Raw genomic sequence first — 57,671 nt, 5'->3', positions numbered from 1 at the left:
CATTCCTCGAGGATATATCTACACCTATCGCAATACATGGGGGGATCGTCGTGGTTGGGGGGGACTTCGCATTCATGAAGGAACAGACATTTTTGCCCATTACGGTACTCCTGTACGCAGCACATGCTATGGGTACATTGAATTAAAAGGGTGGAACCGCTATGGAGGATGGCGTTTAGGTATTCGTGATGTTAATAATCGATACCATTATTTTGGCCATCTCAATGGATTTGAAAAAGATATAAAAAAAGGAGTGATTGTTCATCCTGGTCAAGTCATCGGCTATGTAGGATCTTCCGGTTATGGTCCTCCCGGAACATCAGGAAAGTTTCCTCCACACTTACACTATGGCATTTATAAATTCAATGGAAAAAAGACATACTCATATGATCCTTATCCCCTTTTAAAAGAATGGGAACAGAAAGATAAAAAAAGAAAGTTACACAGCAAAGGATAATCACCTTACCGCTTATTAATTCAATTATAAAAAATTAACCCAGTTGCTTCTTATGCAACTGGGTTAACATATATATGGAATTACTGTCCCGAAGATCTTTATAAGCTTCCGTTGTTGTTTTCTTTACTCAATAACGAATGGCTTTTTGAATAAGAAAAATAGACTATAACACCTAACAAAATCCAAATCCCAAAGAAAATCCAAGTCATACTACCCAATAACAACATCAAATATCCGCAACTTAAAATTGCTAAAATCGGAACCAGTGGTACAAATGGTGTTTTAAATTTTCTAGGTAAATCTGGCTCTGTTTTTCGAAGCACTAAAACTGCAATGGAAACCGTTACGAAAGCAGCTAAAGTACCTATATTTACTAATGTTGCAATCTTTGATAAAGGAACTAGTCCCCCTACTAAACCTGCAATAATTCCACAAACCCATATTACCCTTGTAGGAACTTGCCTTTTTTCATTCATTTTGGCTAATGATTTTGGAAACAAACCATCTCTTGAAATAGATAAAATAATTCGAGTTAGACCATAAAGCATTACTAAAATAACGGTCATCATACCAAGTACTGTACCGATTGTAACCAAAATAATCAGCCAATTTTGCCCTATTGCTTCCAATGCAAATGCCACGGGGCGATCCTCATGTCCTGCAAAACTCGCAGCTGGAACCAACCCAGTAATGATCAAAGTAATAAGAATATATAATCCAGTACAAATTAATAGAGAATAGATAATTCCTCTTGGTAGATCTTTAGCAGGATCTTTGGTTTCTTCTGCCGCTGTACTGACTGCATCAAATCCAAGAAATGCAAAGAATACAAGCGCAGCTGCACTAAAGACTTTGGACCAACCATGTGGAATAAAAGGTTTCCAGTTAGCTGGATCCATATGAAATATTCCTACCCCGATAATGAGTACTATAACAAGAACTTTAATAGTCACCATCACATTGTTTAAACGCTTTGATTCTTTTACTCCCAAAGATAGCATCAAAGTTATTACCATAACGATAAAGAATGCAGGAAAATTAAAAATAGTCGTCTGTCCTGGTACTGATCCAGGAGCACCGGTCAAAATAGTAGGAATATGAATGCCAATACTCTGTAAAAACGCTTGTGCATATCCTGACCATCCTGCAGATACGGCGCTTACAGCGAGCAAATACTCAGAAATTAAATCCCAACCAATAAGAAACGCAAAAAATTCACCAATGGTTGCATAAGCATAAGTATAGGCAGATCCAGAGACTGGTACAGTAGATGCAAACTCTGCATAAGTTAAAGCTGCAAATAGACAAGCCAACCCTGCAATAATAAATGAAATAATTACGCCAGGACCTGCCATGATAGCACCTGTTCCAGACAAAACGAAAATCCCTGTTCCTACCACTGCCCCCACACCTAGTAAAGTCAAATCCCATGTCCCTAGATCTCTTTTCAATCCAGAGTGGGATTGTTTCGCTATTAATGCATGTACATCTTTCTTTTGAAATAAACTCATCATCATCCCCCAGTCTTATTGACAGAATAGTATTACGATTCCTTTTTAAAGGTATTGTTATTATAACGAAATCAGATAGGTAATTGGAAGTGTTCTACTAAATAAACTAAAATAATGAAATTTAACTCAATTCAAAATAAAATTATATCAAAAATAAAAAAGCTACCCAAATCTAAGGGGAGCTTTTTACAATCATCCATTTATTTATTAAGAGCTTCTAAAATTTCATCCGGTTTTAATCCCTGTATTTTTATATCTCCTATAATAGTTACAGGAACACCAAGAAAACCCATTGCTTTTACTTCTGCTATACGTTCTTCATTATGACCGCAATCTCGTACTTCATATCTAACATGATGATCATCAAGAAATTGTTTCAATATGGTGCATTCAACGCAATGAGGTTTAGTATAAACAATGACTTCCATAGCAACTCCCCCTGTTCTTCTTATATAATAAACCATAGTTCACAAAAACTATCTATAGGAGAACAGACATGCATCTTAATTTGCGTTCCTTTTTGAAACAGCTTCGTCGTGAAGGCGAATTACATACCATTGAGGCACAGGTTGATCCCTATTTGGAATTAGCAGAAATTCACCGCAGGGTAATTGAACAAGGTGGACCAGCACTTTTATTTACGAACGTCGCTGGAAGTCCTTTTCCTGTAGTTACAAATCTATTTGGTACAACAAGACGGGTAGAACTAGCTTTTGGGCCGAGACCTGAACAGTTGATGAAAGAAGCTGTTCAACTTACACATCGTCTCATGCCGCCATCAATCAGTGCTCTATGGAAAGAAAAGAAATGGCTAAAAGAATTATTAAAGGTTGGATTTCGTTCTGTACCAGCCGAGAAGGCTCCTGTACTAGAAGTATCTCAATCAAATGTCGATTTAAAAAAATTGCCTGGACTCACTTCTTGGCAAGAAGATGGAGGACCTTTTGTCACTCTCCCTCTTGTATATACACAACATCCAACAACACATCAACATAACTTAGGGATGTATCGGATGCAGATTTTCGATGCCACTACAACAGGAATGCATTGGCAGATTCATAAAGGCGGCGGTTTTCACTATCATGAAGCAGAAAAAGCAAATCAATCCCTTCCTGTGCATGTTTTTTTAGGTGGTCCACCGGCACTAATTGCGTCTGCTATTGCACCTGTACCTGAATTTTTACCAGAACTTCTCCTCACATCTTTGATTCTTGGTGAAAAATTACCAGTGATAAAAGATGAACAAACTGGATATCACATCGTTTCTGAAGCCGAGTTTTTACTTAAAGGTTCCGTTGCACCTCATGAACGCAGGCTGGAAGGACCTTTTGGCGATCACTATGGTTACTATTCATTGGCTCATCCATTCCCTGTTTTTCAAGTGAATAAAGTATTTCACCGGAAAGATGCGATTTACCCTGCTACTATAGTAGGAAAACCGAGACAAGAAGACTACTTCCTTGGCGAATTTTTACAAAAACTACTCTCCCCTGCCTTTCCTATGGTGATGTCAGGAGTGAAAGACCTGTGGACGTATGCAGAAACTGGATTTCATCCATTAGCAGCTGCGCGTGTGCGAGAAAGCTATAAACGAGAAGCTCTAGCTCATGCTTTTCGTATACTCGGAGAAGGACAACTGACCCTTACCAAGTTTTTAATGCTTACAGATCAAGATGTATCATTAGAAGATTTTTCAGCTCTGTTCACTCGTATACTTGAACGTTTTGATCCTGCTAGCGACTTAATCATCTTAGAAAATACATCTATGGATACATTGGATTACACTGGTCGGCGGCTCAATCACGGAAGTAAAGCCATTCTCCTTGGAGTTGGCGAACAAAAACGAAATCTACCAAGAGGTTATGAAGGTTCTGCACTGCATGGTATCGAGCATATTGTCACTTATATACCGGGTGTTCTTGTATTGGAAGCCAAAAATAGTTTTGCTTTGCATCCAAACTTAGCAGAAGAATTATTAGATAATTTCCATGATCAGCTCCAAGACTGGCCATTTGTTTTTATTGTGGATGACCGAAAAACAGTTGAAAATCAAACTTCATTTCTATGGACGATCTTCACCCGTTTTGACCCAGCATATGACATTTATGCGCGTGCGACACTTGAACGGCACAAGCCTAGATATCAACTACCAATTATCATCGATGCCAGAATGAAACCAGATTATCCAGCTGAATTAGAAGTGGATCCAAAAATAAAAAATGTCGTCGATTCTAAGTGGAAAGAATATCAAATCCCTAAAGAAAACTTGCCGATTGACAAGCCTTTCAAGGCGCAGACAGAGGCTTAGTTGCACTTATGCACCTCAGACTAGGGCACAAGCACACCAAGTGTACGGGTCGTGCTAATGCGCTAAGCGCAAAGTCACGCCTCTGTCTCGCTACGTCGCTATGCTCCTAGTCTCGCTTTGTAGATAAGATAAAATTTATACTTTCTTATCTACTAAGAAATAAAAACGCCCTTTAAGGGCGTTTTATTTTACTGGAGGAACTGGCATCTGTTTTACCGTCCCTTGGTCATTGTAAAAATAATAATTGGGTACTTTCCCGACTACAAGCGCTTGTGCAATCGGATAATTCACTTCTACTGGTAACAGTTCTTCTTTAAAAGGAATTATCAAATCCATTTCTGTTTGTATTTTTAAATTCATCGTAACCATTACCATGTTGATCCCTTGGGATTCCAACTTTGGTACAAAACTAACTTTTACTGTCCCTTTTGGCCAAAGCTGAATAGAAAGGGGCGGGCCGTAGTTTGCAAATATATTGCTGTCAAGGGCTTGACCAAGGCGTATATCGATAGGCTTATCTCGCAGATGTTTCAATACATCTTGAATCCTGGAGGTTGTATTTTGGTAAATTTTCGCCTGTACTTGTTGATTCATCTGTATATAAGAAATGTTACCTTCATGATCCTTTTGAATGTTCATAACTTCATTTAACTCATTCCCCAGCTTAACTTGTTCTCCGATTCCCTCCACAATTGCTTCTTGTGCTAATCGTTTTGCTTCTGTTTTCGCAATTTGAACAAGTATTGGATGAACATTTCGATCAACCAACCAAACTAATGCAAAAAGCACGAAAAAAATAAAAATACTCCAGAGCATTATTTTTTGTTTTCGACGCATTCGTTTCCGAAACAAGCTGATACACCCCATTTTTCCCAGAGAAAGGAATTGACACAAATCCAATTAAAGCTGAAACTAGAAAAGGAGTTTAAAGACAAATCTATTTTTCTTTTCACAGCTTATTCAACTAAGGACAAAAGTATGGCAAGTAGGGGGATAAAAATGAAACAATACTTGGATCTATTAAATAACATTTTGGAAAATGGGGAGAAACGAAAAGATCGCACTGGTACTGGTACCATCAGTTTATTTGGACATCAAATGCGCTTTCCCTTGCAGGAAGGATTTCCACTCATTACTACTAAAAAAGTACATCTTCGCTCCATTATTTATGAATTATTGTGGTTTTTACGCGGAGAAACGAATATTCAATATCTAGTGGATAATAAAGTGTCTATCTGGGATGAATGGGCAGATGAAAACGGCGAACTCGGGCCTATTTACGGAAAACAATGGCGCTCTTTTCCCAGTCCTGATGGAAAAACTGTAGACCAAATCAGCTGGGTTATTGAAGAAATAAAAAAGAATCCTGACTCAAGAAGACTAATCGTTAGTGCGTGGAATCCAGGCGAAATAGAGAAAATGGCACTCCCCCCTTGTCATTTGCTATTTCAATTTTATGTGTCAAATGGAAAACTTTCTTGTCAGTTATATCAACGAAGTGCCGATACGTTTTTAGGTGTTCCGTTTAATATTGCCAGCTACGCCCTGCTGACTCATATGGTAGCTCAAGTAACTGGACTTGGTGTAGGCGATTTTATTCATACTATTGGGGATGCACATATTTATCTCAATCATCTTGAACAAGTGAAGGAACAGCTGACAAGAAAGCCATTTCCTCTGCCACAGCTGAGGTTAAATCCAGATGTAAAATCTATTTTTGATTTTCGTTATGAGGATATCACGATTGATCATTATGTTGCTCATCCTCATATCAAAGGAGAAGTCTCCGTATGATATCCATCGTAGTGGCTTATGATGAAAATCGAGTGATCGGTTACCAAAATCAATTACCTTGGCATTTGCCTAATGATCTAAGACATTTTAAAGAATTAACAATTGGAAAAACAATAGTGATGGGAAGATCAACGTATGAATCGATCGGTAAAGCCCTTCCTGACCGAAGAAATATTGTCCTCACTCGTTCAACTTCATTTCAAGCAAGTGGTGTTGAAGTTGTTCAGCAAATGGAAAATATTTTCACTTTGGGTGACATTATGATTATCGGCGGGGCATCTATCTATAAACAATTTCTTCCTTATACTGATCAACTTTACATCACAGAAATTCATCATTCTTTTCAAGGTGACACCTATTTCCCAGAATGGAATGAAGAGGACTACCAACTCATCTCCAAAGAAACAGGGATAGAAGACGAAAAAAATATCTATCCCCACACCTTTTATCATTTTTCAAAAAAAGATCAAACTTAGTCTGTACTTGATCGGTTCCAACTCGGGAGAAAACGCCGTTTTTCTCCCATTTCTTCTTCGTAGTTGGTGACATCTTTCAAAGCAAATTCTTCCATTGGGATACGAATTAATACCATTGTGAGAGTGTTGATAAATGTTACCATTGCTGAAGTCAAATATGCTCCAAAAATGACAGGAAAAACGAGTAACTCGATTGCTACCACCACATAATTAGGGTGACGCATATATTTATAAGGACCAGTCACACTCGGTTTATGACCTGGGACTACCCAAATTCTCGTATTCCAATACTTACCCAAAGATCGAATACACCAGTATCGCAAGACTTGCGTACATGCAAAAATTAGCAAAGGTACATAGGCCCATGATGGAGGTTTCGCACGAAAAATCAAGACCTCTCCCCATATCCCAATAAAAAACAATAAGTGAATAAAGACAATTAATTTATAATGCTCTCGACCAACCTCATAGCCACCTTGGCTTGCCATCCAAGTACTATTTTGCTTAGAAATAGCTAACTCTCCTATTCGCTGGACTACTACAATCCACCACAACAAAATCATCCACGATGTCATATGGAAACACCCCCATTCCAATCTAACAATAGTAACTCAGAACTAAATCCTGGACCCAGAGCAGTCATCAAACCATAACCAGAAGTAGGATTTGTTTGTAAAACTTGTTGTAGAACAAATAACACAGTTACAGATGACATATTGCCAAAGTACTTCAGTACGTCATATGCATAAATAAATTTATCTTTGGACAACTGCAAAGCTGATTCGTATGCCTCTAATACTTTCTTCCCACCAGGGTGAGAGATCATATAAGTAATATCTTCTAGCTTGATTTCACATTTTGCTAAAAACGTATCTACAACTGGTTTTACTTGTTCATGGACTATAGATGGAATATCTCTAGAAAATATAACTTTCAAACCATCATCCACTACTTCCCATCCCATTACATCTAAAGAATCAGGCCAAATAGTACTCATACTATCTACTATAGTAGGCCCATTTCTATTTGGTATAACATTTTCACCTACCACTAAAACAGCCGCTGCCCCGTCCCCAAATAACGAAGTTGCAACAAAATTACTTTTACTATTGTCTTGAGGCCGATAAGTTAAACTGCATAATTCTACTGCCACAAAAAGTACCCGAGAATCTGGGTAACTTTTGGCAAATTCATAAGCTCTAGATAAACCAGATACCCCACCAGCACAACCGAGACCCCAAATAGGGGTACGTTTAATGTGTGTCGATAATCCCAACTGATTGATAAGATGAGCGTCTATACTAGGAGTAGCAATTCCTGTTGTAGATACAAAATAAATGTGGTCAATTTGTTTTGGATGCGTATTAGATTGTTCTAAACATTGACGTATCGCATCTTCGGCTAATTGACAGGTCATCTGAGTATATTTTTCATTTCTTTCGGGAAAAGTGTGCCGTCTGCTAAACCAATCAGGAGGACAACTGATATAACGTTTCTCGATTGCAGTATTTTCAAATATCGTCATCATTCTATCCATTTGTTCTAACGAACCACCAAATAACTCTTCTGCAAATGCTTTGGCATCCGATTGGGATAATTCGTATGGCGGTACTGCTGTTCCCACGGCGACAATTTTCGACAATACGATGAACCCCTTTAGCATTTTTTCCTAGCTTAACCATTTATATATAAAAAAATAGCCTGTTATTTGACAGACTATTTCTAGATGATTTATTTGTATATAGGTGAAACTTTATAGTCGATGTCGTACCTTTAATATCAAATAACGTAATCCACCAACGATTACACCCATAATCACTTGGAAAATAATCGATTGATTAGGAATCAAACTGGTCAAAATTAATACAGTAGCAATTGCCCAACCAAACGATAATACTAAGGATGACCAAAAATAAACTGTCACAATCAAAAACAAGAAAGCAACAATTGCCGTTGCCGAAGATCTAAGAGCAATCCCTATTACAAAACTGAGGAGGATGACTTCAAAAAAGGGTAAGACAGAACGACCAAATCCGTGAAGAGTTTTTAACATCTACTTTACCTCCCATACAGCATCATCCTAAGTTAACACTATTAAGTTAACTCTTGACGTTGCTGCTCCATATAATGAGAGATCTCTTTATCTAATTCCTCTACTTCTCTAGCTTCTCCTGACTCAATCATCCTTTTGATGCCCCAGTCCAATCCCCATTTAAATGCTTCTTTCCGTTCATTTGTTTTGTAGTTGGCAATTTTCCCATCAGGTTGAAAAACAGAGGGTGGTAAATTGGAAACTACACAAGTTGTTACTGTTTTCCGTTGGTTCTTTTTGGAATGAATATATACAGCTGCTGTACGTTCTGCTAGCTTCTCTACAAATGACGCTTTTAGATGATTACGGGTCAAGTCTTCGATCTCATCTGCACCTTCTAACTGTGCGCAGCTAATAATCATTCCAATATTTCCTTTCATTGCTTGCATAAGCTCTTCATTATTAAACTGATCAATTTCTCTTGTTATCAGACCTATACCTAAATCACATTTATCATCACTCAAAAAGATTTCTGTAAATAAAGGAATTTGAATCAGATGCGCTTCATCGATCATCATTAGATGAAATTTTGCACCCACTGGACGTTTAATAGCTGCTTGATAATAGTGATTTACTAGTTGACCGACTGTTACCTTTAATTCGTGATCCTTCATTCCATCAAGGTCAAAAAATACCAAATGACCTTCATTGAGATACTTATTGATATCTAGTGTCATTTCTTTTTGCAGATACATTCTTCGCATGGTAGGATCTTGCAACAATGGATCTATATGATTGAGAATCCCTTCTACCTCTCTTTTTAGTTCTTGTTGATCCAGTTTTGTCCAGAAACGTTTTACGTATGGATCCTTTCCTTTTTGAACAATCTTGGTACGAAATGTTGGATCTCGGAAAAATTCATCTACACATAAGATCGTATGTCGTTCATCATGTTCCATCAAACTGTGTACAGCCAAGGTCAATAATCTTTTCATCCTTGTGAGTGATTCACTTTTTCCGTGTTTGTGCAGCAAGACTTCAGCTATTTGTTCCGCAATCTGATCAATCGGTATTTCATTGGGATTTGCTAATAAATTTAAACCAACCACATGGGATGTGTCACTCGATAGATTAAAGTGGTGAATTTTTTCTTTCGGGATTTTCTCTCCATTTTCTTCTAAAAACCGTAGTCTATTTTCAATGATAGGAATCATTTCACGTGCTGGATCCAAAATGGTAAATCCTGGGTGATTATCAGGGTCTTTTAGCCAATCATCAATCATGGACTGGATAATTTGTGTTGACGCACTCGATCTGCCCATTCCACTTGTTCCTGAGAGAAGAAAATGTTTGGTGAGCTGGTTGTAGCTAATCCTTACCTCACGAGCATGTAACGGGTGTTTAGCCACTCCTATGAGAACTCCCTCATTTAATTCATTATCTTCCAATGTACGTTGATCATTTACCAAGTGCAAGAGAAATCCCCGGCTATTCTTATCCATTTTCTCCGGCTCTTTATAAATCCAATGTGTCGACGGTGGCAAATGAAATAGATTCGCCAATTCATTTCCATCCCAAATCATAAAGCTAGAGGGATACGGATACGGAACTGGATTTTTGTCTTTTAAAGGATTCCAAAGTTTTTGAGGCCAAAATCGAATTGCTCCATCATAATTCATTGCTGTTTCAATCGCATTTGCAGATGATCGAACAATAGAAACAGCATGTTCATGATTGGACCACAGGCTTAATCTCACTTTAAAAGAGAGTTCTCTACCTGTTAGTCTTTTCATCAAACTGATTCTGCGGGCTTTTTCTTCGGGCTCCATCTCCGATATCTTTTTATCTTTAAAACTGTCCATCACATCTTCTGAACGATCTTCTAATTTAGACCAGCTAACTGGAGAAAATTGGATATCGAGAAATGTACCCGGCCGAAGTGAGTTTAAAATATTTCCAATGGGACTTTCTTTTTTCTGTTCCAATGATGCTAATGGTAGTCCTTTTCTTTTCCCTAATTGAAAAGTGAAAATACCTCCTGAACCGCTATTCTCTGGCTCCGGAAATTGCTCCTTTGTTATTTCGTGAATCTCTGCTGATGGATAAACACTTTGAATTGTATCAAATACACTATTTTTCTTATCTTTTGGATAAGCCATATAAATTCCAATTTCATTTGATCCAGTAGGAATTGCAAAACGTATACGAAACCATGGGTTTCCAAATTGGATACGCCGAGTCAAATGACGAATCATTCCACCAAATGTACGAGTCATCATAGTAATTTTATCGATTTCTAACTCGATATTATCCGCTGGTAAGATACGAAGATATCTCACACCTTTAATGGCTTGTCGTCGGTAATACATGACCATTAGCCATCGAATTAGGATATACAATAAAGGAATACAAACAAGTATCAAAATAACAGTCGGCAACCAGGACAGGATAAGGTCCCCAGATGCTTGCATAGTTGAATTTACGGAACTTACTGCCTGTGAAGTATCAGGTGACTTCCCTTCAAGCCTAGGTTGTAAAAAATCCCAAATTTCTTTTAGGAGAAACAGAAATGCTAATGGTAATACAGCATAAAACAATACATAGCGTGGTATTTTCGCCAAGTCATCAGGTCCGCCTTTAGGCATTTTTAACCAACTCATATTTCTCCCACCTATCTTGGAAATCTAATCTTTTCAATCCTTGTCGTCGCTGTCTGTAAATATTTTTTAAACTGTTTCCTTAAATCACTAGAATTATCGGTATACTGTGTAAATTTACCAAGTGATCCATTCACGATGCTGATAAGTTCATTTCGTTTCCAAATAATACCTACAGTCAATATAAGCTGCATAATAATTGTCCAAGCATAACCAAATTGTTGAGGAGGAGTTAAATTATATAGAATCTGTGACAAAGTTAAGATCATACTCAGCAATACACCCAAAACAATTTTCAGAATTTGATAGCCAATGAATTTTTTACTCCAATCCATCGCTAGTCCTGACCATGCTGGATAGAGAGCCATCAAAAATGCAAAAGGAGCAAAGAGTGCAAAGATGACAAAGATAAATTGATATACCAAAATAGCTCCAGCAACAAATAGGAATACTGCTCCTAATATCAGATGGGATACAGCCAGCAGTCCAAGCAGTGTTAAGCGTTGGAATACACCCAAACTCGTTACCATTACATTTGGTTCATACCCTAGAGCAGGATTTCCTAAGCGCTCTTCTGTGACAGCTTCTATCCGCGCTTGGCTTCCGGGCTTATTATTTAAAATACGCCCAATACGTTCTGGTTTCAGTTCTGGATCACCAGAAGTTTTCCCATACTGCAGCATAAGATAAGGTTGGTAAATCAACATATCATATAGCTTATCAGCTACTACAAAAGAAGAGACTTGTGAGGAATATTGGTTTGAATTAGCAGTTGATTGTTTTTGGTGTTTTCTAGCAGCTTCTTTATCTTCAGTAGAGTCTTCATTCGTTTGATTTGTACTTACCATATCCGCTTGTAGTCCAACACCCATAATCTCTTGACTAATTCCACTACTGATTCCATTCAAATATTTCATGATACCACTAGAGTTGTTAAAAAAGGTCAAAGAGACCATTAAAATAAAAATAGTTCCAATTATACCGGTCCAAGCACTTGATGTATCTCGCTTATATAGTCCTTTATATGCAATCCAAGCACCTGCTAATAAAATCATAAAGGTTAAAAAGTTGCCCCATATACCGGTATTTCCAACAACATGACCATTAAAGCCCACAAACTTCTGGATAATAGCATCGATCTTATCAGCAAATATATCGACGATATCTAGTGAAAAACCGTTCTCAACCCCTGAAATCACTAAAAAATCCCAAATTAATATCATCTGCCAAACAGAATTTACAAGGAATGAGTGAGCTAAAGCATATCCCGATTCAGAAAGATTACCTCCTAAATCCCAAGAGTTATCATTTGGAAATTGAATCTCTAAATAATACCTGCTCGGTTTGTACTTTGCATATTTGACATCATATCCTTTTAGTTTGGCGGCTTTTATCCTTTCCTCTGGAAAATGAACTAACGAATCAAACATAAAATTGTACCCTGTTTGATTAGGTAGAGTCTGCGGTTCAGCACTAGCCTCCCCCAGCATCGATGTCCACAGGTAACACACCAATATTCCAACAGCCAACCATTTGCTATACTTTTTCATGAGATCTCTCCACCTCTAGGTTGGATATTTATTGACTTTGAATCATACCGTTCACATAGATATCGTTTCACTAGAGGGTAGAAATTTTCATGTATAACGATAATCAAAGTCGATGATTCTAAACTTTCATGGTCTTTGTCTCGATATGTAATTTTTTTGATCCTGGTCTTGTATCAAATGCTTCTAAAAGTCTGTCCTCCATAATGCAGATTTCTAGCTCATTTACTCGTTTTTCAAGATCAGACATGAGACATGTACCCGTTGGCAGATTTCTTACTTTTTCAATGTTAGTTTCATTCACTTCTATTCCTAATATATGGCAAGCTGCTTCCGCTTCTTTGTTGTCACGACAACGAAAGACAAAACGGCATCCTAGATTAGATCTGATCTCTTCCCCTAACATATCTTTCGCATTCTGACTGATGAGATAAATTGCAGAGTTTTTACTTCGTCCAGTTCTTACTAGTTCTTCTAATATCGCACGGCCTTCGCGAACTTTAGCTAAGCGCCATGACTCATCGAATACAACCATCTTAAATTGGTCAGAAGACTGATTGGAAAAGCGACGAGAAAAATCAGAAATTGCCATTAATAACGCTATACCCATCCGACCAAAATCAGTCTGGCTTTCTTCTGGAAGCTGTAGATCTTCAATTTGCAAAATAGTAAGTGGCTTCGATAAATCAATCGCTTCTTGCGTTCCATCACCGAAGAGGAGTTGGCCTTGTCCCGAAGTTGCCAAGTAGCTTAAAACATCGATCATTTCTTCTAAACTATCCTGTCTTTTTTCTGGTAACTTTTGGACACCTTCCATCAATACTTCTATAACCATTGTCATAGAAGGTTTTTCAGCTTTTATTACTTGATCCACCACTTTTCCAAGTACAATAGCTTCATAAGTGCCATCTGCTGCTCTGGCTAAAAACTGTAATATTCTCTTCGCTGTTTCAGCTGCTGCAAATTTCTCTTGTTGTGACTTAGCACCCATGAGTGGATCTAATTTTCCACGATCTGCTATTCCTGAACGCAAGGTAATCGTATTTGTTATAGGAGCGAGCTCAGGCAGCATCTGCGGCCAGTGTCCTCTTTCATCTTTTGGGTCGAAGATCAACACTTTCGATCCTTTTAATAAAGCTTGATATGCAAGAAGGTTTGCGCCTAATGATTTACCAGCACCTAGTGATCCAATAAAGGCAGCAGATGCAGTAGTACTCAATTTCTTATCTTTTGGTCCACGATCATGTTCAAAAAACACTGGCAGATTTTTGGACATTCCAATAAAAAATCCTTGTCCATCACCTAGTTGTCTAACTGCACCCAGCATTCCAGCAGCAGATGCCGTTGGATCCATGTGGTGAACATAATCAGTAATGTAACGTTTACTGCCAGGCAAAAATTCATTAAAACCTCGCCACTGGTCCCCATAAGGAATCTCTATTTGCACCATCATTTCACTATATAAATCTTTGATCAGTTGTATTCTCAGTTGTAGTTCATCTTTACTTCTAGCAGACACACAGAGGACAATAGACGTTTGTAGTAGGGGAAACTTGTCTACTCTTAAATTATTTTCTAACTCCAGTGCTTCTTGTCTACTATTTAAAATATGAAAGGATGTATCTTCACCACTTTCCGCAGCATGTTCGTCTTCTGCTTTTAATTCTTTCTTCTTATTTTGCACTTGGGAAAGTGCCTTTCTGTATTCAATCGTTTCTGTTCGCACAGATGCTTCCACCGGAAATGGGAGTTTCACCAAGGAATAAAGCCATTCTGTACCTGGTACTGGGGCTTTGTCTGGAATGTGAGAAATAGTTAAAAAAGCCATATAACCAAGTCGTGGTTTTCCTGATACGAATTGCTCAACAACTAACTGGCGCCCTCCAGATGCATCGAATCGTCCTTCTGTTAAAGTTAAAATATCTCGGGTTGGGCGAATTGCTTTCTTTCCTTTAACTTCTACTGATACTGCTTTTGGTTTCCATTGATATCTACCTGGGGGGTCACCAATACCTCGGTAAAAACCTCTGCGAATAAGCCATTCCAACTCACTTGTTTTTAATCGTTTTACTGATAAAAACCCATTCAGTCGAGAAAAAATAGTCTCTTCCTGAATCTGATAGGCAAGCAGTTCTTCTTCAAGAATCTCTGGGAAATCTGTACCTGAACTATTTAACAAATATCTTTTGAAATCTCTCCACGCATAAGACATTTCCCGAAAGAAAGATAGACCGGACACTTGAGTTTCTTTAAGCTTAATACCAATAAAAAAACGGTACTGGTTTAGTTCCTTTTCCTTCAAGTGTTTTAAACTTGCTTGGATATGATCTTCACCAGGCTGTAGCAATTCTGAAACCAAAGATTGTTTCATAAACAATTTTTTTTCTTCCAGATCTTCCGAAACAGGAATCATCAAGGTGTGAATATCCGCGTTCATGTTCCAATAAAAAGCCTCCAATTTCCCATGGAGGCTAAGCTTGTCATCAACTGTGAGGTAATCATAGGTATAGCCTGCAAGTTCATAATAGGCTGTAACAGTTCCATCTTGGGCAAATACAATATTTTTTTCAAAATATTTAAGCGGGAAAGGAAAGGTGCTCAAATATTGTCACCTCCACTGTTGAAACGAAAAGCAACTTCACCTTCATATTGATACTTTTCGTTAGTTGTCTTTTTTAATTTTTGATAGCGGGCAAAATGATTACAAGAAAGGAGATGTTCAAAGTAACGAAATAAAAAACGATGAGGTGCTTTTCCATCCAATGTTTTACGAGTAAAAAACCACGAAACCAAAATAGGTATTCCTATAAATTTCACTAGATAATAGTTTCCAAACCAACTCATCATTGGCAACGTATTTAATAAAAGCATGATAAACAATGCACCTATAAAAAACCCTAATTGTCTATAAGAGACAGGGATTGGTAAAGGAATCCCCTGAATCGAGTAAACCGTTTTTTCGATGCGAAATACTTGGTTGTAAATCCTAATTTGTTTCATTTTAAATAAGCCTCAAATAACCATTGGAATCCATTCTGTCCCATTTGCTGCACAAATTCCGGTTTAAACACAAACACACTAACCAACATTGCAAAGAGAACAAAACCTAAAAATGCTGTAAATGCCCGTTTCCAAAATAAGGTCACACTTACAAAAATAATGATGAGCATAAAGATTGCGCCAATTTCACTGCCCATTGATTCTTCCAATTTTTTACCTGGTCCATCCGCAGCCAAAAACGTCAGAATGGTACTCATATCAAACATTCTATATCTCTCCTTGTTTCATTGATATCACATACCAACGGTCACTCTCATTGACCAGAGTAAAAACATAGTGATTCACAAGTTGTACCCCTGTCTGTACATCTTTTAGGGTTACATTGCAATTGACCACATATTGATCATCTACTTGTGTGACATTCAAATTATCCATACTCACAAAACTTTCAATGGAGGTTAAACCAGCGGATGCTTGCTTATTTTTAAAATAATAAGCTATTTCTTGTGGTTCTCCATTCGTATATACTTTCCAAAATGTTTGCATGAAAGTTTCCGCTTGATTTGCAATTTCTCCAGAAACAGGGCTTCCTTCTGATTTCGGTTCATCTATTGCAATATCACTAGCAACTGGCGGCGGGATCAAGTAAGGCAGATCTACCACTCGAAAAGAATCACCAGCTTGTTTGATCGGAACAACCAAATATCGATCGACCCTTTTTTGATCTGATGGATTGGATAAACTTGTTAAAATCGTTTCTGCATAAACGGTTACTTCTTTTACTCCATCTCCACGATCTTTTGCTTGCCATGCATTTATATTCTGGGCATATGAGTTATATTTCGCAGCAGTCATATCCAGCCCAGCTTGTACATCTAAATTACTGATTAAAAACGGCTGTAGCCTTTGTTTTCTACTGTCTTCTTTTCCCTGTGTCCAGAAAAAATACTCTTTTGTAAACTGCTCTGCAAAGGCTAGTTCTCGTGTATCGGTAGTTTGAATTTTTTGTTCATCTGTTGCTTGAACTTTTCTTGGTTCTACAGGTATCAATCCAAATTGTATGGACCATGCAATTGTAGAACTTAAAGCAGTATAGATTAGCAACCCCCAGAATAAAAACCTAGTCATCCTTTGTTTGCTTAAACGATTCATGGATGAAAATCTCCTCTAAATTTACTTCACTAGTGTAGCTTCAATTATGTAACGTTTGGGAGCAGGTCCAATAAAAATAAATGGATAACATGTTGCTAATGTCAATATCGGTTCACCACGCGGGACAATAACAGTACGATCATCAGGATTAGTAATCCACATTTTTCTTATCCGATAAGTGAATACCCCTTGATTGGAAGATACTTGGAGAAGATCTCCTTTTTTTAATTTTCCCATCCGACGAAAAACGGTATCGCGATGACCTGCAATTACACAATTGTCCCCTTCACCTGGTAGAACACTACCTGCGTAATGCCCTGCACCCACACTTAGCTCATCTTCGTCTGTTCCCTCGATCACAGGAATTTTCACTTTTAAACGAGGGATAATCAAATCTGCAAAATGTTGTCCTGTTTTAGGTCGTTGATCTTTCGGCACAATAATTGGCAATTTTCTACCTATCGGCAATTTGGCATTTTCTTCTTGTTTCACAACCTCAGCAGTCGAAATAACCGTTTCGTTATTTTGTAATTTTTGGAAGTATAGGATAAGTGAGTAGCTTCCATATGCTACTCCTGCTGTAACGATAAATAGAGCGATAATACGGTCCCATTTCATTCTGGTTTTTCACGTTTACGTCGAAGTAAAAAAGCCCCCGCTAATGCAACACCTGCACCTAATGCCGCTTGATTTAAATCATTTCCCGCAGTTTGAGGTAACTGGCCACCTTCTTCAGTTTGGGGAAGCAGAACATCTGACTGTTTTGTTTTGTTTACTTTCGTACTACCATCTTCCTCTGCTTCATTAGAGTCATGAGTCGAACCTACTTGCGGTGTAACTGATTTTTCTTTGGCTTTTGGCTTCTGTTCTGTGGAGGAATGAGATGGTGCAGGCTTCTCTTTTTCGGCATGTTTTGTCGATTGTTCATTTTTTGGTGTTTTCTCTTGCACTTTTTGTTGTTTCGTTTGGCTTTCTTTAGGTTTGATTTGTTCTTTATTTTGTTTGGATTCAGCTGTTTCTTTCTTCTGCTGCTCTGAAGTCTGGCTATTACCCTTTTCTATATGTTTATGTTTGTTTTCATTGATATTGGGTTGTTGCTCTGTAACTTTGGACGCAGGCTCATCTAATGGCGGATTATTTGGTGTAATCTCACTAGATTTCGTCTGTGGTACTTTCATCTGCGGTAGTTCAACATTTTCGTTTTGTTCTACTTTGGAAGGCGGTTCGTCCAAAGGTGCTTTATTTTGAGGATTCCCATCCAACGAATTTGCAAATGCACTACCTACACCAGAAGACAATCCTGTTACCAAGCAAAGAGAAAGAACTGCTGTATTGGATACTTGACTCAACTCGTTTTTTCGCTTGCGAAACTTCCTAGGGCGGTGATGTAAGAGCGGATCTTCTTCTTCAATACGTAAAGATTCCAATACTCGTTTTGGATCCTTTTGCATCGGAATGCCTCCTTCAAATCCTGAGCGAAAAAAGATTTGGTCAAATTCACCAAATCTCGTCGAACATCATTCAGCAAATTTTGTCTTTCCTGCTTCTTATCTTAAACATAAATAGAACTAAATGTGCGTCTTTTCTCTATATTATTACAGAACAAACCCCAATTTCAACACTTTTTCATATTTTTCGGACATTAGGGCTTGACAAATCACGTTTTATTTCGACAATAATCATTTGCTGATCTTCCATCAAGCAAAAAAATAGCCCTCTTTTCTTGCTCGGAGGACATTTGCCAAAATCTTAATTTTCGCCAATCAGTAACGATATTTTTTTATTCATCTTTGCTTCTCCTATTAAACTGGATTTAACATCCATAATGATAAATTAAGCAGAGCAGCAAACGTAACCCAAATTGCATATGGAACAAATAACAAGGCTGCCCATTTTGATAGATTTCTAGAAATGACAATGTAATAAAATATAGTAAATACTAATATAAAGATATCTACCAATGATAGTATCAGAGAATGCAAACCAAAGAACAAAAACGTCCACAGTAGATTTAAAATCAACTGTGCAGCATAAACTTGCAGCACAAATTTACGAATCGGAGTCCTCTCCTGTATATAAACGAGCCACCCTGAAATTGCAATCAAAATATATAGTACTGTCCATACAGGTCCAAATATCCAATTTGGCGGCTGAAAAGTTGGTTTTTGAAGCCCGGTAAACCAACTATTTTCTCCTATTTCTGTCATCAAGGCTCCAATTAATGCCACCGAGAAGCAAATTGATAGAAATACAGAGAACGAAAGTATAGCATGCCTACGTTCCTTCACGATCACTCCCCCTTCTAGTTGTTAAACATATGCTCCAAGGTTCGTTTTAAGTCCGAATACTCGAAAGTATATCCGCTATTTATCAATTTTTTAGAGGATACTCGAATCCCATCTACTAGCAGTTGTTCTGCCATTTCACCATATATCGCTTTTAACAAAAGAGCTGGTATTGGTAAAACAGTTGGCCGGTTTAATATACTTCCCAATATTTTTGTAAAACGGTAGTTGGTTACAGGTTCTGGACTAACTATATTCACTGCACCTTTTAATTCTTCCTTTTCTATTAAAAACTGGATGATATCAGGTATTTCATCTAGAGCAATCCAACTGAATGCTTGTCTTCCTGTCCCAATCTTCCCCCCTAACCCTAATTGAAATGGGAGTAACATCTTTTTTAAAGCTCCAGCGTTTTTATCTAAAATTACTCCAAATCTCATATGTACAACTCGGATACCTTTTTCTTCAGCTGGTTTTGTAGCATCTTCCCACTGCTGAACTACTTCCGATAAAAAACCTGTACCTTGAACACTGTTCTCATCCAACAGCTTAGAATAAGGATGATTTCCATAATAATGGATAGCAGATGCTGAAAGCAGACATTTTGGCGGATTTTTTAACTGAGCCAAAGAAGAGGATAGGAATTTCGTCCCTTGTACCCTGCTCTGCTCAATCTTTTCTTTCTGTCTTTTTGTCCACCGTTTACTTATGTTTTCACCAGCTAGGTGAATAACTACATCCATACCATTCAATTGTTGCAAATCCAAGAACTGTTTTTCTGGATCCCATGAAATTGTTGGCTCTTTTACATGTGCATTGCGTGAGCGTATAACTCGAAAGATTTCATGTCCCTGATCACTTAGTGTTTGAACCAAACGTTGACCAACCATTCCGGTTGAACCTGTGATTGCAATTTTCAAGAAATCCCCTCCATAACACTGATAGCAACATGCCGTTATTTTCCTGTTTATGACAAATTATTCCTAATAATATATTTTCTCCCACGATTCCATTTCCCCTTCAATTAAGTAGAAGAAAGGATGAATATCGACATTTTTTTCTATTCCCAATAATTTCTTCTTAAGTTCATGTATCATGGAAACAGTTAAGTAAAGATGCAAACTCAAACAAAAAAAGTATGTAATTTAAATGAGTTGGAAGGAGATTTTCATCCTTCATTTTCCCTTTCATTATAAAAGGCAACCTCTATAAGGTTGCCTTTTAACATTTGCTTTTTTCACGCAAATAGCAATTACTTTTACTAAGATATCCCTGACACCACCTTTTAGATGGCGTCAGGGGGGATTCGGCAGGTTGTTAGTTTGACGAATCTAGGAGACCTTTTTCAAGGCTTTTGTCTGTTTTTACTAATTTCAACCTTTCCAAATCCTAGAAATGATTCTCAAAACGTTTTGGATCTTGATCCACAAAGGTGCGGTCTTAGCTGCTCTATTTTTATCCGCTGCCAACTCCAAGGCGATTTCAGCCAATGGGGAGTCCGGATGCTCTTCAGCGAACTTTGCGAACTCTACTGCACCTTGCCTCAACTGCTGGATGACAGTACTCGTCGTCACGACACTCCTTTGTGTCAATCGATACCTATGTTATACGCATCTCATTATATCAGATATTTTCGAATAATATTAATGATTCTTCATCTTTAACATACTTGGACATGCGATTTTCTATCTTTAAATTCCCACGCCGGATAATAACTATCTGCTACTAGCAGATTTGGTCCGGTACATTTTGCTGCTGGACACATGCAATGTAATCGATTAGCTTGTGGATGTTGTAACCAATTATGAAAAATATCCACCAATTTTTGGTTCGAGATGTTGCCAAACGATTGTAACTCTGCAAAATCAGTTACCGTTACATTCCCTGTAAATAAATTGATATTCAACCGATTTCTACCATCTGGGTCTTGTCTTACTGTAATGTCTGGGTGTTGGTGCAACTTTACCCATAAGTTTTGATCCCGTTTATCATCGCTGCATGGAAAAAAAGGAAGCGTGCCAAATAAGACCCAAGTTTTTGGTTCCTTGATCAAATCTTCTACTGCTTGACGATATTCTTCTAAGGAAAGCAGGGACATCCCTTTAGCAAAATCACTCGGATATAAAGGATGAACTTCATGTCTCTGGCAACCCATTGCAACAACTTCCTCATGCATAGCTAAGATATGAGGAGCCGTAAATGGACTTAAAAACGTTTCTGCTGAAACAAATACACCACCATCCGCTAATTTCTTCGCATTGTCCTTCATCAGCGTAAATGTTCTTTCAGCTATTTTTGTAGATACCATTCGATCCATTTTGGCATAGACCATTCGGTGAAAATCTTGATAGTCCCGGTAGTTGTAAGATATATGCACGACATCCACATCTTCGATCCAATCTTCGTATCGATTGTATGGTAGCGTTAAGTTTGTGTTCAATTGTGTATAAATTCCGCGCTTTTTCGCATATTGCAGGATCGGTTTTATGGCCTTCTCTACTGTATCAGGATGAAAAACGGGCTCTCCACCCGTTAAACTGATTGTTTGCAGTGTTTCTACTTCGTCTAGCCGTCTAAATACTTTTTCCAACGAGATAAAAGGCATTTCTTTTTCAAGTAGCGTCTCTCCCACTGCACAATGCTCACAGCGAAGGTTACAAAGATTGGTAACCGTAAACTCAATACTTGTCAATTCATATCGTTGTTTTACTTGTACTGTATTCCAAGCGTCCCATGGGTCCCACTGTGGAGAAATTGGCTTCTTCATAACTTATCCTCTTCTTTAATAGATGAAAATGTCATCTACATATATAAAAAATTCCAATCATCAATCGACAACATATTTCCTAGGAAATAGACAACCGCCAATCCAAATATTCATCATAAGTCATTTGCTTGTCAATTACCCCATCTGGAGTAAATTCAATGATTCGATTCGCAATGGTTTGTATAAATTGGTGATCATGCGATGCGAACAAAATAGTACCAGAAAAATTGGTCAATCCTTTGTTTAAAGCAGTAATGGATTCAAGATCAAGGTGATTGGTAGGTTCATCTAAAATCAATAGATTTCCTCCACTGAGCATCATTCTAGCGAGCATAGAACGAACTTTTTCACCACCAGACAGTACACTCGGTTTCTTCATTACTTCGTCCCCTGAAAAGAGCATTCTTCCCAAAAAGCCACGCAAATAGCTCTCTGTCTGGTCTGTGGAATATGGCCGTAACCAGTCGACGAGGTTCGACTCATTTCCTTGGAAATAGTCAGCATGATCCTTTGGAAAATAAGCTTTCTTAATCGTAATCCCCCAATGAATTTCACCTGCATCCGGATTTGCTTCCTCCATCAAAATTTGAAAGAGAGTCGTTTTAGCTAATTCCATATCACCCACAAAGGCTACTTTATCACCTTTATTGAGGGTGAAACTCACTTGATCCAACACTTTTTCGCCTTCGATCTCTTTTGATATTCGATCCACACGTAAAATATCATTACCTGCTTCTCGCTCTGGTTCAAATTGAATAAAGGGATATCGACGTGTAGATGGTTTTATATCTTCTAATGTAATCTTTTCCAATTGTTTTTTTCGTGAAGTAGCTTGTTTGGATTTTGAGGCATTTGCACTAAATCGAGCAATAAAGTTTTCAAGTTCTTTTCGTTTCTCTTCTAGCTTTTTGTTCTTTTCTCTTGTTAACGTTAGAGCAAGTTGGCTAGATTCATACCAAAAATCATAGTTACCAACATACAAACGAATCTCACCAAAATCAATATCCACCATATGAGTACAAACTTGATTTAAAAAGTGACGATCGTGAGATACGACAATTACTGTATTTTCAAATTGAGCTAAAAATTCTTCTAACCATCGGATTGCTGCGATATCTAAATGGTTAGTAGGCTCGTCTAGTAATAAAATATCAGGCTTACCAAACAATGCTTGAGCTAACAATACTTTTACTTTTTCCGGTCCTGATAAATCTGCCATTTTCTTTTGATGAAGATCATCGGCAATTCCAAGTCCAGATAATAATATAGCTGCTTCCGATTCAGCTTCCCAACCACCCAATTCGGCAAACTCTCCTTCTAACTCAGCAGCACGCATTCCATCCTCTTCAGAAAAATCAGCTTTCGCATATAATGCGTCTTTTTCCTTCATGATGTTATATAAACGCTCATGACCAATGATTACCGTTTCGATAACAGGATACTCATCGTATTGGAAATGATCTTGTTTTAATACAGCTAATCTTTCTCCTGAACCAATCGAAATTTCCCCTGTATTTGCTTCTATTTCGCCTGATATGATTTTCAAAAACGTTGATTTCCCTGCTCCATTAGCCCCAATAACTCCATAGCAATTACCAGGGGTAAATTTCAAATTTACATCCTCAAACAACTTTCGTCCGCCGATACGGTAGCTTACATTACTGACATGAATCATTATTTAGACATTCCTCTCCTATCTTCTGGATACCTTATTGTAACAAATAACAACGTAGTGTTGTTTAATTACAACTATTTCTCCCTAACTTTACATGTAGATTACATTGTAGCAATTTTCAAGACAAATCGCATTGCTGTCTGTATACTAAACCTATCAAGTTAAACAAGACTTTAACAAACTTACATAGATGAACGGTAAAACAATTTTTTGGGGGAATGAATGATGAACGCAACAGTAGGGATTTTAAACGCAAGTCTAATGAGCATTCCATTATGGGCTTCCATATACGCGATTATTCAGCTTTGCTTCTAGGCCAATTGGCCTTTTTTTATTGTAAAAGGACTGGAGCTAATTGCTCCAGTCCTTTTTGACGGTTAACCATTTTTATTGTCTATAAATAATTTTGCTACTTGTGGACCGTAGTTACTTCGTACCAGTTGAAGCTGCTCTTCACTTGGCCGCTGAACTTCCACTAACAATTTTTGGTGTTTAAGATAAGTTAATAATTTACTAAATTCTTGTTTTCCTATGGTTGAAATATTGATATCATATGTTTTTCCATTTCGAAAAACCAAACGGTTTATAATCGAAACTGTATCACTATTTCCGTCTCCAAACACGGTTAGTACAGACTTCTTTAAGTCTTTCCAATCAACTGTTTCTTTATCTCCAACGTTCCAAAATTTAGATTCCACTACTTCTCGATCCGAGATATAGAAATAAGAATCCATACTAAAGACCTGAAGTGGAAGCAATAAAACAAACAGTATGGTATTAATAGTAAGACACCACTTTTTCATTACCTTTCCAGTGTCGCCTCTTTTGGTGAACAAATAAAAATAGACAGCAATCGTACATGCGAAAAGGGCGAAAAATAAAGTACCAGGTTTTCCTTGAAAGTAAAATATCTTCATTTTATCGGTATAAATTAGCTTTTGTCCTGCTAACAGTATTCCACCCAGGATGAGTGTTAAAAGGAGGGAAGTCGCTAGGCGAAATCGATAATGGTTTTTTGTTTGGCTCATAAAAAAACTCCTTCCCTGTCAATATATATTATACATCTTACTATACTGTTTACTATCCCCCTATTGTGGCACCTATTCATTACAAAAAGAAAAAAATTCTTTTACAGATTTACTACATCCTTTGATTTTTTCGAAATAGAGCTTAATCTTCTTAAAGTTGTCACTTTTTGACCGCAAACAAAAATCCATCATAAACAGTTCATTTTTGTATACAAACTCCTTATAATAAACATGAGGTGAATGATTGGTGAATACTCCTTATTTACTATCCGTTTTCTACCAGTTTTTTTGGGTTGCATTGATTGGTTTAATGGCAATTGGTGGATATTTCATGTTTCGGAAATTTCTAAAGAGCTTACCTAAAGCAGATGGAAAATCGGAATTGGATTGGCAAAATCACTACATTGAGAAGACAATACATTTATGGAATACCGAACAAAAATCTCTCTTAAATGATCTAGTGCTGCCAGTTCCAGAACTGTTTCGAGATGTAGCAAAACAAAAAATAGCTGGTAAAATCGGGGAGATTGCACTGGGGCATAATGCCTCCCAAATGACAGAGGCTTATATTATAGAAGGCTATATTTTAGCCACTCCTAAAAGAGATCACAAATGGCTTATCAAGACATTGCAAAAGAAAAACATTGATCTGAAACCTTACGAACACTTGCTAGATTGATTCCCTTTGTGGCATAATAGAGATCAGAATTAAAAAGTGGAATACCCAAGTATGGTCTTGTGGCCTCTTGTAAGTAGGTTCATCGATCCAGTTTCTTAGGATCCGCTTTTTAATATACAAAAGGAGGCCCAAGAGAATGAAGGGTAAAGTTAAATGGTTTAACGCAGAAAAAGGTTATGGTTTCATCGAGCGTGAAGACGGTGGCGATGTATTCGTACACTTCTCCGCTATCCAAGGTGACGGATTCAAAACCTTAGAAGAAGGCGAAGCAGTAGAATTTGAAATCGTTGATGGCGATCGTGGCCCTCAATCCGCAAATGTTGTTCGTGTAAACGGATAATGATTATAAAAAGAAAAGGAAGCACAAATTTGTGCTTCCTTTTCTTTTTCCATTATACTGAAAAGAATAACTTCCATATGAGGTGGTTGTCATGAATAAAAAACGGTTGATATCTCAAATTCTTCGATTTGCTGCCAAGTTTGTTCTGCCTCTCATCTTAAAAAAACTATGGAAAAGACGGAGTTAACGAAGCATTCTCAGTAGCGCATCCGATCCAGTCATTCCTTCCGTAATGCCTAGATCTCTTGCTGTATGGGTAACAGATTCTAAGGGAGCTACAAGCAGTTCCTCTAACGTCTTCACACCAACCGCTCTACCCGCAATAATTCTCCGACTAGACAGCCGATCATTGAGCAAACCTACATCTAGAGCTCCACACATGATATAACCGATATCAGTAGTAATCGCGAGCAATGTTGTTTTGGGCAACTTCACTTCAACACCCAGAACAGTAGTTTTTTCATCAATATTTATTGGTTTTAAATCGATCAAGAAAAACACTCCTTTCCCTTGCTAGCCTATGAGCAAAAGCGGAAAAGAGTGCTTTTTTAATGCAAACGCGTACTGTCTGTAAACGACTTTAAAGTATTTAATTTACCATCTTGAATCATCCTAATTTTTAGCATCTCGACCAAATATATCCCAATCATTTGGGAAAGTTCATCAATGCTTAATCTTTCCAGCAAACGAAGTAAATCCTCATGTGATTGTTCTTCGAGTAAGTTAAGTACAATAGAAATAGCATCTTCTTCATCATCTTGAAGCTGATCACGGTACATGGAATATACTTCGTCAGCAAAACTCATGGAAAATCCTCCTCAAATTCGTCATACTAAGTTAATGGGGGGAATCAAATATGACTACAAAAAACATTACCACTGTCGCAATGATTGCAGCAATTTATGTTTTACTCACTTACCTATTTGCACCACTATCATTCAACTACATTCAATTTCGGATATCAGAAGTACTCACTGTGCTCCCATTCTTCACCCGACTCGCCATTCCTGGCCTTTTCATTGGAACCATTATATCCAATTTGCTCAGTCCAGCAGGGATTTATGATGTAGTTTTTGGCAGCTTGGCAACTTTACTCGCCGCGTACCTCACATCGCTGACAAAAAACCGTTTTCTTGCACCATTACCACCTGTAATCGTCAATGCTGTCATCATCGGTGTCTTACTTGGTTTTATAGGAGGATTACAAGTTGGTATACCTTGGTTGATGTTATACGTCGGGTTTGGAGAATTAGGTGTATGTTATTTACTAGGGCTGCCTTTTATTTTCCTTCTGGAACGTTATCAACATGTTCTTCCTTGGGAGAAGAAATAATCCACCTTTTTTGTTTGCTTGCTTTACGCAAATGGTAAGACTGGATACCATTTGCCAGCACTTGTCTGAGCGGTTCGGGTACATAGTAATGTAGGACTCTTCCTTTACTTAATAATTTGTACCCCTTCCCATAAACAAACATACTAATGGTTGCTATATGGTATATGTTATCATCCACAAGTAAGTCTTTACCCATGAATATTTGTTGTATTTTTTGATAAGGGGGGTTCATAGGGTTATATTTGACAGTTATTCCAGATATAGCCATACTCCCCAATCTTTCGCCTCTGAATCCAAAACCTTGTAATTTCATCATTATAAATTCTTCTAATAATGATTCCTCAAGGGTATACCTCAAATCTTTGCCATTTAATTCGATTACGACAGGATTGATGGGATGTGGACAAGTAGTATGCAATCCACCCTTTGTTACCAATCCTTGCGGGAGTGAATAAAGCATCTGCCCATTATTCACTAATCCATATTCCACCCCAGTCCATTTGACCAAGCTATCTGCTAATAGGTTTGGCAGCGGAGTTTCTTTATCCCATTGTACGATCAGGTCTTCTTCTAGTTCTGCTACAGGTTGGTTTAAATACTCAGACGCTTGACCTTGATACTCTTTTATAATAGCTAATATCCTAGGGCTTGGTTCTTCCTCCAGTGGAAAGGCTCCCCCTTCCACTTTTACCAAATTGCCTTCATCATCACATAATAGTTGTAGATGACCGATATAATTTCCATATTTTCCGGCTGCAGCAAGTGTAGTGTGATTAATTTTTTCTGGTTTTACCAACAAATGATGGGTATGTCCTCCCATAATCACATCAATACCAGGAATTTCTTCAGCCATCTTCACATCACTAGGATAACCGAGATGAGATAACACCAATATCAGATAACCTTTCGCTCGCAATTGTTCTGTAAGAGAACGAACTGCTACAAAAGGGTCTGTTACTTTCCATCCAAGTGACTGATAAAGTTGATCAAACCAAACAGTAACTCCAATAAAAGCTAATTTTACTCCAGCGCACTCATATAATTGATAAGGCAGAAAAAGAGGATCTTCTACGTTAGAGCAGACTGTATAGAAAGATGACTTAGTATACATCGCATATAAATCATCATGAGAGAAAGTAAGTAGTTCGTTGTTACCAAGTGTAACAACATCATATTCAGACGTTTCTAAGATAGCTCTGTTTACTAAGCCATCTGTCCCCTCTGTCTCCCATCTTGCTCGATCCAAATGATCTCCGATATCTACTAAAAATCCAACTTCCCCCTTTTCCTCCCACTGTTTTCTTTGCCGTGACACATATGTATCAATCTGTGCTGCAGCTTCCAAATGGCTATGTATGTCATTGGTATGGATAAGATGTATTCGCTTCATGTTATCCCTCTCTCTACTAAAGATGTAACCCATCTAAAATCATCTTTATAGCTACTAAAATTAATGTGATACGGAATATAATCAACAGTACTCGATTACTCATTTTCTGTGATAAGTATGCCCCTAATTGCCCGCCTATCCACGATCCTGGTGCAATGAGCAGAAGGAGCATCCAAGAAATATGTCCTTGTAAAATATGAGTAATACTTCCTGTAATCGATGATAAAAAAATAACAAACATCGATGTTGCAGTTGCTACAAGAGGAGGAAAGCGAAAAATAATCAGCATCATGGGTACTAACATAGCCCCACCGCCAATGCCAAACAAACTAGAAATAATTCCAATTATAAATGAAACAATAATTGCTGTTGGGGTATGAAAACCATAATGGTGAATTTCTCCAGTAGAATCTGTATAAGTTCTTTTCACTTCAGTCGAAAAAGTTATCGGTTTTAACCTATCCTTCAACATCATAAGCAAAGACAAAAATAATAAAAATATCCCAAAACCTAACATAAACGAATCAGTCGAAAAAAACTTAGAGAAATATGCACCTGCCAACGCTCCCGGTCCTGCACCGATAAAAAACAGCATTCCACTACGGTAGTCAATTCTCTTTTGTTTATGAAACGTAATAATGGAGGATACAGCTGTGAGCATAACAATTAACAGAGAAGTTCCCGCAGCTACCTGAGCCGAAAGAGAAGATAAACTACTAAAGACAGTAGCTATATATAAAAGGCTGGGTACAATAATGATACCTCCGCCAATACCTACCAAACTTCCCAATGTTCCTGCAAATAATCCAATCGAGAACAAAATAACCCATTCTATCCAAATCATCACATAAGCTCTCCTAAAATAATTCTGTTTGTCTTGGTGCTAAATTTGTATAGGTAATCCCACATTTCTGAATAAATTGCTTGGCATTATCTACTGCATCTCCTTGAGAATTATTATTAAATAAAAGAATCATTTGTTCTGTTTCTTTCTTCATTCTCTTAACTCTCTGTACCCATTCATCTAATTCAGTAGAGGAATATCGATAAGCGTATCGAATATCTCGCCAGTTTGGATTTTTGGAGTCACTCCAACCTTTTGCATTTCGCCCATGAAACCGAATAAGTACCTGCTCCTTATTCGTCACCTCTGTTATAATGGGAACGGAACCATCTGGTACTTGAGGTTCATCACAAACTACGTGCACCAATCCTTCATTCGCCAAAAAAGCTAATGATTTCTGTCGATAAGCAGGTGCAAACCAACTTTGATGGCGAAATTCGATAGCAACAGGATATTCAGCAAATGCATGCCGCACTTTTTGAATATATCGCACATGTGATTCTTTGCAATCATACCAAGGTGGAAATTGAAACAACAGAAGGGACAGCTTACCTGCTTCTTGCAGAGGATGTAAACTAGCTTTTGTCTCTTGGACAAGTTCCGTCCATGATCGTTCTGGTGCTTTTCCAACACGTCCATGCCCTGTTAGTTCTCGATATGCTTTCACTACGAAACGAAAAGCATCAGGGGTAGACTTTGCCCACTTTTCCATACGATCTGCTGTTGCAATAGCATAAAAAGTGCTATCCACTTCCACAACGGGAAAATGACCAGCATATAAGGATAATTTGTCTGTAGGTTTTGTGCCGGGTGGATAGATATCATGATCACCCCAGCCACAAACTCCAACAAGAATACTACTCATGATGTACGCCTCACTCAAACAAAGATATATTCATTTTATCATAGGGGAAGAGAAAGGAGGAACGATATTGGGGGCATCCCATCATTTATCGATTCATAGCAAAGTTATTGATGAACTAACATCATATTGCCATGAACAGCTTCCAGCAGAAGGATATGGTTTTCTTGCAGGAGTAGGGAGAGAAATAACACATTTTTTCCCATTGAAAATTTTGGATCCTTCTCCATGCTCATTTGGTTATGTTCCTGAGGTATACTGGGAGACGATCAAAAAAATTCGATTGAGTAAGCTTTGTTGTCTTGGAATTATACATACCCATCCACACTTACCTGCATATCCATCAAAATCAGATGCAAAATATTGGGAAAGGCCAGAGCTTAGTTGCTGGATTCTTTCCTTTCGAGAAAAACAAAAAAAGCTAAGTGCCTTTCAAATTCAAAGCGGGCAGATCAACCCACTCATTTATGAAATCATTTACTAGGAGTACACCCATGTCGATATCACTACATACAGATAAATACCAACTTACCATGATGTACGCGCATTGGAAAAATAACACCCATAATCATCGCCGTTCTTTTGAACTTTTCTTTCGCTCCCTTCCATTTGGAAATGGCTATGCTGTTTTTGCAGGACTCCAGCGAGCAGTAGAGTACTTGGAACATCTGCACTTTACGGAGGAAGACATTTCTTATCTTCAAAACAATTGCCCTGATTTTGAAGCAGCGTTTTTTGATTATTTACGCCAATTCCGATTTCAAGCAGATATTGATGCACTTGCGGAAGGAACGGTTGTTTTTGCTGAAGAACCATTGCTTCGGCTGGATGGTACGATATTTGAACTCCATCTGGTTGAGACAGCATTACTCAACTTTATCGGCTATCAGACATTAGTGGCAACCAAAGCAGCACGCATACGCCATATCGCTCCAAAGGACACCTTATTGGAGTTTGGAAGCAGACGAGCACAAGAGCAAGATGCTGCACTCTGGGGAGCTCGTGCTACGTATCTAGCTGGATTTGATGCCACCTCCAATTTACTCGCTGGGCAAAAATTTGACATTCCGACGAGTGGAACACATGCTCATGCATGGGTACAAGATTTCCCTAGTGAATTAGAAGCATTTCGTGCCTATGCGTTTGCATTCCCAAACTCTTCTGTATTACTTGTCGACACATATGATACATTGCGAAGTGGTGTTCCTAACGCCATTCAAGTAGGATTAGAGCTACGAGAAAAAGGTTATGAACTTAAAGGTATTCGACTTGATAGCGGCGACCTTGCTTACCTATCAAAACAGGCACGCAAGATGCTAGACAGAGCAGGATTAAACCAAACCAAAATCATCGCTAGCAGTGATTTAGATGAAGAAACCATTTTAAATCTCAAACAACAAGGAGCTAAGATCGATGGCTGGGGTGTCGGAACCAAGTTAATCACCGCTTATGATCAACCAGCACTTGGCGCCGTTTATAAAATGGTTGCAAAAGAAAATGATGGTGGCACATGGGAACCTACGATCAAAATCTCTTCCAATCCAAACAAGATCTCTACTCCAGGAAGAAAGACGATCTTTCGGATCATTGATAGAGAAACAGGGAAAGCAAAAGGCGATTGGATTGCTTCTTATGAACAACTCTTAAAAGAAGAAGAACCACTCACCTTATTCCATCCTGATCATCCATATAAGCAGAAAGTGGTTACCAACTATTTAGCCCTTCCTCTTTTGCAGCCATTATTACGAAAAGGTAAATTGGTAGAAGCATTACCCACACTAGATGAGGTTCGCTCCTACCATCAAAGACAAATTCATTTATTTTGGGATGAGCAGCTTCGTATCCTAAATCCAGAAGAATATCATGTCGATTTGTCCAAACAACTCTGGGAACAAAAACAGACTATGATTGAGCGTATTTATAAAGAAGTACATCGTTAACTCAAAAAAGGGCTGATGCAAAATGGCATTAACCCTTTTTGTTTTTTATCCTTTCTACCAGAAAAAAAGCCTAATATTTAAGATTATTTATGTTGTGTTGAATTTACACTTCTTTCTAGCAGGATCTAGCGAAAATGTATAGCCGACTTCCTAATTATTCTATATACTTGAGCTTAACAGAATAACCTATTTCGTTAGCGTTAAAAAAGAAAGAGGAGTGGAAAATGAAAAAAGGTGATATTGTTGCCATTATTATCGGTATCATCGTACTGGTCTTTCTATTTTGGTTTCTATTTTTAAGAGACGATACTCCCAAAAAAGAAGAACCTCCAGTCCAAACACCTAGTGTAAATACAAATACACAATCAGATAATTCAGATTCATCCCAGGGAGATGATAGTTCACCAAATTCTGGATTTAGCGATAAAGACATTAATGTTTTAAGCAAATTTGTAACTGATTTTACCACAAAGTTTATCAGCTATGATAAAAGCAAACCAAATGAACATTTAGATAGTGTCAAAGACATGATGACCCCACAATTATATGCTCTACAAAAAAAACTTAATGCTAATTCTCCCGATATTAAAAATATTTCGGTTAAACAAGTCAGCATTGCAGATATTACACCAGGTCAAATGACGAGCGTAAATCTCTATGTAGATGTTACGATCACAACCATTCAAAATCAAACGATCACGACAACATATGCAGAAAAATACCTTCTAACTAATAATTCTGCTAAGTGGAAGGTGGTGTCTGTAGGAGATGCAGAAACAAACCAGTAGTACAATTGGCATTGCAGTTGTTGCACTTATAGTGCTTGGAATGATGGCTTTTGGGTTTTTTTCCATTTTTTTCATTTCCATTATAACCAATAGCGACTTACAACAGCAGCAACAACAGTCGGCAGACCAACAAGAGATGGTCATTCCTTTTAAAGATTTATATCTAAAAATAGCGGACAAATATCCTTCTGTACCATGGAATGTGTTAGCTGCTGTTCATCGATTATCGCCTGAATACTCCAAACACATGCAAGCTTGGAATAACTTTAGTGGTTCATGTGGGTTTTCTCCCATGGTTGCAAATAAACTTAGATTTAAATATGCATCTACACCTGTGACAGAATTTCTAAAAACAAAAACATTAAGTGCTATCTGTAAATACTCCAAAGAAAATAACATTGATCCCATACTTACTGCTGCTATCATCCAAGCAGAAAGCAGCTGGATTATCGATAATGGTTCAGATGCTGGAGCCCAAGGTCTCATGCAAGTAATGCCCTTTAACTTTGAAAAGGGGGAAAACCATTTTGATGTAGATACAAATATCATGCGTGGCACTCAGGTTTACAAAAGTTGTTTAAAACTGCATCCTGATGAAACGATCGCCCTTGGCTGTTATAACGGAGGTCCCGGTGCGGTCAGTAACAATCAATTACCTTCGGCAGATGTGAACCCGGAAACACATAATTATCCGGGAAGAGTACACGCTGCATATGCTGAAATCAGCAAATATTCAACCCCTGCTTTTCCTGAAAATAATTCAGATAATGAAAAAGACAAAAACAAAAACAAAGTCACCACCGCAGATGTAGAAAAATGGTTAGATAATAAAGCAAAACAACTCGCTGACTTAACTCGTATTCAATCGGATGAAACAAAAGGAAGTAAAACTTGTCGCGACAAAGTTCAAAAAATGAATTTAACAATGGCTACAGGTTTGGCATGTGCCGTATATATGCAAGCTCCTGATGAGTATCAAAAGTCAGATGAAGCCCAGTTTGACTACGTGAAAAACGTAGACAGCACAGCAAACGAGCTGTTAATGGGATCTGGTGGAGTACTCTTTAACGGAGGTTCTGGTTTTGGAGGAAAAATTATCGCTGCTGCCAAACGATGGGAAGGTACTCCTTATGTTTATGGGGGTGGAGGCAAAGATGGCCCAACACCCGGCGGAGGTTTTGACTGTTCGAGTCTTGTACTGTATTCCGTTTACCAAGCATCTGGAGGTAAACTTACTCTGCCCCGTGTTGCTGATGACCAAGCAAACTCAAAGCAAGGTCAAGTAACTGTATCACGAATGCTCGGTGCATCTGTTAATTTTAATTTACTCCAACCAGGAGATGTTATCTATTTTGATAATATGCCTGATAAACCAGGCTACGATCATGTAGGCATATATGTCGGCAACAGGCAGATGATTGCTGCACCCAAAACTGGTGATGTAGTAAAAGTACAACCTCTAACTGACTCCTATTGGCAAACAAAGTCATGGCTAGTAAAACGATATGGTTAATTTTACATTTTGTTTTTAGAATCCAAAACGAAAAAACACCTTGTATCATCTGTAAAAAGATGCTGCAAGGTGTTTTGCTTTTATCAAGATAAAGCCGATATTTGTTCGCTTTAAAATTTTTAAAACTATATCTTTTTATAATAAATTTAATTATAATGAGATTAGTCTTATTCTTCAGCTGATAGTACTTTTTTCTCTTGACTTCTTAGCCTTATGAGCTGATAGACATGACTAACAACTACTTTTAGCACTGCATAAGTAGGGATGGCGAGCAGCATTCCTAAAAATCCTGCCAAACTCCCTGCAACGAGCAATAGCAAAATGATGGTAAGCGGATGAATGTTTAAGTTTTTCCCCATTACATTAGGTGTAACAAAATTTCCTTCTACTTGCTGAGCAATAACTGCCACGACCAATACCTTGATAATCATGGAAGGAGAGTGGATAGAAGCGACGATAACAGCTGGTGCTAGTCCAATCAGCGGTCCAATATAGGGAATTACATTGGTAAACATTGCAAATATTGCAAGTAATAATGCATAAGGCATTCCAATTATGAGATACCCAATAAACACGATCAATCCGATTGTAATGGCAACTAGTACTTGACCTTTGATGTAGGAACTCAGAGCGTGATCGAGATCATGTAAGATCGATACTCCATGTTCACGTTCTCTGACTGGCAAGAGTCGAAGCACATAAGGCGCCGCTTTATCTCCCTCTTTTAACATGTAGTACAAAATAAAAGGAACCGTCACAAATACGAGGATGATGTTTGTTACGATACCAAAAAAGCCAGCCAGATTACTGCCGATGGTAGTATAACTGGTCTTTATATAGTTGACTACACTGTCAGCAATCACATTCCAATCCACATACTTATTCACCCAAGGATTATGGTTTAGCGCATTAAATTGAACTTTAGCAGCGTCTAACATAGAAGGGAAATTATTAATTAATGCCTCAAACTGATTTCCCAGTAATGGCCCAATCGAAAAGCCCAATAGGACAAATAATCCTAAGATTACCAAGTAAATAATCAAAATGGAGATTCCTTTTGGAATTTTAAACCGAAGCATAAACCTGACGATGGGACGAAACAGATAAAATAATACACCTGAGATGAGAAATGGAAAAAACAAAGTTTGTACGAAAACGACAATGGGTCGAAAGACAAAACTGACCTTACTTCCTAGTAAAACGATAAGAAGTAAGAAAATGATGGCATATAAGGTTCGAAAAAACTTAGTTTGCGGCAACTTGTTCCATCCCTTTCAATCTAGCAATTGATTCTACGATTCATCTTAACACAAAGTAAAAGAAACATGCTGTTCACATGTTTTTCACAAAATGGTTTTAAGACACAATATAGTCTTCTTAAAAAAGAGGATTTCTCTTATTTGAGAAGAACTATCCTAATCACTCACCTAAGCCTTAGGCTAAGCACACTATATTATACGGGTCATGATCCTGCGCTAAAAGCGCAAAATCATGCCTTTGTCTTACTGCGTCGCTTTGCTGACTTCTTTTCATCAGCATAGACGGCATTGATATGGCCACCTACAATAAGTACAAGAGAAGAGATATAAAACCAACCTGTTAAGATGATGATTCCTCCTAAATTTCCATATACCAATGAGTAATTGTTAAAGGAAGCATAGTAGGAGAAACCTAGAGAACTGAGTTGCCACCCAATTGTCGCAAAAATTGCACCAGGTAATGCTTGGATCAATGTAACTTTTGTATGAGGTGCCATGATATACAAGCTGAGTAGAACAAAAAACACCATTGCGCTGCTGATGAACCAACGAACATATACCCATAAGTGAACAAACCAAGCAGCCAGTGCAATTTCACCAAGAAAATAGCTCGCTAAAAGTTGACCAAATACCGATAAGCCAAGGCTGACCAATAATCCTGCAAGCAACCCAAACATGAGGAAAAAACCCAGCAAGGCTCCTTTCCAAAAACTTCGATTATTGTTCACTTGATATGCAAGGTCCAAACTGCGGATAATCGATTGGAAGGCAAGCGAAGCTGTATAAATAGTTGAAATAATACTGAAAGATAACAATCCACTATTTTGTTCATCTAAAATACTAACTAAATTATTTTCAATTAAATGATAGGTGCTTGACGGAATTACAGGTTTTAATACAGACAATACATTTTCACTACTATATGGCAAGTAACCAATCAGCGTAACTGCAAGTAAAAGAAAAGGAAAAAACGAAAGTAAAATATAATAGGATAGCTGTGCTGCAGTATCAAAAACTTGATTATGCTTTAATCGGTAAATTATGGTTTTTAATAAATGTACCATGATGTGACCTCCAGTTCCACTTACCTACAATATTGACCGAAATACAGTAGGTTAATCTTTTGAAATCTGTGTAATATTTCTAAAACTCGGTTTTCTTTTGTTTTATAAAAGTTTAATATATTTATGTCCAAACTTTTCCGTTGAGGTGATAACAATGAAAACATTAGCTCTTCATGAAATGGGGGAAGTAATTCGCAAAGTTCGTAAAGAACGTGGTCTTCGCCTCGAAGACTTAGCGGATGAAAATATTTCCCCTGCTACTGTCAGTAATATCGAACGGGGCGTCGCACATGTCAGCCCTGAAAAAGTAACTTATTTGCTTGAAAAATTAGAATTACCTATGAGCAAATTACCCGAAATGCTTGTCCAAGAACAAGTCGAACTCAAGCGAGTAAAATTTGCTCTTTTAACCATATCAACCTTGCGTCAAATCGGATATGTCGATGATGCCTTAGCAAAATTAGAAGAATTAAAGCTAGACGATAGTCATCCATATATCGCACATGCTTACTTCTATAAAGGCAAATGCTACATGGCAAAAAAGAAATGGAAACAAGCAGAACGTTCTTTCTATAATGCACTGCGCAGTGCTCAACAAAATTCGTATCAAGAAAATAATATGGAATCTGCTAGTTATCTTTTACTAGGAGTATGCAGCAACCATCAAGGTAATCTGGAGCAAGCATTAGAGTACATTAATGATGGTCTACTTGCCTTTTATGAAGACGGTGAGATGCAGCATGTCAAACACCTCTTGCATAAACATAAAGGAATTATGCTCCAAAAATTAGGTCGTGTAACAGAAGCAATGCAACTGGTTCAAGATTCATGGCATTTATTAACAGAAGTAGATGATATTGAAACGACGCTTGGATTTTACTGGCTGCGCTCTGAATTATCCCGTCGTACTGGCTTGATTGAAGAAGCAATTGAATATGCCGTTGAAGGTATTGATATCGCCCGTAGAAATAAACAATATAGTGCAATGTTCGATTTATGGATTGTTCTTGGAACTATTTACACTGCACAAAAAGATTGGGAAATGGCAGAAACCTCCTTCCTCATGGCTCGCAAACTGGAAGAAAAAATTCCAATTGATCAGCGTTGGGTGACGGTCTACAGCCGTACAGGAGTCCTGTACTTGAAACAAAATAAATTATCTGAGGCATTTGAATACTTCCAACATGCGATCCGATATGCAACTAAGTTTCAAGATGCACCTCAGTTGGTATCCAATTTAGTACTTACTGGTGAACTTTGTCAAATGATGAATGATACAAATAAAGCAATTCATTTCTTTGAACAAGGGATTGAGATTGCTCAAAAACACCAGTATAAAGATATGGAATGGAAGATTTGGTATAACCTAGCAGGCTGCTATAATGGACAAGACGAAGAGAAGTTCCAGCACTGCATGCGCAAAACCTATGAAATTAAAGAAAACATACTTGATGGTCCTAATGAGCTAGGATTAGCAAACTAATATATTCTGTAATGGAAGGAACTCCTCTTGGGGTTCTTATTTTTGTATTAGATTACATTTAAATGCATAAAAACAAAATAGGGCAAGTTTATATTTCCTATAGGAAGTAATCATTAAAATCTAATTCTCCAAGAAACGAATAGTTTCCTAGAAAAAGTGTAAATGGTTGGAAATGCAATTTATTCATAGAAGACGGTCATTAGCTTTCGTATTATGTTATACTTTTAACTTAGATTGATCGAAAGGGTGACGATAACGTGCAACATTTAAACTCTGAGGAAATTATTCAATATATAGCAAAATCGACAAAAAAGACTCCTGTTAAAGTCTACATAAAGGGAGAACTTGAGAAGCTTTCTTTCCCAGATGAAGTGCAAACATTCTTTTCTGGAAATTCAGGTGTTTTATTTGGAAACTGGACAGATATTGAACCTGTATTAAGCGATAATAAAACAGCTATACAAGATTATGTCGTAGAAAATGACCGCCGTAACTCGGGTGTACCTTTACTAGATTTAAAAGACATAGAGGCTCGTATTGAACCTGGTGCGGTTATTCGTGAACATGTACAGATCGGAAAACAAGCGATCATCATGATGGGCGCTGTGATCAATATCGGTGCAGTAATCGGAGAAGGAACCATGATCGATATGAATGCTGTAGTAGGTGGACGCGGACAAATCGGAAAAAACTGTCATATCGGTGCGGGAGCTGTGATTGCAGGAGTAATTGAACCGCCTTCAGCAGCACCTGTAACGATTGAAGACGAGGTACTGGTAGGAGCCAATGCAGTTATTTTAGAAGGAGTAACAGTAGGTCATGGATCTGTTGTTGCAGCAGGGGCAGTAGTTACACAAGATGTACCGCCAAATGTAGTCGTTGCAGGCACTCCAGCTCGTGTTATCAAGGAAATTGACGAAAAGACAAAATCCAAAACAGAAATCTTAGCAGATCTTCGCAGTTTATAGGAGGTTTCATCAAATATGACGGATTGGGCCTTGTTGGATCATGAATATCTCATGTCCACTTACAGCCGTTTACCACTTGTAATCGATCATGCCGAAGGTAATTATCTTTTTGATATCAACGAAAAGCGGTATTTAGATTTATTCACAGGACTAGCAGTAAATATTTTAGGGCACTCCCATCCGTATTTGATGAATGCGCTGGCTACACAAGCTGAGCGCTTCCTTCATATATCGAATTTTTTCTATAATCCTCCAGCTATTCGATTGGCGAAGCGATTGGTAGACAATACGCTCGAGGATGGAAAAGTATACTTCTGTAGTACTGGAGCAGAAGCAACGGAAGCTGCGATCAAGAGCATTCATAAATGGATTAGCCGACAAGAAGAACCCAAAGAAGGAATCATTGTTCTCAAAAATAGTTTTCACGGTAGAACACTTGGAGCTCTGCGCTTAACACGTCAACCTGGCATTTATCAGGACTTTCCAACATTACCAATTTCTATTTATGAAGTGAACATGAATGATATTGCTGGCTTAAAAGACATATGTGAAAAGCATCATCCTGCTGCTATCTTAGTAGAGCCTATTCTCGGTGCTGGAGGCATCTTACCTCTGACACAACAATTTTTAGAGACAGCGCAAGCTCTCTGTCAAGAAAAAAATATGTTATTCTGCTTGGATGAAATCCAGACAGGTGTCGGAAGAACAGGAACATTATTTGCTTACCAAGCTTATGATTTGAAACCTGACTTGATCCTTTTTGCTAAAGGTATAGGCGGAGGCTTACCTCTAGGGGGAATCATTGCAGGACAGAAACTAAAAAACACATTCCAACCAGGTGATCATGGAACTACTTTCTCTCCTTCTCCCCTTTCCGCAGCTTTAGGTAATGCGGTTTTAGATGTATTGATTGAGCAACATCAACTGGAAAAGGGAAAAGAAGTCGCCGATTTCCTATGGAGTGAATTACAAAAACTACAAAGGAAATTCCCAGCTCTTATCGAACAGATCAATGGGCGTGGTATGATGATTGGAATCATCACCACACTCAGCAAAACATCTATCGAACAACTCCGTCAGGAATTTTTAGAGAATGGAATCTTAATCAATATTACAGCAGGTACCATAATTCGATTGTTACCACCTTTGACTTTGACAAAAGAGGAAGTAACGCACTTTATCGATATTTTTCATCAATTATTAGCGAAAATGGAGTAAAGGCATATGACTGTTTCTTTGGACAAATGGATACAAATCAGACGACAATTACATGAGATACCGGAACCTGGATACTTAGAAGAAAAAACACAAGCATTTCTTCTCTCTCAGTTAAAAGATTTACCTAATATAGAATTAAAAACTTGGAAAACAGGTATTATTGTCAAAGTTTCTGGAACAGCACCACGCAAACGAATTGGCTTTCGTACAGATATGGATGGATTGCCGATTCAAGAAGAAACTGGTTATGAGTTTCAATCTACTCATCCTGGATATATGCATGCTTGCGGACATGATCTTCACATGACGATTGCCCTTGGATTGGTTCACCATTTTTCCTATCATCCAGTGCAAGATGACCTTATTTTTATCTTCCAGCCAGCAGAAGAAGGACCAGGTGGAGCAGAACCGATGATGAAAAGCATCGAGTTTCAATCTTGGAAACCAGATATGATCTTTGCCTTGCATATTGCTCCTGAATATCCAGTAGGTACCATTGCTACTCGCCCGGGCATTTTATTTGCTAATACGTCTGAGATTCATATCCAGCTCATCGGAAAATCAGGTCATGCTGCTTATCCGCATCAAACGAATGATATGGTAGTGGCTGCAACACAACTTTTCACCCAACTCCAAACAATCGTCTCACGTAATGTGAATCCACTGGATTCTGCCGTTCTTACTGTTGGAAAATTAACAGCAGGAACCAAAGAAAACATTATTGCTGGTTCTGCTGAATTGAACGGAACCATTCGTACCCTTTCTTTAGAAACAATGAAAACCATGCAGCAACGTGTTAAAAATATTGTTCAAGGTATTGGTACAAGCTTCCAATGTGAAGCTATTCTCGATTGGGGTATGCAATATGTTGATGTCACCAATCACGAAGCAGTCACCAAACATTTTATGAACTGGGTTGAGGAAAAAACCGAGTATCAATTGGTAGAATGCAGGGAAGCGATGACAGGTGAAGATTTTGGTTACTTTCTAAAAGAAATTCCTGGCTTCCTATTTTGGCTTGGTGTGGACACTCCATACGGATTACATCACTCGAAGATTACCCCAGATGAAAAAGCAATTGGTGTCGGGATCGATACGATGATTCGATATCTAGAGGAGATTGGAAATTAGGATGCAGGGGGAATGGATTGGATGAAAGCCCTAAAACAAGTCTCTCCTTTCTCTAGCAGTGGTGCAGAGAAAGCAAAACGTGCTGTCTTTCAAAGATTGCAACAAAATAAACAACTTCAATCATTTATGCAAGCACATCCAGATATTCCGCTCTCCACCTATTGGCGCTCTATTCCTAACGTAAAACAATATGTTACGGAAAAAACAGCCTGTGAAAATTGTCGTGGTCTTGAAGGATGTACGAATATAATCACTGGTCATTTTCCAAAACTAATCGAGTACAATGGTTTTTTTGACCTGCAAATGCAACCTTGTCGTTTTCAGCGTGCTGAAGAAGAAGCAAAACGTCGACGTTCTCTTATACGCTGTGAACAAATCCCTTCCGATATCCAAAAAGCAACATTTGAAACATTTGTCTTAGAAGCGAAGCGCGCAAAAGCTTTTCAGGCTGCACTTCATTTTTGTGTCGCATTTCGGGATGACAAAGCGACTAGGGGACTTTATTTGTACGGGGATTTCGGTGTTGGCAAAAGCTATCTGGCAGGAGCTATCATGAATGAACTAGCAGTGTATGGCGTTTCTACATTGATGATTCATACATCTGCTTTGTTTTCCGAAATGAAAAATGCAATCTCGCAAAATGGGGAAGGAATCACAGAAAAACTAGAAGTTGTCAAAACAGCACCTTTGCTGATATTGGATGATATAGGCGCAGAATCTTTAACACCTTGGATTCGAGATGATATTTTAGGTGTCATCTTACAATATCGTATGACAGAACGTTTACCGATTATTTTCACCTCCAACCTAACCTTAGAAGAATTAGAAGATTACTTCTCCAATACTCCAAAAGGCGGCGAAGAACTCATCAAAGGCAAAAGAATCATGGAACGAATCAAGCACTTTGTACAACCGATCTTTGTCGATGGAGTCAACCGTAGAAGTGAAAACCATATATAAAAGAAGCTAACTACATCATAAAAGTTAGCTTCTTTTTTTATTCAAAAGAAGCGAGCTCCCATAAATACCAAAAAGAAAATGATCAGAGCAAATAACAAAACAAAATAAAAATTTTTACCCAGCCATCTAATCATTTTTGCATCACCCTCTTTCTATTATTTAAAATTTAAATTATATTAATAATATATAAAATGAAAGGGGTATCATCATGAAAAAGAGATTATCAATCACAGCAATGTTTACCCTTGTTCTAACTTTATTTGGATTCACTTCTCAAGCTTTTGCCTATCAATTGTACGAGGTAGTTACAAGTACTTCAGGTAACTATATCTATGTGCGTGATTATCCATCAACTTCTACAGGAACAGTGATTGGCAAAGTATACGATGGCCAAGTTGTAAGTTATCGTTGCTATACAACAGGAACAACGGTAAGCGGCTACTTTGGCACCAGTAACATTTGGGATAAAATTTATCTTGGAAAAGACCATGCTGGCGTTTCCATTTATGGCTATGTTTCCGATACTTATATTTATACCGGTTCTGATAGTGGATCTGGTCTTCCTTGTCGATAATATCATATATCAAAAAAAAGAGGCGACTTTTCTGCCCTCTTTTCTTTCATCTAATTTGCTAATCTAAACACATTGGTCAAGAAAATCATTAACTTGTATACATCATTGTATAAAATCCTCTCTTCTTACCTAGTTAAAGAAGAGGGGTTTTTTGTATCTTTATCGTCAAACCATCGGAAAGTAAAATTCATTCTTTCTACAATATATTTCAAATAGATTCATAATATAATTAAACTTTATAATAAAACACATAAGGAGATTTCATAAAATTAACACCATGAGGAGAAGGTAATGATTCATATAAAAAACAAATTTCATCTTTCACACAAATTCCTTTGGATGATGGTTATTTGTTTAAGCTTGACCCCCCTTCTTGCAATTTTTCAAGCCCAAGCAGAAAATCCCGAAAATCCGAAATGGCAAAAGTGGCTGAAAATGAACAGCCACCCAATTGAAAAAACCCGCCCAGAAGTAGGAGATTATTATCGAGATCTACGCTTTTTGGATCAAGTCCTGAAAAACAAACGCATTGTATTTTTAGGAGAGAGTTCACATGGAGCAGCAGAATTTAATTCTACAAAAGTACGTCTTGTCCAGTATCTCCATGAAAAACAAGGATATCAAGTACTCGCATTTGAATCAGGGCTAGGGGAATTATTCGCGGTAGATGCTCAGATAGACAAACAGGCAGCCGTACAATCCATGAAAGATGGATTATTTGATATTTGGCAGACAAAAGAAGGACTGCCCCTTTTTGAATATATAAAGAAAAACAGTACAACCCAAAATCGTCTGCAACTAGCAGGAATGGATATGCAGCCGGTTGGTTCTTATGGGACATTTTTAAGCAACTGGTTTCAAAAGATTGACCCGCAAATGGGAAAGTTAGCAAAACGAACAGAAGAACGATTTGCTGAGTCCCTCCAGCAGTCTGACATAGAAGCTTTTCATCATGATCAGCAGAAAATGATTGGGGCATATCAAACGTTATATCAATTTACGAAAAGACACGAAAAAAAATTATCTCAAATCTATCCAAATTCACCTAACTTGTTAAAAGGAACCCAATATGTATTACAAGATCGCATTCATTCTGTAACAAAAGTGATGCCCTTTTATGTGTCCTATAATAACTACCTGCAAGCAGGAAATAAACCCTTAGCCAACAAAGCATTTGATGACTATTATGTCGCACGTGATCAAGCGATGTCCAAAAATTTGGTCTGGTTGACTGAGACACTTTACCCCAATCAAAAAATTATCGTCTGGGCACATAATCTTCATATTCGAAAAAACAATCCGCAAACGCAAAATCCTAACCGCAGGTCTGTCAATAGCTTAGATCACTTATTACCAGCTAAAATCAGACAACAATCTTATATCATTGGACTCTATATGAATCGGGGTGTCTCTGCTTTAAACGATCGTAAACCTCTTAAAGTGCAGTATCCACATCCAATAGGAACCGTGGAATCTATTCTAAGTAAAGCAGGATATCCGAATTTATTTGTCGATCTATCGCGGGCAAAAAAACGAGAGGAAACTTCATGGATGTATACGAAGCGTGGTATTTTAGATTGGGGAGGTTGGGATGAGCAATTAGTACCAAAAGATCAATATGATGGGATTTTATTTATCGATCAAGTGCATATGCCCCATTACTTGAGTGAGAAATCTACAGATAAAATTATTCCCTATTTTTCTGATATCTCTGACCCTAAAGAAAAGTAAGCCCACCTTCATATGTTCTAAGGTGGGCTTACTTTTCATCTATTTAAAGAATCAAAATAGTCGCGCCCCGTGAAGTGTGCGGATCGGAAGATCCACTCACCCACGGGGATGCGTCACGCCGTCTGGGCCCTCTATTCGAGTCCCTTCTGCGCTCCGGGGAGAAGCTCAACAAGAGCTACGAACACCTGAGTGTTCTGCAGACCCTCGGAGGTCAGGTAGTCCATCATGTCGAGACACGCGATCGTCAGATCCAGATCCAGGTCCCTGTATGCACACGTGAACTCCTGCACTTCCTTCCGCTTCCCTTCTGCGAAAGACTTCAAAAGTCGGTTGTAGGCCCAGCTCCCGTCGGACATCATGCACATCTTGCTGATGGTGGGGAGCTTGGTGTTCGTCTCCAACTTGTGCGAACCGAGTCGACCCAGCTCATAGTTCAGGATGTACACGTAGTGGTCCCACCATTCGTTGGCAGTAACCTCCTGTGCGTCAAGTGCTTCGATCACACCCTGAAGTCGCTTGGACGGCTTGTAGTTGAGCTTGTTCGTGTACCAGCTCCGCCCCTTCCGACGGCCGACCAGCACCTGCTTGACGGCGAGATCGAGGAAGACGAAAGTGGTCTTGGGCATCGCGGTCATGGCTGCTCCTTGTCGACGTGACTACTATTTTAATTATAAGGGAAATTCCCAAACAAATAAAGGCGACTCCCTCTTCATTCCTTATCCGAATACATACAGAAAATCCCTCTGCCTTTCAGCAAAGGGACTTCCAAAAATAATTAACCAATAGAACCTTCCATCTCAAACTTAATCAAGCGGTTCATCTCAACAGCATATTCCATTGGCAGTTCTTTCGTAAATGGTTCAATAAAGCCCATGATAATCATCTGTGTTGCTTCGTTTTCTGAAAGTCCACGGCTCATCAAGTAGAAGAGTTGATCTTCGCTCACTTTGGAAACTGTCGCTTCGTGTTCCAAGATGATGTTATCGTTTTTGATCTCATTGTAAGGAATCGTATCGGAAGTCGATTCATTATCCAAGATTAAGGTGTCACATTTTACATTTGCTTTAGAGCCTTCGGAGTTGCGGCCAAAGCTTGTCAATCCACGGTAAGTTACTTTTCCACCTTGTTTACTGATCGATTTGGAGATAATCGTAGCCGTACAGTTTGGTGCGAGTGCGGTAACTTTTGCTCCTGCATCTTGGTGTTGATCTTTACCAGCTACTGCGATGGAAAGAACGTCTGCTTTTGCACCTTCACCTTTCATGACAACTGCTGGGTATTTCATCGTCAGTTTACTTCCGATGTTACCATCGACCCACTCCATATGTGCACCACGTTCTGCAACCGCACGTTTGGTTACCAAGTTATAGATGTTTGGAGCCCAGTTTTGGATCGTCGTGTAACGACAACGTGCGTTGTCTTTAACAATGATCTCCACTACAGCACTGTGCAAAGAGTTGGTGCTGTACACAGGAGCTGTACATCCTTCTACATAGTGCACAAAGCTTCCTTCGTCGGCAATAATCAAGGTACGTTCAAATTGTCCCATATTTTCAGAGTTAATGCGGAAGTATGCTTGCAGTGGTACTTCGCATTTCACGCCTTTTGGAACATAGATGAAGCTGCCACCGCTCCATACTGCACTGTTCAATGCAGCAAACTTGTTATCTGCTGGAGGAACAACTGTACCAAAGTATTCTTTGAGTAACTCTGGATACTCGCGTACAGCAGTATCCGTATCGCAGAAAATAACCCCTTGTTCTTCCAGTTCTTTTTGCATGTTGTGATAAACTACCTCTGATTCATACTGAGCAGATACCCCTGCTAGAAACTTTTGCTCTGCTTCCGGAATCCCTAGTTTATCAAAGGTTTGTTTAATCTCATCAGGTACTTCTTCCCATGTTTTCCCTTGTCGTTCGGAAGGTTTTACATAGTAAGTGATGTCATCAAAGTTTAGTTCATCCAATTTACCAGGCAACAAAGAAAACCATTTGCTATTTAGGTTACTTGGCATTGGCATTTTATAAAACTGTTCGAGAGATTTTAAGCGAAATTCCAGCATCCAATCTGGTTCGCCTTTCATTTTCGAAATCTCTTCTACGATTTCACGAGTAAGTCCACGTTTGGCACGGAACACAGACACGTCTTTATCGCGGAAACCATATTTATACTCGGATAGTTCTGGTATCGTAGTCATGAAACGCTGCCTCCTTCTTTTGTGTTTATTGCTTTACACCTTTTTCAAGTGCTTTCCAAGCTAGAGTCGCACACTTGATTCGTGCTGGGAACTTCGCTACCCCAGTTAACGCTTCAATATCTTCAATCGGAAACTCTTCCGTATCTATTTCTTCTCCTTGCATCATTCGTGAAAAAAGATCAACCAAATGGAGTGCCTGATCGACAGTCAAACCTTTTACCGATTCTGTCATCATCGATGCAGAAGCCAGGCTGATTGAGCATCCTTCGCCTTGGAACTTTGCATCCTTTATCATACCATTTTCTACGTTCATTTGCAGAGATATTCGATCTCCACATGTTGGATTGTTTAGTTCGATGGAGATAGCACCATCATCGAGCTCCCCTTTGTTACGAGGGCGTTGATAGTGATCCATAATAACCCGGCGATATAAATCATCCAAGGAAGACATGTCCGAAATACTCCTTCGTCTTTTGTAACCCTGTTACGAGTTGGTCAATATCTGATTCATCGTTATATAAATAAAAACTAGCCCGAGCGGTCGCTGTTTCTCCTAGTAATCTCATCAATGGCTGGCAGCAGTGATGTCCAGCACGAACCGCAATACCTTCCGCATCTAGCACGGTTGCAACATCATGTGGATGAATACTGTCTAAGTTAAAGGTAACAGCTCCAATTCGATTTTCCAATGGGCCAAAGAAACGAATTCCCTCGATTTTGGATAGTTTTTCTAATGCATAGGCTGTTAATTTGCGGTCATGCGCTTCTACTTGATCCATGCCGATTTCTTGTAAATAGTTGATAGCAGCTCCTAGACCAATCGCACCAGCGATAATCGGAGTACCACCTTCAAATTTCCACGGCAGCTCTTTCCAAGTAGCATTCTCTAGGTCAACATGGTCAATCATCTCACCGCCAAATTCAACTGGCTCCATCTCTTCTAGCAGATGCTCTTTTCCATACAATACCCCAATACCAGTAGGGCCCAGCATTTTGTGACCAGAGAAGGAGAGAAAATCAACATCCAGGTCTTGTACATCAACCTTCATATGAGGAACACTCTGTGCTCCATCCACTGTTATAATGCCCCCAACTTCATGCACCAACTTGGCAAGTTCTGCTACTGGGTTGATGGTTCCAAGCACATTGGAAACATGTTGGATTGCAACAATTTTTGTTTTATTGGTTATGAGTGGACGTACTTTTTCCAAAAGAATTGTACTATCTGCTTCTAACGGCATGTATACCAATTTTGCACCTGTTTGTTTTGCAACTTGCTGCCAAGGAATGAGATTGGCATGGTGCTCAGCTGGACTAAGCAAAATCTCATCTCCAGCTTTGCAATTTACCAAAGCATAGCTGCGGGCAACAATATTCATACTAGTTGTAGCTCCGCGGGTAAAAATGATCTCTTCACGCTTATTCGCATTGATAAACTTTTGTACTGTGTCCCGTGCACCTTCATAAGCATCTGTTGCTCTTGTACCAAGTGTATGCACACCACGGTGAACATTGGAATTATATCCTTGGTAGTAAGCAGCTACTTTCTCAATCACACTGTTTGGTTTTTGAGAAGTTGCTGCACTATCTAAATATACAAGGGGATGGTCGTTTACTTGCTGAAATAGAATGGGAAAATCCTTTTTCCATGGGTTCATGATGTAAATTTCCCTTCAATTGTCTCATGAATACTTTCACGCAATGGTGCTGATGGGATATCAGCGATAATGGTATCCAAGAAACCCCGAATGATCAATTTAGAAGCTTCCTCTTTCGAAATACCTCGAGACATCAAATAAAACAATGTCAAAGGATCAATACGACCTACACTAGCAGCATGACCTGCCGTAACATCATTTTCATCAATCAATAAGATTGGATTCGCATCTCCACGCGCTTCAGGGTCCAGCATTAACACTTTACCTGTCTGCTGCCCATCTGATTTACTAGCACCTTTTTCAATCTTAGTAATACTATTGATGATACTCGTCGCTTTATCTTTCATCACAGAGCGTGCTTGAATATCACTTGTGGTATGAGTACCAAAATGAAGAATTTCAGATGTAATATTGGAACGCATTTCACCAGCACCAAAAGCAACGGATTTTACATCTACATGTCCGCCAGTTTCCTTAAGATTTGTAGTGCTTTTGGAGATAATTCGGCCATCGCTGAGATCTGCGACAATCCATTCCATATCTCCATCTCGACCTACTGTTGCAAAACGATTCATCACATCTACAACTGTGTTCCCAAAGTGACTGACTGTCGCAACTTGAACTTTGGCACCATGTCCGACAAATGCCTCAATCACACTATTACTAACAGCCGCATCACTACTAGTACTCAAAAAGTTTGTTACGATCTCTACCCGGCTGTTCTCTTCTGCTACGATTAGCACATGAGGGAACATCCCAGCATTTTTTCCATCTAACCAAAAAACAGCTTGCAGTGGTAATTTGATGGAAACATTGCGCGGAACATAAATAAACGCTCCTCCTTGGGTGAAAGCTTGATGAATTGCAGCCACCCGATCCGTAGTATCTTGTCTAAAAAGATACTTTTTCAATAGTGTTTCATGCTGTTTATATGCAGTTTGAAGACTGGTGAAAATAACGCCTTGATCCAAAGCTTTTTCTGTTTGATATACCGCTGCATCATTTTTTTGCACCAATACATTGCTCTCTTCCAATATTAATCGACTAACCGCATCGGGTAATTCCTCTGCTTGTTCAAACTTTTCACTCGCCTGATACAGTTGAAACTCAGAAAAATTCCATCGATCAATATTCGTTTTTTCTAATTTGGGCAGAGGAAGGGAGTCGATCGCACTAAAAGCTTCTAGTCGTTTTTCCAATGCCCACTTTGGTTCATTTTGTGATTGGGATAATTGGGTAATTTGTTCGCGACTGAATACACTCATTGTTGGCACCATCCTTACACCCTATGTCCAACAGTTTCATCTACAATGCCCAGCTCTTCTTTTACCCAATCATATCCCTCTTGCTCTAGACGTTCAGCTAATTCTGGACCACCGGATTTCACAATTTTCCCTTGCATAAACACGTGTACAAAGTCCGGTTTAATATAGTTCAACAGGCGTTGATAGTGGGTAATAATAATCACACCTCTATCAGGACTTCTCATTTCATTTACACCAGCAGCAACAATTTTTAATGCATCTATATCAAGACCAGAGTCGATCTCATCCAAAATGGAGAAAGTAGGTTTTAACATCATCATTTGTAAAATCTCATTTCGCTTCTTTTCTCCACCTGAAAACCCTTCGTTTAAATAACGGGTAGCAAAAGATTCGTCCATCTCTAATACTTCCATTTGTTTATCCATTTCACGAATAAACTTCATCAATGAGATCTCATTGCCTTCTCCACGCTTTGCATTGATCGCACTGCGCAAAAAGTCAGAGTTCGTAACCCCGCTGACTTCACTTGGATATTGCATTGCAAGAAATAGTCCAGCACGAGCACGCTCATCTACTTCCATCTCTAAAAGGTCTTCCCCATTGATGGTAACACTCCCGCTAGTAACCTCGTACTTTGGATGTCCCATCAAAGCAGAAGCAAGGGTACTTTTCCCTGTACCGTTTGGACCCATAATCGCATGGATTTCTCCGCCGTTTACGGATAGATTCACACCTTTCAAAATTTGTTTATCTTCAATAGAAACTTGTAGATCCCGAATACTGAGGTTCGGTGTTGACATAGTCGCATTCCTCCACGCACTTTCCACCTATATATGACAATAAGGTAGTGTTCTCATTAATTTGGTGTAACCTAAATTAGATTGATTATCATGTGATTCTCATTATATTCTAACGTAGACAATCCCATAGATCAAGGTGATCTTGATTTATCCATAAATCAGGAAATAAACAAACAATTAATAGTAAAAAAATTCCTTTTTTAATAGGATGATTATTTTTTAATTAACAAAAGATGATATGTATATTTTATATAATTACTTTGTTATTTATAATAAATTTCCACTTTATATTCACGCATTGCTCACATTATTTTATACCCACTTTTTATGAGAATAGTGTACAATAGAAAGTATCTTTTGAAAGATTCTCTCTTCATTATTCTCTTTTTTGGGGGAAATTTTGTAACAACTGGGGGCAGAAAGGATGAAGAAGTATAATTTAAATACAGCTGATGTTAGTGTTAACCATTATATTCAATCTAAAAATGTTATTTATTTACGTTCTCAAGACAAAAAAAAATTCCAAATTCATGAAAATAATGGTAACTATGAAACATATACTGTGCAAGACTACCTTAACAGTTTAAATAATCGCAGATTGCTCCGTACATGGGAAAAATGCCGATCTCAAGTAAAAGTTGCTCCTCATCTACCTGAGATTATTAAAGTAATTATTTATGAAAACACTTTTGATGATTTGGAAACATTAGTTATCAAATCTCACCAAGAAAGCAATACTTCTTCCATTAATTCCCAGTCCATTCGACAACTGTTTTCCAAAATGAAAGAAATTGCTCTCCTCTTAAAAAGAGATTTAGATGCAGATTACTGGACTGAATTGACAGATTTCTTCCAAACCTGTATATCTCTTCAAATACTTAATGAGTCGTTTGAGCGTACTTCCAAAGGGCATTAGTTCTTTGAATTCTTCATCCTCTCCATTTTTTACAACTTCCAGACAAATAGGATTTCCTATTTAATTGAACTCATATGATGAAATTATATTTTCCAATTGTTACACTTTAATGACACTCCTATACTGCATAAATATTCCAATATATTTATAAAAGGTATTTTTCTTTTATCTAAAAAAACCAGCCAAATCCCTTTATAACAAGGAAAATTGACTGGTTTTTTCTCATAATTCTGTTGTTACTGTTTGCAAATATTCCTCATGAAAATACTCGATTACTTTTTCCATCATTACTTTTCTCGTTAAAATCCCAACAAACTGGTGACGTATATCAATTATTGGTATATACGAGCGATTTACCAATACTTCAAAAGCAAATGAAAAAATGGAGTTGGCCATAATTCCCATGTGGTTCCGATCCATTGCATCCAATACACGGTACTCTTTTAATTTTGAAAAATCGAGTTCTTGTGCCTTATTTGGGTTAATGAGAAAATCCAATATGTTCGTCTTACTGATAATCCCTTCAACCTTACCATCGGGATGAATGACTGGTACGGAAGTTGTACCTTTGCGAGTTAATACGATTAGAGCTCGCTCCAGTGACCAATCTGGTTCTAATACAACCACTTTCTCCTTTGGAATAATCAGCGGAGTAATCTCTTTAGTAAACAAAAGGTCGGCATTTTTATTCATAAATCATAGTACTCCCACTTCCCTTTAACCGGGTTAATCTTCTGTACTTCCATCCGTTGTTTGAGGGAATAAACAGTCCTACCTTATTTATGGTACCGCTTTCTTCTGTCAATTGTCAATACATTTTCTGTAAAATTACAATATTACATCCTTAACTCTACGCCTTTTTTCCATTCATTTTCTGTGTCCAAAGTTCAAATACCCTTTTTTGTATCATGATAAACTTTGCACTTGTTTCATAAGAAAAAGCCCTCATTGGGGCTAACTTATTTTTTATTAATGTGTATGCTTTTGAAAGGAAGATAATGCATCTTGAACAAGTGTAATCGTCTGTGACATCGACACTCCTCCGCCAAAAGCTGTTGTAACTGCCGCTGCCTCTATTATTTCTTGGCGAGATGCTCCATTATCGATTGCTCCTTTTGTATGGTAAATAATGCAATACTCATCATTACTGTATACACCTAATCCAAGGGCAATTAAATGTTTTGTTTTTTTAGATAAAGTTCCTTCTTCAAAACAAGCATCAGTAAATTTAATATAATTTTGAACGACATCTGGAAGATGTTTTGCGAGTTCTCCTAATCCCTCTTTATAATCCAGTAGTGAATCTTCAATAACATTTCCGTCCATGTGCGACCTCCAGGTTAAAAATTTCTCCCCTAGTTTCACACAGTATACATTCATTTATTCCTTTACAGCTCTCTTTCAAATAGAAAGACTCCTATTGCCAATGAAGAGAGTAGTATCAGTAAAATCCCCTTCTTTTTTGATAAAAATAAATAATCTAACTTGACAGGCCTAAAACATGTTCAAAAAGTTTGGTATAATGAAATTGTTGTATTTTCTTAAGAGAGGATTTTATATTTGGATACACAAAAAAAAGAACTTATTAAAATGATACTATCAATAATCAAACAAGTTTATCAAAAGACTTTACAATTGGAAGAAGTTTTTGGCTCACAGAGCATACATATTTTCTCTAAAAGCTATGATCCCCTCAAAGAGTTATTGGAGTTATTACATATTTCAGGTGAAGAATCAGTGCTTGTATCCACATTAGTTGGTATTTACCTTGAAGGGGATATGACAGTGGATGAAATTATAATTGAATTGGAAACATTGACTGCACAAAATGTGTAGAATATAAAACCAGACTATACACGTCTGGTTTTATACTTTTTTAAGACACTTTTATAATGGTTGGTTTTGCAAAAAGGATACCTGAAGAAGTTAATACTCCAAAAATCACCAAAGCTGCCCCTATCATCTGTATGAAAGTTATTGGAGTTCCGGTCATGAGAAAATGATGAATCCAATTAAGTTAGGAAATACATTTTTGCATTTTTCGTTCTTCCATTGAAGAAAACGTAATGGCGCCCGATGAGACTAAAACTCCTAGTATAACGAGCACAGTTCCACCTACTTGAACCAAAGTAATTGGTATTCCACTCCATACACTTGTAAGCATAGTAACAATTGGAACTAAGTTAAAAAATAGAGAAGTTTTTGTTGCACCTAATTTTTTCATTCCTCTATTCCACCACAAATAACCTAATACAGTGGTAAACAGTGCCATAAAAATAACAGCTCCCCAGACCCCAATCGGGACACTTACTGATGATTCTGAAGCAGTAAATGCAGACATGATAATAAGTCCAATTGCTCCTGCCACCATCGTATAAGTGGTCGTTGATAACGCAGTTCCATTTTTTATAAACCGTCTGCTTAAAACCCCATAGAGAGCCCAGCAAAGATTTCCTGCAAATAAGAACAGATCTCCTATTGAAAAAGATAGATGTGTGAAAGTTGACAGCGAACCTTTTGTCAATACAAACAAAACACCAGTAAACCCAAAGAAAATCCCAATCACCCCATTTTTGTGAATCTTATCTTTTAGGATCAATCTTGCAAAAATAGTAGTGACTAATGGATTCAAGGCCATAATTAAAGAACCATTTACAGGTGATGTATGATTCATCCCCAAAAAGAAAAAGGTATTAAACCCAAAAATTCCTATCACACCAATAATGATGTACCACAAAGCATTTTGTTTTAAAGAAGACAACTGAAGACCTTCTTTAAAAAATAGGACTCCGATCATCACAACTCCTGCTATTCCAAATCTCCAAGCAGCTACATGAGATGGAGTGAGAAATGCAACTGCATATTTAGCCAAATTAAACGTCATACCTGTAAAAACAGCGAATCCAATCAACATAAGATAAATTTTTACTTGTTTCATGAGATTACCCTTCTTTCATCTATTTCCGAAATAATTTTTTGGATAATCTCAGGCTACAACTTCGACTAAACTCTAAGTCAAGTTAAAAAAAGCAGGCCTTATCAGCCTGCTTGTAAACTTTGCTTTATATCTGCTACTTTTTGTGCAAATGCTTCATCAGATAATACAGGATGAGCTTCTTTTCCTTGAACGATCTCTGGTAAACTCAGCCAAGATTTACATCCGCCATACTCAGATAACATTGGAATTTCTGCTGGTTGTTCTAATTGATACACACGCAGTAACAACACATGTAATGGAAGTTTCTTTTTCCATTTTAACCGCTCTGCTGCAAATTCGTTGGTCCAGATATGATGAGGGTAAAGTGCTTTTAGTTTTTCTTCATCTAATAGCTCAATGTCCTCATATAACTCCGCATAGTATTTCACTATAACTTGTTCATCTTCTGGGGACCAAGTTTCGATGCTTTTTGCAATATTCCCTTGATACTCCTCTTTCAATAACTCTGCTTTTTGGTGCTCATATGCTGGAAACAAAAAGAAGTTATCACTAGTTACTTCAAAGTGACGGGTTTCCTCATGAATCCCACCTTTTCTGAGCAGCATGATCTGCGTTCCTTTTCCAAGCTCATCCAATGTCACAGCCCAATCACGTAATGCTATATGTGTATTTGTTTTCATTGATATCAACCTCTCCATTGTAAACCAATAATCTACTCTGTCTCTCATGTTAACACAAACTAACTTCATCAGCTAATAGACCAATTAAAGATAAATTGATGGATTACATAATTGTCTATAAAATTAAACTATCTTTTTGTAGGAGGATTACCGTTAATGTGGCTCTTTCTAGCCTTTCTTTGCTTCCTTTTTAATGGCTTAAGTGCTTTTTTCTTTAAGATCAATACGATGAAAGGTGGTACATCGGAAAAACTACTTTTTGGCTTCTATCTATCTGGTTCATTGGGATCAGGCCTTTACCTTTTGTATACCCAAACTTGGGATTGGAATTGGAATATCCTTGTTGCAGGGAGCATTATAGGTATAGGTACGACATTAGGCAACCTGCTGTATAGTAAATCAGTCTATATCGGTCCTGCTGGCTTAACAGCAACCGTGGCACATAGTCATGTCATATTAATAGTGTTTATGTCTATCTTCCTTTATTCAGAATTTCTAAATTGGTTTGAAGGATTGGCTATTCTATTAATCATCGTTGCCATTTTACTACTTCCCTTTGATCCGAATCAAAAGTTACGCATTCAAAATAATCTGTGGTATCTCTTTGTTGGTGTTGCGTTTATTGGCTTTTTTATTCGAAACGGCGGGTTAAAGATTACAGAGGAAATGCATCTCAACAATAATCCCATTATATTCCTTTCTTATGTATTTGGATTGATCTGGTTTTCTACTACTTTATGGTTAGGCCGAGAAAAAAAACAACAGGTTAAAACAACAGGCATATTTTTTGGAATATTTGCAGGAATACTCTCCTTTGGTATGATGCAAACTTTAGCAGCAGCATTAAAGATAGGACCTGCTAGTATCATTTCACCAATTGCGTCGTCTAATGGAGTAATTGTCGCTGGTCTTTCTTATCTTATGTATAAAGAAAAGTTCTCAAAATTTCAATTTGTCTCATTCATCGTGTTGTTAATAGGGATTATCCTTATTAATATCGATTAAACCACTAACTTAAATACTGTGGATAATGACATAAGCAAAGTTATATTTGCAATATTTAATGATTCAATAGAGTTCTAAGGGAGCTGATTGTCATGCAATTTTTGATACTTGCCTACGATGGAACGGACTCAATGGCAAAGGAACGACGCTTGCAAATGCGAGCTGAACACATTGCATTAGGGGATAAATTGGTGGAGAGTAGAAATATGTTGTTTGGAGCTGCTATATTGGAGAATGATCAAATGATAGGATCTATGTTAGTCGTAGACTTTCCAACACGCGAAGATGTGGATAATTGGTTAGCATTGGAACCTTATGTTATAGGAAACGTATGGGAAAAAATTGAGATAACTTCTTGTCAAGTTGGCCCTTCTTTTGAAAAGGTTTTGAAGTGATAATTTAAGCAGCACAAAGTAACCGCTTCGCTTCTTGCGATGGATATCTCCTTGTTGAACACGAGTATAAATCCATTCGATGGGTGATTTCTTACGATTTTTCTTGCTGAGTGGATTGGCTAGCGCCAGTTCCACTCAGCAAACGCGGTTCAATTCAGTTATTTTTGATCTTTATTGAACCTGCTCCCAAATGCTTTAGGCTACGGAATGTTCTTGGAAGATCCTGTACGCACTCTTCAAATTTTTCTGGTTCAACTGTTCTGTCCCGTGCTTCGTTTCGTTGACGTGCGATTTCTGGTTTCACGTCAATAAGGATCGAAAAAATGTAATAACCAGCCCCCATTGCCTCAACCATCTTAATACCACGTGGTACTAGAAGTGAGCCACCGGTTTGGAAGATGGCCCATCGCCCATACAGAATGGTTTCCTTAAACTTATTGTCTAGCTCCGCCCGAGTGAGATCAAAATACTTATCTGGGTTCTTTTTATCATAATCCGAAGGGAAATAAAGATCGGGATCAAGCTGATCCATTTCCTTTCCGAAGACGTTAAAAAAGAATATTTCCAACTTCTTTACGAAAGTACTCTTCCCCGCTCCCGGCAAACCGAACATGAACACCATGATCGGTTCATTCTTTTTATATCTTTTGAGCACGTACAAGAGCTTTACCCGATTCCAGATGTTCAAATCTGAATTACGGAGAATAAGGAAGACTAGCTCTAGATTCATGTGAATCTCTTTCTCTTGTATGGACATAATCCTTAATTAAATTTAAACATATGCAAAATAAATAAACAACGTGATCCGAGCAAAAGAGGGAGCTTCTTATGTCTATTAGTAAAAAAACCCCAAGCACATTTGTCCTTGGGGTTTGGATATTATTCCCTGAAAACCGAAGAGTGAGTAACACGTCTGCTGTTTGGTAACCGAATTTGTACCAAAAGGTACTCCATAGAAAGGAGGTGATCCATCCCCACCTTCCGGTAGGGATACCTTGTTACGACTTCACCCCAATCATCTGCCCCACCTTCGGCAGCTCAGTCCCCTAAG

60 protein-coding genes and 1 rRNA gene (1 of these 61 running past the window's edge) are annotated in these 57,671 nt (G+C 38.1%); 22 read left to right on the top strand and 39 right to left on the bottom strand.

Annotated features, from left to right (window positions below):
- Positions 1 to 457, top strand: the end of a protein-coding gene (locus tag MK805_RS12215; RefSeq protein ID WP_240876176.1) for a M23 family metallopeptidase. 512 nt of this gene lie to the left of the window's left edge; 457 of the gene's 969 nt are visible here — the last part of the coding sequence; its start codon lies beyond the left edge, outside the window; its stop codon occupies positions 455 to 457.
- Between the two features lie 98 nt (positions 458 to 555).
- Here the strand turns inward: MK805_RS12215 and MK805_RS12210 are convergent, their stop codons facing one another.
- Together MK805_RS12210 and MK805_RS12205 are read right to left on the bottom strand one after the other, a co-directional pair.
- Positions 556 to 1,974, bottom strand: a complete 1,419-nt coding sequence (locus MK805_RS12210; RefSeq protein ID WP_240876175.1) for a branched-chain amino acid transporter BcaP — start codon at positions 1,972 to 1,974, stop codon at positions 556 to 558.
- Between the two features lie 194 nt (positions 1,975 to 2,168).
- Complete coding sequence (locus MK805_RS12205; RefSeq protein WP_240876174.1) at positions 2,169 to 2,396, bottom strand: glutaredoxin family protein; 228 nt, start codon at positions 2,394 to 2,396, stop codon at positions 2,169 to 2,171.
- 68 nt (positions 2,397 to 2,464) lie between these two features.
- Between MK805_RS12205 and MK805_RS12200 the strand changes: the two genes are divergently transcribed.
- A complete protein-coding gene (locus MK805_RS12200) occupies positions 2,465 to 4,276 on the top strand; it encodes a menaquinone biosynthesis decarboxylase (RefSeq protein ID WP_240876173.1) in 1,812 nt (603 codons plus the stop codon).
- 183 nt (positions 4,277 to 4,459) lie between these two features.
- Here the strand turns inward: MK805_RS12200 and yunB are convergent, their stop codons facing one another.
- Positions 4,460 to 5,113, bottom strand: coding sequence for a sporulation protein YunB (gene yunB / locus MK805_RS12195; RefSeq protein WP_240876172.1), 654 nt, complete (start codon positions 5,111 to 5,113; stop codon positions 4,460 to 4,462).
- A gap of 162 nt (positions 5,114 to 5,275) precedes the next feature.
- On the opposite strand from yunB, the gene MK805_RS12190 reads away from it, so the two are divergent.
- Positions 5,276 to 6,070: a thymidylate synthase gene (locus MK805_RS12190; RefSeq protein WP_240876171.1), complete on the top strand. Its 795-nt coding sequence runs from the start codon at positions 5,276 to 5,278 to the stop codon at positions 6,068 to 6,070.
- Complete coding sequence (locus tag MK805_RS12185; RefSeq protein WP_240876170.1) at positions 6,067 to 6,546, top strand: dihydrofolate reductase; 480 nt, start codon at positions 6,067 to 6,069, stop codon at positions 6,544 to 6,546. The genes MK805_RS12190 and MK805_RS12185 overlap by 4 nt, the downstream gene beginning before the upstream one ends.
- On the opposite strand, the gene MK805_RS12180 is transcribed toward MK805_RS12185, so the two are convergent.
- The 17 genes from MK805_RS12180 to MK805_RS12100 all read right to left on the bottom strand — a co-directional run bounded on the left by MK805_RS12180 (position 6,543) and on the right by MK805_RS12100 (position 24,689).
- Complete coding sequence (locus tag MK805_RS12180; protein ID WP_240876169.1) at positions 6,543 to 7,121, bottom strand: isoprenylcysteine carboxyl methyltransferase family protein; 579 nt, start codon at positions 7,119 to 7,121, stop codon at positions 6,543 to 6,545. The genes MK805_RS12185 and MK805_RS12180 overlap by 4 nt on opposite strands.
- The gene (locus MK805_RS12175) at positions 7,118 to 8,188 is read right to left on the bottom strand and encodes a type III polyketide synthase (protein WP_240876168.1); all 1,071 of its coding nucleotides are present in this window, start codon (positions 8,186 to 8,188) and stop codon (positions 7,118 to 7,120) included. Before MK805_RS12175 ends, MK805_RS12180 begins: the two co-directional genes overlap by 4 nt.
- 111 nt (positions 8,189 to 8,299) lie before the next feature.
- Positions 8,300 to 8,599: a hypothetical protein gene (locus MK805_RS12170; RefSeq protein ID WP_240876167.1), complete on the bottom strand. Its 300-nt coding sequence runs from the start codon at positions 8,597 to 8,599 to the stop codon at positions 8,300 to 8,302.
- A 41-nt stretch (positions 8,600 to 8,640) separates the two neighbouring features.
- On the bottom strand, positions 8,641 to 11,238 hold the full coding sequence (locus tag MK805_RS12165; RefSeq protein ID WP_240876166.1) for a helicase HerA domain-containing protein: 2,598 nt from the start codon (positions 11,236 to 11,238) through the stop codon (positions 8,641 to 8,643).
- An 11-nt stretch (positions 11,239 to 11,249) separates the two neighbouring features.
- On the bottom strand, positions 11,250 to 12,785 hold the full coding sequence (locus MK805_RS12160) for a CD3337/EF1877 family mobilome membrane protein (protein ID WP_240876165.1): 1,536 nt from the start codon (positions 12,783 to 12,785) through the stop codon (positions 11,250 to 11,252).
- A 118-nt stretch (positions 12,786 to 12,903) separates the two neighbouring features.
- Positions 12,904 to 15,384, bottom strand: a complete 2,481-nt coding sequence (locus tag MK805_RS12155) for an ATP-binding protein (protein WP_240876164.1) — start codon at positions 15,382 to 15,384, stop codon at positions 12,904 to 12,906.
- Positions 15,381 to 15,782 carry a TcpE family conjugal transfer membrane protein gene (locus MK805_RS12150; RefSeq protein ID WP_240876163.1) on the bottom strand — a complete coding sequence of 134 codons (402 nt, stop codon included), beginning with the start codon at positions 15,780 to 15,782 and terminating at the stop codon, positions 15,381 to 15,383. Before MK805_RS12150 ends, MK805_RS12155 begins: the two co-directional genes overlap by 4 nt.
- Entirely contained in the window at positions 15,779 to 16,048 is a 270-nt protein-coding gene (locus tag MK805_RS12145) for a hypothetical protein (protein ID WP_240876162.1), read from the bottom strand. The genes MK805_RS12150 and MK805_RS12145 overlap by 4 nt, the downstream gene beginning before the upstream one ends.
- Position 16,049: 1 nt before the next feature.
- Positions 16,050 to 16,934: a conjugal transfer protein gene (locus MK805_RS12140; protein WP_240876161.1), complete on the bottom strand. Its 885-nt coding sequence runs from the start codon at positions 16,932 to 16,934 to the stop codon at positions 16,050 to 16,052.
- A gap of 21 nt (positions 16,935 to 16,955) precedes the next feature.
- On the bottom strand, positions 16,956 to 17,552 hold the full coding sequence (locus MK805_RS12135; RefSeq protein WP_240876160.1) for a class D sortase: 597 nt from the start codon (positions 17,550 to 17,552) through the stop codon (positions 16,956 to 16,958).
- Positions 17,549 to 18,385, bottom strand: coding sequence for an LPXTG cell wall anchor domain-containing protein (locus MK805_RS12130; protein ID WP_240876159.1), 837 nt, complete (start codon positions 18,383 to 18,385; stop codon positions 17,549 to 17,551). The genes MK805_RS12135 and MK805_RS12130 overlap by 4 nt, the downstream gene beginning before the upstream one ends.
- A gap of 351 nt (positions 18,386 to 18,736) precedes the next feature.
- Complete coding sequence (locus tag MK805_RS12125; RefSeq protein ID WP_240876158.1) at positions 18,737 to 19,222, bottom strand: TspO/MBR family protein; 486 nt, start codon at positions 19,220 to 19,222, stop codon at positions 18,737 to 18,739.
- Between the two features lie 14 nt (positions 19,223 to 19,236).
- On the bottom strand, positions 19,237 to 20,139 hold the full coding sequence (locus MK805_RS12120; protein WP_240876157.1) for a TIGR01777 family oxidoreductase: 903 nt from the start codon (positions 20,137 to 20,139) through the stop codon (positions 19,237 to 19,239).
- A 453-nt stretch (positions 20,140 to 20,592) separates the two neighbouring features.
- Positions 20,593 to 20,793 carry a hypothetical protein gene (locus tag MK805_RS12115; RefSeq protein WP_240876156.1) on the bottom strand — a complete coding sequence of 67 codons (201 nt, stop codon included), beginning with the start codon at positions 20,791 to 20,793 and terminating at the stop codon, positions 20,593 to 20,595.
- 86 nt (positions 20,794 to 20,879) lie between these two features.
- Positions 20,880 to 21,986, bottom strand: coding sequence for a radical SAM/CxCxxxxC motif protein YfkAB (yfkAB, locus tag MK805_RS12110; RefSeq protein WP_240876155.1), 1,107 nt, complete (start codon positions 21,984 to 21,986; stop codon positions 20,880 to 20,882).
- 79 nt (positions 21,987 to 22,065) lie between these two features.
- A complete protein-coding gene (locus tag MK805_RS12105; RefSeq protein ID WP_240876154.1) occupies positions 22,066 to 23,661 on the bottom strand; it encodes an ABC-F family ATP-binding cassette domain-containing protein in 1,596 nt (531 codons plus the stop codon).
- Positions 23,662 to 24,038: 377 nt separating this feature from the next.
- Positions 24,039 to 24,689: a hypothetical protein gene (locus tag MK805_RS12100; protein WP_240876153.1), complete on the bottom strand. Its 651-nt coding sequence runs from the start codon at positions 24,687 to 24,689 to the stop codon at positions 24,039 to 24,041.
- Positions 24,690 to 24,936: 247 nt separating this feature from the next.
- On the opposite strand from MK805_RS12100, the gene MK805_RS12095 reads away from it, so the two are divergent.
- Together MK805_RS12095 and MK805_RS12090 are read left to right on the top strand one after the other, a co-directional pair.
- A complete protein-coding gene (locus MK805_RS12095) occupies positions 24,937 to 25,368 on the top strand; it encodes a DUF2621 family protein (RefSeq protein WP_338057501.1) in 432 nt (143 codons plus the stop codon).
- Between the two features lie 136 nt (positions 25,369 to 25,504).
- Positions 25,505 to 25,708: a cold shock domain-containing protein gene (locus tag MK805_RS12090; RefSeq protein ID WP_028776793.1), complete on the top strand. Its 204-nt coding sequence runs from the start codon at positions 25,505 to 25,507 to the stop codon at positions 25,706 to 25,708.
- A gap of 183 nt (positions 25,709 to 25,891) precedes the next feature.
- Here the strand turns inward: MK805_RS12090 and MK805_RS12085 are convergent, their stop codons facing one another.
- The gene (locus tag MK805_RS12085; protein ID WP_240876152.1) at positions 25,892 to 26,200 is read right to left on the bottom strand and encodes a YunC family protein; all 309 of its coding nucleotides are present in this window, start codon (positions 26,198 to 26,200) and stop codon (positions 25,892 to 25,894) included.
- Positions 26,201 to 26,256: 56 nt separating this feature from the next.
- Positions 26,257 to 26,514, bottom strand: a complete 258-nt coding sequence (locus MK805_RS12080; protein WP_240876151.1) for a DUF6154 family protein — start codon at positions 26,512 to 26,514, stop codon at positions 26,257 to 26,259.
- Between the two features lie 50 nt (positions 26,515 to 26,564).
- On the opposite strand from MK805_RS12080, the gene MK805_RS12075 reads away from it, so the two are divergent.
- The gene (locus MK805_RS12075) at positions 26,565 to 27,041 is read left to right on the top strand and encodes a QueT transporter family protein (protein WP_240876150.1); all 477 of its coding nucleotides are present in this window, start codon (positions 26,565 to 26,567) and stop codon (positions 27,039 to 27,041) included.
- On the opposite strand, the gene MK805_RS12070 is transcribed toward MK805_RS12075, so the two are convergent.
- The 3 genes from MK805_RS12070 to MK805_RS12060 are packed head-to-tail and all read right to left on the bottom strand — an operon-like array spanning position 26,989 to position 30,140.
- On the bottom strand, positions 26,989 to 28,431 hold the full coding sequence (locus MK805_RS12070; protein ID WP_240876149.1) for a bifunctional metallophosphatase/5'-nucleotidase: 1,443 nt from the start codon (positions 28,429 to 28,431) through the stop codon (positions 26,989 to 26,991). The genes MK805_RS12075 and MK805_RS12070 overlap by 53 nt on opposite strands.
- Positions 28,432 to 28,447: 16 nt before the next feature.
- Positions 28,448 to 29,275: a sulfite exporter TauE/SafE family protein gene (locus MK805_RS12065; protein ID WP_240876148.1), complete on the bottom strand. Its 828-nt coding sequence runs from the start codon at positions 29,273 to 29,275 to the stop codon at positions 28,448 to 28,450.
- Positions 29,276 to 29,288: 13 nt separating this feature from the next.
- A complete protein-coding gene (locus tag MK805_RS12060) occupies positions 29,289 to 30,140 on the bottom strand; it encodes a DUF72 domain-containing protein (protein WP_240876147.1) in 852 nt (283 codons plus the stop codon).
- A gap of 67 nt (positions 30,141 to 30,207) precedes the next feature.
- Here MK805_RS12060 and MK805_RS12055 point away from each other — a divergent pair, with 67 nt between their 5' ends.
- The 4 genes from MK805_RS12055 to MK805_RS12040 all read left to right on the top strand — a co-directional run bounded on the left by MK805_RS12055 (position 30,208) and on the right by MK805_RS12040 (position 34,378).
- The gene (locus MK805_RS12055) at positions 30,208 to 30,621 is read left to right on the top strand and encodes a M67 family metallopeptidase (RefSeq protein WP_240876146.1); all 414 of its coding nucleotides are present in this window, start codon (positions 30,208 to 30,210) and stop codon (positions 30,619 to 30,621) included.
- 10 nt (positions 30,622 to 30,631) lie between these two features.
- Positions 30,632 to 32,077 carry a nicotinate phosphoribosyltransferase gene (locus MK805_RS12050; protein ID WP_240876145.1) on the top strand — a complete coding sequence of 482 codons (1,446 nt, stop codon included), beginning with the start codon at positions 30,632 to 30,634 and terminating at the stop codon, positions 32,075 to 32,077.
- A gap of 224 nt (positions 32,078 to 32,301) precedes the next feature.
- Complete coding sequence (locus tag MK805_RS12045; RefSeq protein ID WP_240876144.1) at positions 32,302 to 32,865, top strand: hypothetical protein; 564 nt, start codon at positions 32,302 to 32,304, stop codon at positions 32,863 to 32,865.
- Positions 32,846 to 34,378 (top strand): C40 family peptidase, encoded by a 1,533-nt coding sequence (locus MK805_RS12040; protein ID WP_240876143.1) that lies wholly within the window; start codon positions 32,846 to 32,848, stop codon positions 34,376 to 34,378. Before MK805_RS12045 ends, MK805_RS12040 begins: the two co-directional genes overlap by 20 nt.
- Positions 34,379 to 34,545: 167 nt before the next feature.
- On the opposite strand, the gene MK805_RS12035 is transcribed toward MK805_RS12040, so the two are convergent.
- Both MK805_RS12035 and MK805_RS12030 read right to left on the bottom strand, forming a co-directional pair.
- Positions 34,546 to 35,637 carry an AI-2E family transporter gene (locus MK805_RS12035; RefSeq protein ID WP_240876142.1) on the bottom strand — a complete coding sequence of 364 codons (1,092 nt, stop codon included), beginning with the start codon at positions 35,635 to 35,637 and terminating at the stop codon, positions 34,546 to 34,548.
- Positions 35,638 to 35,867: 230 nt separating this feature from the next.
- Positions 35,868 to 36,701, bottom strand: coding sequence for a YihY/virulence factor BrkB family protein (locus MK805_RS12030; protein WP_240876141.1), 834 nt, complete (start codon positions 36,699 to 36,701; stop codon positions 35,868 to 35,870).
- 154 nt (positions 36,702 to 36,855) lie between these two features.
- Between MK805_RS12030 and MK805_RS12025 the strand changes: the two genes are divergently transcribed.
- The 7 genes from MK805_RS12025 to MK805_RS11995 all read left to right on the top strand — a co-directional run bounded on the left by MK805_RS12025 (position 36,856) and on the right by MK805_RS11995 (position 44,766).
- Entirely contained in the window at positions 36,856 to 38,184 is a 1,329-nt protein-coding gene (locus MK805_RS12025) for a helix-turn-helix domain-containing protein (RefSeq protein ID WP_240876140.1), read from the top strand.
- 257 nt (positions 38,185 to 38,441) lie between these two features.
- Positions 38,442 to 39,152 (top strand): 2,3,4,5-tetrahydropyridine-2,6-dicarboxylate N-acetyltransferase, encoded by a 711-nt coding sequence (dapD, locus tag MK805_RS12020; RefSeq protein ID WP_240876139.1) that lies wholly within the window; start codon positions 38,442 to 38,444, stop codon positions 39,150 to 39,152.
- Between the two features lie 15 nt (positions 39,153 to 39,167).
- Entirely contained in the window at positions 39,168 to 40,370 is a 1,203-nt protein-coding gene (locus tag MK805_RS12015) for an aspartate aminotransferase family protein (RefSeq protein WP_240876138.1), read from the top strand.
- 6 nt (positions 40,371 to 40,376) lie between these two features.
- The gene (locus MK805_RS12010; protein ID WP_240876137.1) at positions 40,377 to 41,501 is read left to right on the top strand and encodes an N-acetyldiaminopimelate deacetylase; all 1,125 of its coding nucleotides are present in this window, start codon (positions 40,377 to 40,379) and stop codon (positions 41,499 to 41,501) included.
- Between the two features lie 21 nt (positions 41,502 to 41,522).
- Positions 41,523 to 42,461 (top strand): primosomal protein DnaI, encoded by a 939-nt coding sequence (gene dnaI / locus MK805_RS12005; RefSeq protein ID WP_240876136.1) that lies wholly within the window; start codon positions 41,523 to 41,525, stop codon positions 42,459 to 42,461.
- 208 nt (positions 42,462 to 42,669) lie between these two features.
- Positions 42,670 to 43,035, top strand: coding sequence for an SH3 domain-containing protein (locus MK805_RS12000; RefSeq protein ID WP_240876135.1), 366 nt, complete (start codon positions 42,670 to 42,672; stop codon positions 43,033 to 43,035).
- A 291-nt stretch (positions 43,036 to 43,326) separates the two neighbouring features.
- Positions 43,327 to 44,766, top strand: coding sequence for an erythromycin esterase family protein (locus tag MK805_RS11995; RefSeq protein WP_240876134.1), 1,440 nt, complete (start codon positions 43,327 to 43,329; stop codon positions 44,764 to 44,766).
- 131 nt (positions 44,767 to 44,897) lie between these two features.
- Here the strand turns inward: MK805_RS11995 and MK805_RS11990 are convergent, their stop codons facing one another.
- The 6 genes from MK805_RS11990 to sufC all read right to left on the bottom strand — a co-directional run bounded on the left by MK805_RS11990 (position 44,898) and on the right by sufC (position 50,686).
- Positions 44,898 to 45,401, bottom strand: a complete 504-nt coding sequence (locus MK805_RS11990; RefSeq protein ID WP_240876133.1) for a hypothetical protein — start codon at positions 45,399 to 45,401, stop codon at positions 44,898 to 44,900.
- 140 nt (positions 45,402 to 45,541) lie between these two features.
- The gene (sufB, locus tag MK805_RS11985; protein WP_240876132.1) at positions 45,542 to 46,963 is read right to left on the bottom strand and encodes a Fe-S cluster assembly protein SufB; all 1,422 of its coding nucleotides are present in this window, start codon (positions 46,961 to 46,963) and stop codon (positions 45,542 to 45,544) included.
- A gap of 25 nt (positions 46,964 to 46,988) precedes the next feature.
- Positions 46,989 to 47,414, bottom strand: a complete 426-nt coding sequence (sufU, locus tag MK805_RS11980) for a Fe-S cluster assembly sulfur transfer protein SufU (protein ID WP_240876131.1) — start codon at positions 47,412 to 47,414, stop codon at positions 46,989 to 46,991.
- Complete coding sequence (locus tag MK805_RS11975; RefSeq protein WP_240876130.1) at positions 47,398 to 48,621, bottom strand: cysteine desulfurase; 1,224 nt, start codon at positions 48,619 to 48,621, stop codon at positions 47,398 to 47,400. The genes sufU and MK805_RS11975 overlap by 17 nt, the downstream gene beginning before the upstream one ends.
- Positions 48,618 to 49,886, bottom strand: coding sequence for a Fe-S cluster assembly protein SufD (gene sufD / locus MK805_RS11970; RefSeq protein ID WP_240876129.1), 1,269 nt, complete (start codon positions 49,884 to 49,886; stop codon positions 48,618 to 48,620). Before sufD ends, MK805_RS11975 begins: the two co-directional genes overlap by 4 nt.
- A 14-nt stretch (positions 49,887 to 49,900) precedes the next feature.
- Entirely contained in the window at positions 49,901 to 50,686 is a 786-nt protein-coding gene (gene sufC, locus MK805_RS11965) for a Fe-S cluster assembly ATPase SufC (RefSeq protein WP_240876128.1), read from the bottom strand.
- 424 nt (positions 50,687 to 51,110) lie between these two features.
- On the opposite strand from sufC, the gene MK805_RS11960 reads away from it, so the two are divergent.
- Positions 51,111 to 51,602, top strand: coding sequence for a hypothetical protein (locus MK805_RS11960; protein ID WP_240876127.1), 492 nt, complete (start codon positions 51,111 to 51,113; stop codon positions 51,600 to 51,602).
- Between the two features lie 222 nt (positions 51,603 to 51,824).
- Here MK805_RS11960 and MK805_RS11955 read toward each other — a convergent pair whose 3' ends face one another.
- Positions 51,825 to 52,295 carry a CBS domain-containing protein gene (locus tag MK805_RS11955; RefSeq protein WP_240876126.1) on the bottom strand — a complete coding sequence of 157 codons (471 nt, stop codon included), beginning with the start codon at positions 52,293 to 52,295 and terminating at the stop codon, positions 51,825 to 51,827.
- Between the two features lie 276 nt (positions 52,296 to 52,571).
- Complete coding sequence (locus MK805_RS11950) at positions 52,572 to 52,928, bottom strand: carboxymuconolactone decarboxylase family protein (protein WP_240876125.1); 357 nt, start codon at positions 52,926 to 52,928, stop codon at positions 52,572 to 52,574.
- A 234-nt stretch (positions 52,929 to 53,162) separates the two neighbouring features.
- On the opposite strand from MK805_RS11950, the gene MK805_RS11945 reads away from it, so the two are divergent.
- Entirely contained in the window at positions 53,163 to 53,438 is a 276-nt protein-coding gene (locus MK805_RS11945) for a hypothetical protein (RefSeq protein WP_240876124.1), read from the top strand.
- A 181-nt stretch (positions 53,439 to 53,619) separates the two neighbouring features.
- Here MK805_RS11945 and MK805_RS11940 read toward each other — a convergent pair whose 3' ends face one another.
- Together MK805_RS11940 and MK805_RS11935 are read right to left on the bottom strand one after the other, a co-directional pair.
- A complete protein-coding gene (locus MK805_RS11940) occupies positions 53,620 to 54,540 on the bottom strand; it encodes a DMT family transporter (RefSeq protein ID WP_240876123.1) in 921 nt (306 codons plus the stop codon).
- A gap of 101 nt (positions 54,541 to 54,641) precedes the next feature.
- On the bottom strand, positions 54,642 to 55,220 hold the full coding sequence (locus tag MK805_RS11935) for a DUF1802 family protein (protein ID WP_240876122.1): 579 nt from the start codon (positions 55,218 to 55,220) through the stop codon (positions 54,642 to 54,644).
- 156 nt (positions 55,221 to 55,376) lie between these two features.
- On the opposite strand from MK805_RS11935, the gene MK805_RS11930 reads away from it, so the two are divergent.
- Together MK805_RS11930 and MK805_RS11925 are read left to right on the top strand one after the other, a co-directional pair.
- Entirely contained in the window at positions 55,377 to 56,225 is an 849-nt protein-coding gene (locus MK805_RS11930; RefSeq protein WP_240876121.1) for an EamA family transporter, read from the top strand.
- A 92-nt stretch (positions 56,226 to 56,317) separates the two neighbouring features.
- On the top strand, positions 56,318 to 56,620 hold the full coding sequence (locus MK805_RS11925; RefSeq protein ID WP_240876120.1) for a YciI family protein: 303 nt from the start codon (positions 56,318 to 56,320) through the stop codon (positions 56,618 to 56,620).
- A 154-nt stretch (positions 56,621 to 56,774) separates the two neighbouring features.
- Here the strand turns inward: MK805_RS11925 and MK805_RS11920 are convergent, their stop codons facing one another.
- Both MK805_RS11920 and MK805_RS11915 read right to left on the bottom strand, forming a co-directional pair.
- A complete protein-coding gene (locus tag MK805_RS11920) occupies positions 56,775 to 57,350 on the bottom strand; it encodes a DEAD/DEAH box helicase family protein (protein ID WP_240876119.1) in 576 nt (191 codons plus the stop codon).
- 226 nt (positions 57,351 to 57,576) lie between these two features.
- A 16S ribosomal RNA gene (locus tag MK805_RS11915) occupies positions 57,577 to 57,671 on the bottom strand; the annotation flags it as partial.

This window comes from Shimazuella soli, from assembly GCF_022511585.1.
GTDB classification, from domain to species: Bacteria; Bacillota; Bacilli; order Thermoactinomycetales; family Thermoactinomycetaceae; genus Shimazuella; species Shimazuella soli.
This window is presented reverse-complemented; position numbering and strand designations above follow the sequence as displayed.

Excerpts from the sequence above, each read along its gene's own strand:
- MK805_RS12000 (WP_240876135.1), top strand. The coding sequence starts at position 42,670 with ATGAAAAAGAGATTATCAATCACAGCAATGTTTACCCTTGTTCTAACT.
- MK805_RS12170 (WP_240876167.1), bottom strand. The coding sequence starts at position 8,599 with ATGTTAAAAACTCTTCACGGATTTGGTCGTTCTGTCTTACCCTTTTTT.
- MK805_RS12015 (WP_240876138.1), top strand. The coding sequence starts at position 39,168 with ATGACGGATTGGGCCTTGTTGGATCATGAATATCTCATGTCCACTTAC.
- MK805_RS11935 (WP_240876122.1), bottom strand. The coding sequence starts at position 55,220 with ATGAAAACAAATACACATATAGCATTACGTGATTGGGCTGTGACATTG.
- MK805_RS12080 (WP_240876151.1), bottom strand. The coding sequence starts at position 26,514 with ATGAGTTTTGCTGACGAAGTATATTCCATGTACCGTGATCAGCTTCAA.
- MK805_RS12105 (WP_240876154.1), bottom strand. The coding sequence starts at position 23,661 with ATGATTCATGTCAGTAATGTAAGCTACCGTATCGGCGGACGAAAGTTG.
- MK805_RS11990 (WP_240876133.1), bottom strand. The coding sequence starts at position 45,401 with ATGACCGCGATGCCCAAGACCACTTTCGTCTTCCTCGATCTCGCCGTC.
- MK805_RS12040 (WP_240876143.1), top strand. The coding sequence starts at position 32,846 with ATGCAGAAACAAACCAGTAGTACAATTGGCATTGCAGTTGTTGCACTT.
- MK805_RS12140 (WP_240876161.1), bottom strand. The coding sequence starts at position 16,934 with ATGAATCGTTTAAGCAAACAAAGGATGACTAGGTTTTTATTCTGGGGG.
- MK805_RS12165 (WP_240876166.1), bottom strand. The coding sequence starts at position 11,238 with ATGAGTTGGTTAAAAATGCCTAAAGGCGGACCTGATGACTTGGCGAAA.
- MK805_RS12180 (WP_240876169.1), bottom strand. The coding sequence starts at position 7,121 with ATGACATCGTGGATGATTTTGTTGTGGTGGATTGTAGTAGTCCAGCGA.
- sufC (WP_240876128.1), bottom strand. The coding sequence starts at position 50,686 with ATGTCAACACCGAACCTCAGTATTCGGGATCTACAAGTTTCTATTGAA.
- MK805_RS12150 (WP_240876163.1), bottom strand. The coding sequence starts at position 15,782 with ATGAAACAAATTAGGATTTACAACCAAGTATTTCGCATCGAAAAAACG.
- sufB (WP_240876132.1), bottom strand. The coding sequence starts at position 46,963 with ATGACTACGATACCAGAACTATCCGAGTATAAATATGGTTTCCGCGAT.
- sufU (WP_240876131.1), bottom strand. The coding sequence starts at position 47,414 with ATGTCTTCCTTGGATGATTTATATCGCCGGGTTATTATGGATCACTAT.
- yfkAB (WP_240876155.1), bottom strand. The coding sequence starts at position 21,986 with ATGAAGAAGCCAATTTCTCCACAGTGGGACCCATGGGACGCTTGGAAT.
- MK805_RS12010 (WP_240876137.1), top strand. The coding sequence starts at position 40,377 with ATGACTGTTTCTTTGGACAAATGGATACAAATCAGACGACAATTACAT.
- MK805_RS12145 (WP_240876162.1), bottom strand. The coding sequence starts at position 16,048 with ATGTTTGATATGAGTACCATTCTGACGTTTTTGGCTGCGGATGGACCA.
- MK805_RS12045 (WP_240876144.1), top strand. The coding sequence starts at position 32,302 with ATGAAAAAAGGTGATATTGTTGCCATTATTATCGGTATCATCGTACTG.
- MK805_RS12135 (WP_240876160.1), bottom strand. The coding sequence starts at position 17,552 with ATGAAATGGGACCGTATTATCGCTCTATTTATCGTTACAGCAGGAGTA.
- MK805_RS12075 (WP_240876150.1), top strand. The coding sequence starts at position 26,565 with ATGACTACAAAAAACATTACCACTGTCGCAATGATTGCAGCAATTTAT.
- MK805_RS11955 (WP_240876126.1), bottom strand. The coding sequence starts at position 52,295 with ATGAATAAAAATGCCGACCTTTTGTTTACTAAAGAGATTACTCCGCTG.
- MK805_RS11960 (WP_240876127.1), top strand. The coding sequence starts at position 51,111 with ATGAAGAAGTATAATTTAAATACAGCTGATGTTAGTGTTAACCATTAT.
- MK805_RS12160 (WP_240876165.1), bottom strand. The coding sequence starts at position 12,785 with ATGAAAAAGTATAGCAAATGGTTGGCTGTTGGAATATTGGTGTGTTAC.
- MK805_RS12205 (WP_240876174.1), bottom strand. The coding sequence starts at position 2,396 with ATGGAAGTCATTGTTTATACTAAACCTCATTGCGTTGAATGCACCATA.
- MK805_RS12210 (WP_240876175.1), bottom strand. The coding sequence starts at position 1,974 with ATGATGATGAGTTTATTTCAAAAGAAAGATGTACATGCATTAATAGCG.
- MK805_RS12190 (WP_240876171.1), top strand. The coding sequence starts at position 5,276 with ATGAAACAATACTTGGATCTATTAAATAACATTTTGGAAAATGGGGAG.
- MK805_RS12060 (WP_240876147.1), bottom strand. The coding sequence starts at position 30,140 with ATGAGTAGTATTCTTGTTGGAGTTTGTGGCTGGGGTGATCATGATATC.
- yunB (WP_240876172.1), bottom strand. The coding sequence starts at position 5,113 with ATGCGTCGAAAACAAAAAATAATGCTCTGGAGTATTTTTATTTTTTTC.
- MK805_RS12065 (WP_240876148.1), bottom strand. The coding sequence starts at position 29,275 with ATGATTTGGATAGAATGGGTTATTTTGTTCTCGATTGGATTATTTGCA.
- MK805_RS11925 (WP_240876120.1), top strand. The coding sequence starts at position 56,318 with ATGCAATTTTTGATACTTGCCTACGATGGAACGGACTCAATGGCAAAG.
- MK805_RS12070 (WP_240876149.1), bottom strand. The coding sequence starts at position 28,431 with ATGAAGCGAATACATCTTATCCATACCAATGACATACATAGCCATTTG.
- MK805_RS11975 (WP_240876130.1), bottom strand. The coding sequence starts at position 48,621 with ATGAACCCATGGAAAAAGGATTTTCCCATTCTATTTCAGCAAGTAAAC.
- dnaI (WP_240876136.1), top strand. The coding sequence starts at position 41,523 with ATGAAAGCCCTAAAACAAGTCTCTCCTTTCTCTAGCAGTGGTGCAGAG.
- MK805_RS11920 (WP_240876119.1), bottom strand. The coding sequence starts at position 57,350 with ATGAATCTAGAGCTAGTCTTCCTTATTCTCCGTAATTCAGATTTGAAC.
- MK805_RS11930 (WP_240876121.1), top strand. The coding sequence starts at position 55,377 with ATGTGGCTCTTTCTAGCCTTTCTTTGCTTCCTTTTTAATGGCTTAAGT.
- MK805_RS12050 (WP_240876145.1), top strand. The coding sequence starts at position 30,632 with ATGTCGATATCACTACATACAGATAAATACCAACTTACCATGATGTAC.
- MK805_RS11940 (WP_240876123.1), bottom strand. The coding sequence starts at position 54,540 with ATGAAACAAGTAAAAATTTATCTTATGTTGATTGGATTCGCTGTTTTT.
- MK805_RS12130 (WP_240876159.1), bottom strand. The coding sequence starts at position 18,385 with ATGCAAAAGGATCCAAAACGAGTATTGGAATCTTTACGTATTGAAGAA.
- sufD (WP_240876129.1), bottom strand. The coding sequence starts at position 49,886 with ATGAGTGTATTCAGTCGCGAACAAATTACCCAATTATCCCAATCACAA.
- MK805_RS12100 (WP_240876153.1), bottom strand. The coding sequence starts at position 24,689 with ATGAGCCAAACAAAAAACCATTATCGATTTCGCCTAGCGACTTCCCTC.
- MK805_RS12090 (WP_028776793.1), top strand. The coding sequence starts at position 25,505 with ATGAAGGGTAAAGTTAAATGGTTTAACGCAGAAAAAGGTTATGGTTTC.
- MK805_RS12025 (WP_240876140.1), top strand. The coding sequence starts at position 36,856 with ATGAAAACATTAGCTCTTCATGAAATGGGGGAAGTAATTCGCAAAGTT.
- MK805_RS12185 (WP_240876170.1), top strand. The coding sequence starts at position 6,067 with ATGATATCCATCGTAGTGGCTTATGATGAAAATCGAGTGATCGGTTAC.
- MK805_RS12200 (WP_240876173.1), top strand. The coding sequence starts at position 2,465 with ATGCATCTTAATTTGCGTTCCTTTTTGAAACAGCTTCGTCGTGAAGGC.
- MK805_RS11995 (WP_240876134.1), top strand. The coding sequence starts at position 43,327 with ATGATTCATATAAAAAACAAATTTCATCTTTCACACAAATTCCTTTGG.
- MK805_RS11950 (WP_240876125.1), bottom strand. The coding sequence starts at position 52,928 with ATGGACGGAAATGTTATTGAAGATTCACTACTGGATTATAAAGAGGGA.
- MK805_RS12030 (WP_240876141.1), bottom strand. The coding sequence starts at position 36,701 with ATGGTACATTTATTAAAAACCATAATTTACCGATTAAAGCATAATCAA.